We start from the raw sequence: 54620 nt of genomic DNA, 5'->3' as shown, positions 1-54620 counted from the left end.
ACTGTTGGCTTGAGTGGTGGTGATCGAACTACCTAATGCAACCGTTTTATCTTGTGCAACATTGTTGTTATAACCAATCACTACAGCATTTTCACCTGCTGCTTTACTCCCTACACCGACTGCCAGTGCATTTTTACCAGTTGCACCGTCATTGTTGTAGTTATCTGCTTGCACACCATCATCATTGACGCTGACATAATGGGTTTTACTGTCTGCAATGGCTTGATTAGTCGCATAAAGTTGTGAACCATTTATCGCATCTGTACTGGTCGCACTCACTTCACCCGCAGTCAAACCTGTGATTTTACCTGTTGCGCTGTCGGTGATCACTGTACCTACTGTAGTCTTGTTAAAACTCACTTCTTTCGCAGTTGCAACGTTGTAAACACTTTGACCATTTTTACCTTGGGTTTCGGTCACAACAATGTTGTCACCTTAAACTTCAGTTTTTGCTGCCGCTGCCGATTTTCCAACTTCGGTAATCGCTTGATTGGTGGCATAAAGTTGTGAACCATTCACTGCATCAGTACTGTCACTGCTGACTTTTCCTGCAGCCACATTGATGATTTGACGTTCAGCGCCTGCTTTACCGACACTGACCACACCATTGGCAGCTGAGCCAACACCAGCAAAGGCATAGTCTTGACCATTAATGCTGACTTTTGACTCAGAAGTCGCTGCTCGATCTGTCGATTTATTTCCTAATATAACGCTATTATCTTGAGTAGTAGTAACTTGATTACCTAATACAAAGGTATTGTTGTTTGCAACAATATTACTGATACCCACTATAGCAGAAGAGCTACCACTAACATTATTTGCCTGTCCAAGAACATAGGCTACACTACCTTTATTAACTTGATTATATCTACCTAAAATCCCAGATGAATCACTTTGAACAGTGTTATCTGTTCCCAATGCAATACTGCCATTTCCTGAAATCTGATTTCCGATTCCAACCGCTGTAGTATTCATATTTGTCACATTATTACCAGTACCAAGCGCAAGCGTGCTAGCGCCTGAAACTTGGTTACCAAATCCTAAAGTTGCTGCACCACCACTGGTTAATATATTGTTGTTTCCAATGGCAAGGCTTGTACCACTTGAGGTCAATATCTGATTTTCATTCCCTAAAATGCTACTATTTTGTTGCTCAGAACGGTTATTTGTACCAATAACATGTGCATTATTTGCTAAAGCAACACTATTGCTACCTATAACCGTTGAACCACCATTAGAGGCTTTAACTCCACTCCCGATTGCAATACCACCATAGTTTGAAACAGCGTTAGTCCCAAGGGCAACACTATTTTCGTTCTCTGCTTTTGAGGCTACACCAATTGCAATTGAGTTTTTACCAATCGCCCCATCATTATTGTAATTTCCAGTTTGTGTGCCACCATCATTGATACTGATATAGTGGGTTTTACTGTCTGCGATGGCTTTATTAGTAGCATAAAGTTGTGAACCATTCACTGCATCAGTACTGTCACTGCTGACTTTTCCTGCCGCCACATTGATGATCTGACGTTCAGCGCCTGCTTTACCGACACTGACGATACCATTTGCCACAGAGCCAGCTCCTGCAACAGTATAGTCTTCACCATTGATTGTGACTTTATCTACTGTGGTTGCAGCACGATCTGTTGATGCATTCCCGAGAATCACACTATTGGCTTGGGTCGTTGTAACATTGTTACCAAGAACTTGGGTATTGTCTTGAGCAACGATATTTTTATTTCCAATTGCTGTTGAATTTTTGGCGTTATTGAGCTGATTTTCATTCCCTAAAACATTGTTGTTATCACCACCAGTGATAGTATTACTAAATCCAGCCGCTAAAGATTTGGTGCTATCCGTAATTTTATTAAAAGCACCAATTGCTGAGCTATATTCACTGGCACTTGAGATTTCATTGACAACACCGACACCCAAGGCACGACGACCTAAAATCTTATTATTTGCACCTAAAGCCGTGGCACGCTCCCCTCCAGCTGTATTCCAAAGACCAATTGCTGATGACCACTGACCATCTGTTTGGTTTTCTGCACCAACCGTAATAGAACGATAACCGAATGCACGGTTATAACTACCCACCGCAACACCTGAGAAATCTTTTACAGTGTTGTTTGAACCCAAAGCCACGGCTTCATTGCCCGTTACATTGTTATTGCTACCAATGACTGTACTTGCACCAGCAGTATTACTTAAAACATTATTATTACCAATGGCAATACTATTTGCTGCATCAGTAGTCACATTACCAATCGCAATTGCATTTTCACCCGTTGCTTTAGCACCCACGCCCAACGCTAAAGAATTTTTCCCTTGCGCCCCATCATTATTGTAGTTTCCACCTTGTATTCCATCGTCATTGACACTGACATAATGGGTTTGACTATCTGCAATGGCTTTATTGGTCGCAAAGAGTTGTGAACCGTTGACTGCATCGGTACTGGTTGCACTCACTTCACCTGCTGCCACATTGATGATTTGTCGTTCAGCACCTGCTTTACCAACACTGACGATACCATTTGCCACAGAGCCAGCTCCTGCAACAGTATAGTCTTCACCATTGATTGTAACTTTATCTACTGTGGTTGCTGCACGGTCAGTTGATGCATTCCCTAGAATCACACTGTTGTCTTGAGTAGTTGTAATACCGCTACCCAATACATAAGTATCATTTTGAGCTACAGTATTATTATTTCCAAGTATGCCAACACCAGAACCATTAACAATATTGCTGTCACCAACAACATAACTATATCCATTATTGATTTTGTTATGACGCCCTAGTGCCATGCTATAATAAGCTTGAACGTTATTTGTATTACCTATTGTGTAGGATTCATTACCACCAACTATATTACTCCCTCCCAAAGCTCCAGAACCCCATCCATGAACATTATTAGCATCCCCAAAAGCTGAAGAGCCATCCCCACTTCCAACATTATTTGCTCGACCAACTGCAATATTACGACTACCCGTTACTTTATTAACACTACCTAGGGCAAAGACTTCACTTCCACTAACTTCATTGTAACGTCCAAAAGCACCGGCACCCCACCCTTGAACATTATTACCATCCCCAAAAACGGAAGAGCCATTCCCCCCCCCAACATTATTTCCTCGACCAACTACAGTATTAGAATCACCCGTTACTTTATTAACACTACCTGCAGCAAGGGACTCACTACCATTAACTTCATTGTATCGTCCAAAAGCAGCAGAAGCCCATCCATTAATATTATTACCTTCTCCAACAGCCTGTGATCCATTCCCACCCTTAGCAATATTCCCATTACCAAAAGAAATATTACCTTCAGCTTCCATTTGGTTCCCTACACCCATTGCGATACTATTGGTTCCTGATGCACTTGAATTCAAACCAATCGCCAGACTATTGGAACCTGTTGCACTTGAATTCACACCAATCGCCAGACTATTAGTCCCTTTTGCCCCATCATTATTGTAGTTACCACTTTGCGTACCACCGTCATTAATACTGACATAATGGGTTTGACTATCTGCAATGGCTTTGTTGGTCGCAAAGAGTTGTGAACCGTTGATAGCATCGGTACTGGTTGCACTGACTTCCCCAGCAGCTACATTAATGATTTGTCGTTCAGCACCTGCTTTACCAACACTGACGATACCATTTGCCACAGAGCCAGCTCCTGCAACAGTATAGTCTTCACCATTGATTGTAACTTTATCTACTGTGGTTGCTGCTCGGTCAGTCGATGCATTGCCCAATACAACACTGTTGGCTTGAGTTGTTGTAATACCGCTACCCAATACATAAGTATCATTTTGAGCTACCGTATTACTATTTCCGAGTATGCCAACACCAGAACCATTAACAATATTGCTGTCACCAACAACATAACTAAATCCATTGTTGATTTTGTTATAACGCCCTAACACCATGCTATAATCAGCTTGAACGTTATTTGCATTACCTCCCGCATAGGATTCGTTACCTCTAACCGTATTGCTCTGTCCCAAAGTACCTGAAGACCATCCCTGAACATTATTATTATTCCCAACAACTGAAGAGCCTTCTCCACCTCCAATATTATTTCCTCGACCAACTATAATACTATAGCTACTCGTTAGTTTATTAGAGCTACCAAGGGCAAAGGCTTCATTTCCACTAACTTCATTCGTTCTTCCAAAAGCTCCTGAAGACCATCCTTGAACATTATTAGTAGCTCCAACGGCCTGAGATCCCTCACCACTTTTCACGCTGTTCGCATAACCAACAGAAGTATTGTATCTACCTTCTACTTGGTTATCGTTACCTAAAGCCTGATTAGCATCTCCCTTAGACTGGTTATTATTCCCAATAACAGCAGATCCCCAGCCACTGCTGATATTGTTTATACCAATCGCTGTTGAACCATCATGTGTGAGTAATTTATTTCCTAGTCCTAATGCAACTCCGTTATTTATTTCCACAGTATTACTTGTACCAACTGCTACACTATTACTACCAATAGCATTTGAGTCCACACCAATCGCCAAACTATTTAGCCCTTTTGCCCCATCATTATTATAGTTACCACTTTGCGTACCACCATCATTGACACTGACATAATGGGTCGTCGCTGCTGCCTGAGCTGCTTTGAGTTGTGAAAGGTTTACCGCATCTGTGTCTTGACTTGCTGCAGCAACGTTAGTAATACGACGCTCACCTCCAACCTTACCCACAGACAACTCGCCAATTGCTTTAGTTGCTGAGATCGGTGTACTTAGTGGTACCACATAAGCTGTTTCATTAGCTACATCGCGAACAGCTTCACTGAAAGCACCTATAGCGACACTCTGCGCAACTTTGGCTTGTGCTGCTGCTCCTAAAGCAAGTGCATCTACGCCAGTCGCCAAAGTCGCATAGTTAGGATTAGCACCAACTGCAATCGCACCATTGTTAGTTGCCTGCGCCCCTGCACCAATTGCAGTCGCACCACCTTGAGCTGCTCCTCCATTAGCGACAGCATTTAAGCCAATAGCTACGCCTCCACCACCACCAGAAGCATTGATCTGCATTACACTGGCATTTTGACCAATCGCAATACCACCTGGGCTGGTATTTTGCGCCCCTGTACCAATGGCTATTGCATCGTCAGCACTGGCTTTAGAGGTCGATCCTATACTCAGTGTACGATTTGCTGTAATGCTGTTACCTGCATTCGAACCAATTACAATATTGTCATTGCCCGTAACATTACTACCAGAATACTCCCCACCAAGTGCAGTATTTCTGGAACCAATGACGTTGTTACCCATTTCCCCGCCCAACGCAAGGTTATTGTTCCCTTTTACACCTATACCGCTTTCGGTACCAATTGCAATGTGGTCGTAACCTTCACTTAAACTACCTGTACCAAAACCAGGTACTCCCGTAGCAGATTGATTCCCGCTACTTCCAATAGCAATACTACCTTCTGCTTTTACACTACCTGCACTATCACCAATAGAGACACTTTTTACTCCACTTTGTGCTCCATTACCTGTTGCAACAGATTTATCACCTATTGCTTGTGCTTTTACGCCTATAGCAACTGTATTTGAACCAATTGCCCCATCATTATTGTAGTTACCACTTTGCGTACCACCATCATTAATACTGACATAATGAGTTTGACTATCGGCAATGGCTTTATTTGTCGCAAAAAGTTGTGAACCATTGATAGCATCGGTACTGGTTGCACTCACTTCACCTGCTGCCACATTGATGATTTGTCGTTCAGCGCCTGCTTTACCAACACTGACGATACCATTTGCCACAGAGCCAGCTCCTGCAACAGTATAGTCTTCACCATTGATTGTACTTTATCTACTGTGGTTGCTGCACGGTCAGTCGATGCATTACCTAGAATCACGCTATTATCTTGAGTAGTATTAAGATTATTCCCGAAAGCAAAAGTATTACTTGTTGGAATTCTATTATTTCCTCCAAGCGTATACGAATTATTACCTTGAACGGTACTTGAAACTCCAATCGCTGTAGATCCTGCACCAGTAATATTATTATAAGAACCTAAAGCAGTAGAATGAGATCCACTGACATTATTTCCATTACCAATCGCAGAACTACTCTGTCCAATAATATTATTATCTGATCCAAAGGCACTACTAAAATTACCTGAAACAGAATTTTGATTTCCTACAGCTACAGAAATCGCACCAGAAACATTACTACCGAATCCTGCTGCCAAACCTCTCTCACCAGACGCAACTGCACCAAATCCTAAGGTTGTAGCATTATCACCAATTGATTGAGTGCCTGTACCTATTGCTATTGAACTAGGTCCAGTTGCTGTAGCACCTATACCTACGGCTAAAGAATTTTTACCTGTAGCCCCATCATTATTATAGTTTCCACTTTGCGTACCACCATCATTAATACTGACATAATGGGTTTCAACGGCTTTGAGTTGTGCAAGGTTGACTGCATCTGTATCTACTGTACCAGCAGCGACATTGGTAATTTGACGTGTATTGCCTGCACTTCCCACACTGACTGCACCCAATGTCGATTGAGTTGCATTGATGGCTGATAACTGGGCTTGATTTGCACCAGTAGGAATATAACCTGCAACACCAGCGGCTGTATTGGCAACAGAGCTACTGCCTAGCGCAACACCACTCTCGACCTCAGCGACACTCCCTGCACCGATCGCAGTTGAACCTTGTGCAGATGCTTTCGCTCTTGAACCCATTGCAGTAGCATAAGCTTTCCCAATCGTATCTGGATCTGTACCTGCTGATGGTTGACTAAACGAGTCTGTACCAGCAAGCGCACTATAACCATAGGCTGTACTTTCCAGCCCAACCGCTAAAGAGCCATTGCCCATTGCTGTTGCTAACTTATTGGCATAGGTGCCCTGTCCTAAAGCGGTACCATCTGTATAAGCAATCGAATTCCCACCCAATGCCATACTGTTAAATGCCGTTGCTATAGCGTCATGACCCAAAGCCATACTTTGATAACCTGCTTGCGCATTATTGCCTATTGCCACACCTTGATAACCATGAACATCGGCATTATTACCAATCGCAACACCTGAAGCACCTGAGCTACTCGCATCTGGACCAATCGCAACAGAGCCATCAACACCAGCACCATCATTATTGTAGTTTCCGCTCTGTACACCACCATCATTGACACTGACATAATTATCAGCAGCGAATGTCACACCTGACATGGTGGAAGCGACGATCACCGCACTTGCAACAATTGCTTTCCCAGAAGAGCGTTTGCCACGAACCTTTGAAGTTTCAGAAATTGCACACCATGTGCCTAATGATTCGTTCCAAACAACTTTATATGTCTTATTCATTGATAATTACCGTAAGTTTTTAGAATAGTTCTGAGTAATAGTTAACATTATTTATTGGCATTGCAATGCTTTTACTAACGTATGCGAAAAAATCAGCCATACCTGAAAATGATTGATTTTTTGGAATGAATATTTGACTTTTTGGTACACTTTTTAAAGTAAAAAACCAACTTTTGTTTGATCAGCAATGATTTTCTATTTTCCAAAGCTTCTTTGAGAATCATCAACTTTTTAATATTTTGGTTTGATAATTATCGTCATTTATCATCGATTATATTTTAGATGTAACACATTTATTATTTTGTGATTCATTGAGCAAGTTTATAATTTTTGCCACAAAAATAAATTTAAAAAAATCACACTTTCATTAAAATAATGTGATTAAAATCATTATTTTGTTTTTATATTTACTTTCCAAACTGAACTTTGTTTTTAGTTGAAAATTAATTAAATTCATTCATTTTTCAAATCATCCATATCGACAAAGATGAATACCTTGCCGCGCTACATTCTGATAACATAGCGCTATTTTTAAAATCCGATTTTATTGAGAGTTTGAATGTCTACGCTTACCACGTTAAAAGAGCTTCTTGCCCAACGTATTCTCATAATTGATGGTGCGATGGGAACCATGATCCAACGCCATAAACTGGAAGAAGCAGATTATCGAGGTGAGCGTTTTGCAGATTGGGCATCTGATCTCAAGGGCAATAACGATCTTTTGGTGCTGACACAGCCTGACATTATCCAAGGGATTCATGAAGCATACTTGGATGCTGGTGCAGACATTATTGAAACCAATAGCTTTAATGGTACACGTGTATCCATGTCTGACTATCATATGGAAGACTTGGTTCCTGAGATCAACCGTGAAGCAGCCCGAATTGCTAAAGAAGCATGTTTGAAATACTCGACACCTGATAAACCACGGTTTGTGGCAGGTGTATTGGGTCCTACATCTCGTACCTGCTCAATCTCACCGAATGTGAATGATCCTGCATTTCGTAACATTACCTTTGATGAGCTTAAAGACAATTATATCGAAGCTACACATGCGCTTATTGAGGGCGGTGCTGATATTATTTTGATCGAAACTGTATTTGATACCTTGAACTGTAAGGCTGCAATTTTTGCAGTGAAAGAGGTATTTAAACAACTTGGTCATGAACTGCCATTGATGATTTCAGGAACCATCACTGATGCTTCAGGTCGTACGCTTACAGGACAAACAGCAGAAGCTTTTTGGAATTCTGTGCGCCACGGCGACCTATTATCAATTGGCTTTAACTGTGCTTTGGGTGCAGATGCCATGCGTCCGCATGTTAAAACTGTTTCAGATGTTGCAGATGTTTTTGTCTCAGCGCATCCCAATGCAGGTTTACCCAATGCTTTCGGTGGTTATGATGAAACGCCAGAACAAACTGCTGCATTTTTAAAAGAGTTTGCTGAAAGTGGTTTGATTAATATTACTGGCGGCTGTTGTGGTACCACACCAGATCATATTCGTGCGATTTATCATGCCGTAAAAGACATCAAACCTCGCCAAATTCCAGAAACTAAACCTGCTTGTCGTTTAAGTGGTTTAGAGCCATTTAACATTTACGATGACTCCTTATTTGTCAATGTCGGTGAACGAACCAATGTCACAGGTTCTAAAAAATTCTTACGTTTAATTCGTGAAGAAAACTTTGCAGAGGCACTCGACGTTGCTTTACAGCAAGTGGTTGCAGGTGCTCAAATCATTGACATTAATATGGATGAAGGAATGTTGGATTCGGAAAATGCAATGGTGCATTTTTTAAATCTGGTTGCATCCGAGCCTGAAATATCAAAAGTTCCAATCATGATTGACTCATCAAAATGGGAAATCATTGAAGCAGGATTAAAATGTGTTCAAGGTAAGCCTGTTGTAAACTCGATTTCTTTAAAAGAAGGTTATGACGAGTTTGTGCATAAAGCACGCCTATGTCGTCAATATGGTGCTGCGATTATTGTCATGGCATTTGACGAAACAGGTCAGGCGGATACAGCTGCACGTAAGCGTGAAATCTGTAAACGTTCTTATGATGTATTGGTCAATGAAGTCAGCTTTCCTGCTGAAGACATTATTTTTGACCCGAACGTATTTGCTGTAGCAACAGGGATTGAAGAACACAATAACTACGCTGTGGACTTTATTGAAGCCACCGGTTGGATTAAACAAAACTTGCCTTATGCCATGATTTCTGGCGGTGTTTCAAACGTTTCATTCTCGTTCCGTGGCAATGAACCTGTGCGTGAAGCCATTCACTCTGTATTCTTATATCATGCTATTCAACAAGGCATGACCATGGGAATTGTAAATGCCGGTCAAATGGCAATTTATGATGATATTCCAAAAGAATTAAAAGATGCGGTTGAAGATGTGATTCTCAACCAAAATCAGGGAGCAAGTGGTCAAGATGCAACTGAGAAACTGCTCGAAGTTGCAGAACAATACCGTGGTCAAAGTGCTGCTCAAAAACAAGTTGAAAATCTTGAGTGGCGTAATGAAACTGTTGAAAAACGCCTTGAATATGCGCTTGTTAAAGGCATCACCACTTTTATTGATGAAGATACCGAAGAAGCTCGTTTAAAATCGAAACGCCCATTGGACGTCATCGAAGGTCCATTGATGGACGGGATGAACGTTGTTGGAGATTTATTTGGTTCAGGTAAGATGTTCTTACCGCAAGTAGTAAAATCTGCACGTGTCATGAAACAAGCTGTTGCATGGCTAAACCCGTACATTGAAGCTGAAAAAACAGGAAGCCAATCTAAAGGTAAAGTGTTGATGGCAACAGTAAAAGGCGATGTTCATGATATTGGTAAAAATATTGTGGGCGTGGTGCTTGGCTGTAATGGTTATGACATTGTTGACCTTGGTGTTATGGTTCCTTGTGAAAAAATTCTACAAACCGCGATTGATGAAAAAGTTGATATTATCGGCTTATCTGGCTTAATTACCCCTTCTTTAGATGAAATGGTATTTGTCGCTAAAGAAATGCAACGTAAGGGATTTAAGATTCCATTGCTGATTGGTGGTGCAACAACATCGAAAGCACATACTGCGGTAAAAATTGATCCACAATATTCAAATGATGCAGTGATTTATGTTGCCGACGCCTCTCGTGCAGTTGGTGTTGCGACAACATTATTATCCAAAGAAATGAAGCCGGCATTTGTCGCAGAACATCGTGCTGAATATGAAAAAGTACGCGAGCGTATTGCCAACAAACAGCCCAAAGCTGCCAAGCTGTCTTATGCTGAATCAATAGAGAATGGGTTAAAAATTGATTTTGCGGCTCATCCACCAGTAAAACCAAACTTTATCGGTCTACAAACCATCACCAACTACCCGCTTGAAAAATTAGTCGATTACTTTGACTGGACGCCGTTCTTTATTTCATGGAGCTTGGCAGGCAAATTCCCGAAAATTTTACAAGATGAAGTGGTCGGTGAAGCTGCGACTGATTTGTATAATCAAGCTCAAGCGATGCTCAAAGACATTATTGAAAATAAACGCTTTGATGCGCGTGCTGTATTTGGAATTTATCCTGCCAATCGTTCAGCGGCGGACTCAGTTGAAGTCTATGATGAGTCTGGTGCAAATACCACCCATACTTTCCATCATATCCGTCAACAGTCTGACAAAGTGACCGGGAAACCTAATTTATCGTTGGCGGATTTTGTGGCAACCAAAGCACAAGCTGAAGACTACTTGGGTGGTTTCACCGTTTCAATTTTTGGCGCAGAAGAAATGGCACATGAGTACAAAGCCAAAGGGGATGATTACTCTGCCATTCTTGCTCAGTCCTTAGGTGACCGTTTTGCTGAAGCATTTGCTGAACATTTGCATGAACGTATTCGTAAAGAGTTCTGGGGCTATCAAGCTGATGAACAACTCTCAAATGAAGAATTGATTAAAGAAAAGTATGTCGGTATTCGTCCTGCACCAGGCTACCCTGCTTGTCCTGAGCATTCTGAAAAAGCATCTTTGTTTGATTGGTTAGGTACCACAGATAAGATTGGTACCCAATTGACCAGCAGTTTTGCAATGTGGCCACCATCAAGCGTGAGTGGTTTCTATTATGCGAATCCTCAATCTGAATACTTTAATGTGGGTAAGATTGCATTAGATCAGCTTGAGGATTATGCAAAGCGTAAGAACTGGACTTTGGATGAAGCGAAACGTTGGTTAGCGCCGAATTTGGATGATTCAGTTGCTTAAGTAGTATATTTATGTAATACTCAAATTAGATTCTCTTTAGCCTTTTTTATAAAACTAACTATCCTTATGGATAAGTTTTGTAAAAGTTTAGCGATTCGCTAAATTAATGTTATTGTGAGAAATTTAGGTTTGCGTTAGATGAATTTCTGCGCGCCTAAAGGAGCTTAGAAATTCATCTAACGCTATCCTGTGTAAAGAGATCCGAAAGGTGAGTTTTAACTCACCTTTCTTTATTAGAAATAATTTATGTCTTTTGAATACTTTATACTTGAACATATCGATAATTGGGATGCTGGTAGATTTAAGATCAGTATTGATAAACCTATTATTTTTGTTTGCGGCGGTCAACTTGAATATATAGATGAGTATAAAAGTAAACCTGATGTTTTTCCTAAAAAATTTCAAAGCTTACGTAAGTTTTTCTGTGATAATATTATTCACATAAACCAGCCTAAAAAGGATCTAATTAGTTATAACCTCCATCTAGCCGAAGATTTTTACAACTACATTCAGGTTGGTAAATATACCAATTTATTAGATTTTGAACATGACATTGCACAGATATCATCTCATGTTTTAATTTTCCTTGAAAGTGAAGGTGCTTTAGTCGAACTAGGTATGTTTATTAGTAATAAACATCTTAAAAATAAGCTTATAGTTGTAGTTCCGAAAGAGCATCGTCAAAGTGAGTCTTTTATTAATTATGGACCTTTAGAGTACCTACTATCCATAAACAATGAATCCGTTTTAACTTTTGACTGGTGTAATAAAGAAAAAAACTACACACAAGATATAGTCCAATCTATAACAGAAGACTTAATTTCAATGCTACCCAAAAACAAGTCTCTCATATTTGATAGAGATAATACATCCCATCATATCTTCCTTATATATGAACTGATTAAAATTTTTTATCCAATTACTATTACAGAATTAATCGAAGCCCAAAAAATTTTATTAAATATAGAAAAATTTTCTAAAAACATATGTGAAAATTATATATATTTACTAAAAAGTTTAAACTATATTGATTCTTACGACTATTCATCAAAAAATTATTTCTACCCCAAAGATCCGACCTTAATTAAAGTATTTTTAAAACGCAAAGATACTAATTCCCCTCCATTTGATTATGCAAAGTTAATTTTAAGTAAAATTTCTCAATTTGAGAATGATCGAAAACGCAAACAGGTTTTTGAGAAAATTAAAACTATTCTGGGTAGTAAAGTCTAATGAAAGAATTAAACTTACTTAACTTATTAAATCTTGAATTTCCTTTAGGACAAGATAATATACTTTCATTTTCACGTACCGCACCTCATAGATATAAAACTTATGAAATATTAAAAAAAGATGGTATTAGTACGAGAAAAATTGCCCAGCCATCAAAAGAGGTCAAACTTTTACAACGCTCAGCAATTAAAATACTTGAATCAAATTTCCCTGTTCATTATTCAGCTTTTGCATATGTAAAAAATCGTAGTATTAAACAAAATGCCATCATACATCAAAATTCCAATTATATTTTCAAAACTGATTTATCTAATTTCTTTAATTCAATAACACCTTTAATTTTTTTAGAAAAAATTAAACAAAACAACATAATACTATCAGATAAGAATAGTCAATTAATCACTCATTTATTTTTTTGGAAAGAAAATAGAAATGATAGTTTAAAATTAAGCATTGGCGCTCCATCCTCACCTTTTATTTCAAACTTTATTATGTTTAATTTCGATGAAAAAATCCTAGAAATATGTAAAAAACATAATTGTGAATATAGTAGGTATGCGGACGATATTACCATTTCTTCACGTAATAATTTCTTCGAACTAAATTTTACAAGCATAATTACTGCATTATTGAATGAAGAATTCAAAGGTAATATTAAATTAAATACTAAGAAAACTAAGTATATAAGTAAAGCTTATCATCGTAATATAACAGGAATCACAATTACCAATGATCACAACATTTCTATTGGTCATAGAAAGAAGCGTTTGCTTTCTGCAAAAATACATCACTTTAAGAATAATAAAATAAAAAATCAGAGTGATATTCTTAAATTAAAAGGTGAACTTGCATTTGCTTTTTACATTATGCCTCATTTAAGAGAAAAATTTGAAAATAAATATGGAAACGATACTATCCTACAAATATTAAAATTTAAAACGGATTAAATTTGTAGAATTACAGTAAAATTCACAATCGGCTTCTTCGAATAAAACTGTAAAACCGAAATTTGCTTATCTTGTAACTTTGACCAAAGTAATAATTCTGCATCGATCATATTTTTTCTGAGATCACGAGACAATAACTTTAATTTTTTGTTGTACGAGTTCATTTTTGTTCTTCTTTGAAAAGTATTTAATTCCTTCATAGCTTGTTCTAACATTTTATTTCAAAGCTTTGTTCAAGAGAAACTCTACTTATTCTATAGCTATTTAAAATTTGTAATATTCCCACTCTTTTAAAATATAATCTACACTCCACTGAGTGGATACCTTAAATGCAATTTCATCATTTTTTCATGTATGATCATTTTATTGTGCCTGTAGAGATAAAAAATGTTTGAGATCATTGATGATTTAAAAGCTAAATTGTATCAACATCGACCTCTTTCTCCTACGATTGTTAAAAATCTACACGAAGACCTCGTTTTACGTTGGACTTATCACTCCAATGCCATTGAGGGTAATACCTTAACTTTGTTAGAAACAAAGGTTGTACTTGAGGGAATTACGATCGGTGGTAAAGCATTAAGGGAGCATTTTGAAGCAATCAATCATCGTAATGCGATTTTGTATGTTGAAGATATTATCAAAAGCCAAGAACCCTTTTCAGAATGGCAAATTCGTAATATTCATCAACTCATTTTGAAAAATATTGATGATGAAAATGCTGGACAATATCGCCAACAAAATGTATTAATCTCAGGGGCTACGGCGCTTCCACCAGACCATACATTGCTCAATGATAAAATGACTCAGTTTATTGACTGGTATAATCGTGATGGTCAAAAATTACATCCTATTGAACGAGCAGCCAAAGTCCATGCAGATTTTGTAGCGATCCATCCTTTTGTTGATGGAAATGGACGTACATCTCAATTATTGATGAACCTTGAATTGCTTAAATCTGGTTATCCACCAAGTGTAATTACTATAGAAAATCGATTAGCTTATTATGAAGCCCTAGATCAATGGATGGCGAATGATCATACTGAACCATTTATTCATTTGGTTGCTAATGCTGTATTGGATGGATTTAAACCTTATCAGATGATCTTAGGAATTTAAACAATAAATCCTATTTTCAATAATACGTAGTATAGATTACTGAAAGGAAATTGTAGATCCAGCATTATCTTGAAATTCGCAATATTATTCTATTTAAATAAGTAATTACGCTACTTTTCTAGCAACATAGTAAAATAAAAATTTAATAGGAAAAACAATAACGTGATTTTTATTCTATGCTTTTAATTACCAAATAGTTAAATTAAAATTAATATAAAATTTAAATCAGAAAAATAAAATGGAAAGGTCATGGCAGGTGGTTCACAGATAATTATCAATAAAGAGCTGAAAATCTGCATTTTTATAATATTAATTGCGATTATTATCATCATCTTCCTAGAAACTAAGGCAAGAATAACCATGCAAAAAGAACCGACTTTAAGTTTTTCGACTCTAGCTCATCAAGACATAGACCCTGAAATTCAAATCAATATAAGACTCATCAATAACACCAAAGAAAAGGGATCAAGTAAAAATAAATTGATTACACTGTTAAAAGATGGTGTTTTTTATCCCTTAAACAACACAAAAGACTTTCCAATGTATGAAATATTTATTAAACGAAATCATCAATTTGCCTATATTGCTGGTGAAAATATCTATTTCAGCGAGGATAATTCATCGATCAGAGCCAATAGTGACCGAAAAGGAATTATTTTTATCAATCCTACTATAGCTGATGACTCAATTACTCTTGAATATCATCAATATTATGGAGAAAAGCAGACTCAATATTCAAAACGTTTGAAACTATCTGATTCATATAAATATAACAGTCGAATGTTCAATCAACAAACGACACTAGATGATTTTGATCAGGTCAATATCTTAAAATAACTCAAGTCAATATCTTAAAAAAACCAAAGGCATTTAAATCAAATGCCCCCCAATTTTCAACAGCGATTACTTTCTAAAATTAGACAACAAAGTATTGGTAATCGACTTATTGTTCTCAACAACTCTCGTCTTTTTAGCCTTGGCGGACTGGTCTTCTACCCGTTCGATTTTAGCGGCTTTCAACTTACCGTTATTTTCAACCACGATAAATTTAACTCGCTCGTTACGCTTTGGTTCTCCCTCAGCAAGCGGAAAATCAGAAATATGGAAGAAAATATCCTGCTCAAGCCCACCAATAAATCCAAAGCCTCTTTCAGCATTGTATTGTTTAATTTTTCCTTGTTGGAATTCAGGCTTCATACATATTCCTCATCGCAGTACACAATCTGTGTATTATACCCTGATCTTGATCAATAGATAAAATACAGGCTATCTATCGATTAAACATAAAGAATATCCATAAAAAAGCCCGCTTTTCAGCAGGCTTTCAATAACACTTAAAATTTAATGGGCATGCCCTGCGCCCACATTACCTTTCGGTTTAGGGCATAACCAAATAATTAACCCTGCAAAGATAAATACCATCGCAAAAATCAAAAACACATGATTGACTGAAAGTGTTAAAGCTTCCTTATCCACCAAGTTAGAAATCGTCCCCAAAGCCATTTCTGGGCTAAAACCACTATTGACCAAATTACGCTGGGTTTCTTCGACATGCATAGTCGATACAATTTCACTCCGCGCCAACTTAGTATGATCATCCCAAATCGTCACAGCCAGAGATGCACCTATCGCCCCTGCCATTGTACGCATAAAGTTCATTAAACCCGCAGCAGAAGCAACTTCATCTGGGCGAACCACGCCCAAAGCAATATTGGACAAAGGAATAAAGAAGAATGGCACCGCAAAACCTTGGATAATCTGAGGCCATGCCAATGCCATAAAATCTGCATCCGTGGTCCAAAATGAACGCATCAAGGTCACGCCACCCAAAATCATCAAACCAAAACTCGACAATGCTCTTGGGTCATATTTGGTTGCCATTTTCGCCACAATCGGTGACATCATCAAACTACCAAAGCCCATCGTTGCAGTGAGATAACCTGCCCAAGAAGCGGTATAGCCCAAGTTGATCTGTAACCATTGTGGAATCAATACAATACTGCCAAAGAATGCTGCAAAGGCGAAAGCCAGCGATATTGTGGCAATGGTAAAACCACGGTATCGGAAAATCTGTATGTTGACGATGGGATGTTTTTCATAATATTCCCAAATGAAAAAGGCAATAAAACCCACCACCAAAATCACAGCCAAAATACAAATAAAGGTATTATTGAACCAGTCCCGTTCATGCCCTAAATCTAGCATGAGCTGCAATGCACCAATCCAGATAATCAGCAAAGTTAAGCCAATGGTATCAATAGGTAATTTTGCAATCGGGGTTTCTGCTGTTTTCATCAAACGCATGACACCCAAAGCACAGATTACACCTACAGGAATATTGATAAAGAAAATCCAGTGCCAAGACCAATTATCACTGATTGTTCCACCCAGAATTGGACCTAAAATTGGACCAACCACTGTGGTCATTGCCCACATACCCATTGCTTGCGAATGCTTTTCAGGCGGAAAAATACGCATGAGCAGCGTTTGGCTCAATGGCATGATTGGACCACCAAATAAGCCTTGCCCAATACGACAGATCACCAGCATTGCCAAACTATTGGATAAACCACACAGAATGGAAAATGTGGTGAAACCGATCAAACTGATGGTAAATACCCGAACAGCACCAAAGCGTCCTGCCAACCAGCCCGTTAAAGGCACACAGATGGCTTCCGCAACAGCATACGAAGTAATGACCCAAGTTCCCTGTGAACTTGAAACCGCTAAACTTCCTGTAATATGTGGTACAGAAACATTGGCAATGGTCATGTCCAACACGACCATAAAATTGGCAAGTGCTAAAAAGAATGCAGCGAGGAGTAAACGTCCGCCTTTCAGCTCATTTTGAAATGTTGCTGTATTCATAAGCGATTACTTCGCTGATGAGGTATCGACCTCAGCATTCATGGACAAACCCACACGTAATGGATGTTCAGCCAATTCTTTAGGATCAAGTTTGATACGTACTGGTAAACGCTGAACCACTTTAATCCAGTTACCTGTCGCATTTTGTGCAGGAATCAAAGCAAATGCAGAACCTGTGCCTCCAGAAAAGCCAATCACTGTGCCATGATATTCAACATCCTTACCATATAGATCAGAGGTTAAAGTCGCCTTTTGACCGACTTTGACATTCTTTAACTGGCTTTCTTTAAAGTTTGCATCGACATATAGATCAGCTATTGGCACGATTTTCATTAAACTTGCACCAGGCGCCACACGTTGCCCAATTTGAATGCTACGACGGGCAATAATTCCGTCTAGCGGTGCTTTAATTTCAGTCCGTTGTAAATCTAAAAGCGCTTGATCAAGTTTTGCTTGAGCTACCAATACATCAGGTGTTGAACTTTGCGAGGTACCACGAATTAATGCTTCATTGGCATCTAAGTTACTTTGCGCTGCTTTTCGTTTTGATTCAGTTTGGGCAAGCGCCGCTTTTGCTACATCAACACTAGCTTTAGCATTATTCAAAGCACTTTGTGCTTTGCTAAATTCTTCCTTCGATATTGCACCTGTTGCACTTAATTGCTGACGGCGAGCAAATTCTTGTTGCGCTTGCTGATATGCGACTTCGGCTTGTGCTACTTGTGCTTTAGCACTATTAATATCATCTGTACTCACCAAAATTTGCGAGGACAATGAACTGCTATTTGCAGAACTTTGCGTGTATTGGCGCTTTGCCTTAGTTAAGGCTGCTTCGGCTTCGGCAACCGCAATTTTAGCATCACGATTATCAATAATTGCCAAAACATCGCCTTTCTTGACTTGCTGTGTATCACTCACTAAAACTTCAGCCACCTGACCACTGACCATTGAAGTAATTTCAGCAGTTTCAGCACCAACATAGGCATTGTCTGTTTCCACAGTATTGCTAAACACTAAAGCCCAAATTGCATATAGAATTGCTGCTGCGACAACAATAATGGCAAAAATCTTCAGCATTTTTTTACGTTTTTGTTTGGCTTCCAAATCCGCTTGCGCTTCATTTTCATCGTTCGGAGAGGCATTCGTCGTTTGCGCTTCAGTCATCGCATATTCCTAGCTTACTTGGACTTGTCAAAACATCAGTGCATTTTAAGGATATAAACTGAACATCAGCTTAATCACTTTTTTGGGGGTTTTGCGTGATGGTTGAATAAGTCAACTTCTTAAAATTGTGGTGCTCAATTTTACAGACAAAAATCATATTATGAGAATAAAAATATTACTCTAAAGTTTATCTTTATAAAATAGATCAATCTTATTGATATTGATATTTTTTTTAAAACAAATAAGCCATCAAAATATGCTTTCCGATGGCTTATATTGACATAAACAATACAAAAGTGTACTGCATAGTACACTTTGTCAGCGTGATCAATAGGCATACGATGCGATTGCAGTTGCGATCGCCTTACCTTCATTGTTGACCATGGTCATCCGCATCGTACACCCCTTACGTCCCATTCTTAAGGTTTCAGCTTTTGCGATAAAATATTCACCACGACCAGGCGCGAGATAATCGACACGCATATCCACAGTTGCAAGTCGAGAAACTTTTTTGAGCGTATCTGGGAGCTGGTCTGGTTCGGCTCGTTTATACAACTCACCCATTGCAACAATCCCACCAATACTGTCTAACAGTGTCGCAGCAACACCGCCATGCAAGATTTGAAATGCAACATTGCCAATCAGATAAGGCTTCATTTCGATATACCCTTCAATTTCATCATTTACCACACGCATTTGCATGTTGTTATGCGAAAAATAAGGTGAACCATTAAACGCTTTGGTCAACTGGTTAAGGACAACATTTAGATCTGCTTTTGCACCTAAATGTAAGTTACCAGTCCACTTCTTTTGTGATTCGCTCTGCGCAGAATCAGTTTTAGGAGAATCACTCATCATCATTTCGAAACCAATAATGAGAAAAAACTTCAGCTTTTTCCCAAAAAAAATATGAAAGGGCTACAATATGTGCCTAGTTTAATACTGAACATCGAGATTGTTATGACTTATACGTTCAATCGTCCTGCTTTCCCAGCCACTCGTATGCGCCGTATCCGTAAAAACGACAAACTTCGAGCGATGGTGAGAGAAACACAACTTACGGCAGACCATCTCATTTACCCAGTATTTGTACTTCCAGGGCAAAACCAGACCCAAGATGTACCCAGTATGCCAAATGTTCAGCGCTTATCGGCAGATTTATTGCTAAAAAAAGCTGAAACATTATTAGAACTTGGCGTATCAAAACTTGCCCTATTTCCAGTTACACCACAAGAAGACAAAAGTTTAACAGCTGAAGCGGCATGGCATGAAGACGGATTAGTTCAAAATACTTTACGTCTTTTGAAAAAAGAACTTCCAGAAATGGTGCTGATTACTGATGGTGCATTAGATCCATATACCACGCATGGTCAGGATGGCATCATTGATGATACAGGTTATGTGCTGAATGATGAAACTGTACAATGTCTCATTAAACAAGCTTTAAGCCATGCTGAGGCAGGTGCTGATGTCATTGCACCAAGCGACATGATGGATGGACGGATTGGAGCTATCCGCCAAGCTTTAGAAAGTAATAATTTTATCTATACCAATATCATGGCGTATTCTGCAAAGTATGCTTCAAGTTTCTATGGTCCATTTCGTGATGCAGTAGGTTCATCATCCAACCTCAAAGGTGGTAATAAGTACAATTACCAAATGGATGTCGGCAATCGTGCAGAAGCATTGCATGAAATTGCGCTCGATATTCAAGAAGGTGCTGATATGGTGATCGTTAAACCTGGTATGCCATATTTGGATGTAGTCCGTGAAGTCAAAGATACGTTCGGTGTGCCAACCTTCGTTTATCAAGTCAGTGGTGAATATGCCATGCTTGCTGCTGCGATTCAAAATGGTTGGTTATCTGAGAGTGTGATTATGGAGTCGTTGATGTGCTTCCGTCGTGCTGGTGCAGATGGTATCTGGACCTATTATGCGGAAGATGCAGCACGTCAATTAAAACAGATGTAGTAAATTTTCACGCTGCTATAAACGATACCTATGGATGTCATCCCCTATTGTCTCCAATAGGGCTAGATTTTAAATGTAAATTTTTTGCGATGGATGGACTCCCTTATAGGTCGCAAAAAATGTTTAACGATGAAGCGCAATGCGCTTTGAATTGGTTTGATCTACTGTAGTTAACACAGTAGGTCAAATCAAAAGTTAATTGAATGACCAAAATCATTTTGTGATGATGCCATCGTTCAGAAATGTAGGTTGAACTCTCGTTCATTCAAATTTATTTACTTTTACAGAATACACCATGCATATTGCCATTATTGGTGCTGGAGTAAGTGGCTTACTCAGTGCACTTGAACTTATTGAACAAGGCTGTAAAGTCACCCTATTCGATCAACAACATGCTGGACAAGCCGCTTCTTGGGCAGGCGGTGGTATTCTATCTCCGATGTACCCTTGGCGCTATCCACAAGAAGTCAACCATTTGGCTCAATATGGCAAACAACTTTACCAAGATTGGAATCGAAAACTATTCCCTAAAACGGGTATAGACTTTGAAATTCATGAAACTGGCATGTTGATCTTCGACGAAGCAGATTTTGAGATTGGACTCAATTATAAAGACCAATACCAAGAACCGATGCAACATTGTGAATATTTATCCAGAGAAAAACTTAAACAAGTTAATCCTCAAATTTCTGAACAATTTCAACATGCGATCTACTTTCCACAGTTAGCCAATCTACGCAACCCTCGACTACTCAAATCACTGATCAGCTATCTAAAACAACATCCTTTGCCTGATATCCGTGAAAACACATGGATTGAGAAATTTAATATTCAAAATCAACAGATTCAATCTGTTCAAACTGCAAATGGACAAGACTTTTCAGCTGATCATTTTGTGATTGCAACAGGTGCTTGGTCTAATTGTTGGAGTGAGCAGTTGCAGTTAACGATTCCTGTTAATCCTGTTCAAGGTCAGATGATGTTGTTTAAAACTCCTGAAAACTGGCTTCCAACCATGTGTATGAACAATGTCATGTATCTCATTCCACGTACAGATGGACATATCGTATGCGGTTCGAGTATGAACCATATTGGCTTTGATCACCGCCCTAGTATCTCTGTACAACAAAGCATTTATAAAGCGTGTATTGAAATGGTGCCTGAATTGGCCAATTTTCCAATTGTGAAGCAATGGGCTGGCTTGCGCCCAAGCTCGCCAACAGGCATTCCTTATATTGGAAAAATGCCAGAGCTCAATAATTTATGGGCGAACTTTGGTCACTATCGTAATGGTTTATGTATGGGACCAGCCTCAGCTCAACTGCTTAGACAATTGATTTTAAAACAGCAGACACTGGTAGATGCTACAGCCTATTCAACCGAACGGTTGAAGCAAAATATCGTATCAAGAGTCGTCACTTAATTTTGCAGAAAATATTTTCTGATTATGAAGAGAAAGATCGTTGATATCTTTCTCTCATCTGAATAGATCATTTACCAATAATTTTCAACAGCAATATTGCCTTCACCACGGCGATTCATGGTTAAACCACGGGCTTTAAGTGCCGCTTTGGTATCATCGACCATCTGTGGATTACCACACAACATGACATGGGTGGTTTCAACATTAAAGTGTAAATCAGCAGCTTTTTCCAACTCACCATTTTCAATCAATATCGGTAAGCGATCATGCAAGGCTGCGTGTGGGTCTCGTGTAATAATAGGAATAAATTTAAACCCTGTATGCCCTTCACCAAATTGCTCTGCGATCTCTTGGATACGATCCACATAGGCCAATTCAGATGCGGTTCTTACGCTATATACCAAATTGATTTTTTGGTATTTTGACCATGTTTCAAAGTCTTGTAACATCGAAATAAATGGCGCCAATCCCGTACCTGTTGCCAGTAACCACAAATCTTGTGGAAGTGGTAATTGATAACGCGCTAAAGTTAAGAATCCGTATGGAATTTGTTCCAAATACAGTTCATCACCCACTTTAAGATGTTGTAAATTTGACGTGAATGCACCATCGGGCACGACAATTGAAAAAAATTCCAGTGTTTCATCAAAAGGCGAGGAAACCACGGAATAAGCCCTTACCACCAAATCATCACCGACTTTTAAACCGATTCGAGCGAATTGCCCTGCGGTGAATTTAAAATGAGCGGGTCGAGTCATGGTGAAACTGAAAAGCGTATTCGTCCAACGATGAACAGACAAGACCTTTTCTATGCTAAATTTTTCAATTGACATAATTTCTTCGTGGCATGAAACATAGTGCTCATGGTAGCATGCCTATATAATGTATGAATATTAAAATGTTAAGGCTCTACTTATGCGAATGACTTTACGCCAACTGGCTGTGTTTGTTGCTGTCGCTCAGGAAGGTACCGTAACCAAAGCAAGTGATGCAGTTCGGTTAACTCAAAGTGCAGCAAGTATGGCTTTGGCAGACTTAGAGGATGGTTTGGGTGCTCCTCTGTTTGACCGTTTAGGGAAACGACTACAATTAAATGATTTAGGACGATTTCTATTGCCACAAGCTTTAGAAATCTTAGGTCGCTGTGAAGCTTTTGAACAAGCCGCCAAAGGTGAATTGCAAAGTATTGACTTACGCATTGGTGCCACACTGACCATTAGTGATTACTTAATGCCTGATTTAATGGCGGATTTCCTACAAATTCAACCCCAAGCTCATTTACAGCTTCAAGTCGGTAATACACGTCAGATGATCGAAGCAGTTAATCAGTTTCAACTTGATTTGGCTTTAATCGAAGGCTCTTGTTTCTTACCTCAATTGCAATGTATACATTGGCGTGATGATGAGCTTGCCGTGTGCTGTTCACCTAGTCACCCTCTTGCCAACTTACATCGTGAACTCAGACAATCTGATTTCCAACATGTAGAATGGATTTTACGTGAGGAAGGCTCTGGAACACGTGAAGTATTTGACAATGCGATTCTTAAAGACCTTCAAGATGCCAATATCCGCTTAACATTGGGTCATAACGAAGCCATCTTAAAAATAGTCGCTGGTGGCTTAGGTATGTCGTGTATCTCTAAATTGGCTATTCAACCCTTACTTGATAAGGGACAATTGGTGATTCTAAATACTCCTTTCTGGCAACTGGCTCGTCCATTGTTTATGTTGGTACACCGTCAGAAATACCAAGGTCCCGGCTTAAGAGCCTTCATGAAGTTTTGTGAAAGTAAATAACGTGAGTTCGATGTAACCACATCTTCAACTTATTGGAAAACAATAAGTCTCGGCGGAGTCTTGCTGAGTTTTCACCCAATTTCAGGATCAGCCTGCGGCTCGCCATACTTTTCTTTCGGGATGAGGAGCGAAGCTCCGCAAGGGCAACCATCTTGCGCAGCGGTATCGCTGCTCACCGCAAAACTCGTCAATCACCAGCAACACATTCAATCAGTCGCAGAAACAATACTTTATAAAAGTAGTCCTGCCTCAAACAACTGCGGATGACGGTTCCGAGTATCATATTTCATCAAGAATTTTTATCGAACTCAAATTAAATAGTTTTAAAGCTCCACTTGGAGCTTTTCTTTTTGCTTTTTGAATGGGTTAATGCCTAAATTGGCGTTCACATGGTTGACCATCATGATCACCGTTCATTTGAGTATTTGGACAATTCCGAATAAAAAACAATGCTTCTTCGTAGGAATTCATCTGACTGCAATGGGTTCTTCCATCACAACGATATGGTGATGTATTTGTGGAAGCCACTGCAGGAGTATTTGCAGTCATGGCTACAGCAGGCGCATTTTGTACACGCAATGCCTCATTTTTTCCATTTAAAGCATTTTCAGATTTTTCACTAAATTTTACAGGTTTTACATAACCTACTTCTTTTCGCTGTTGCGCTACAATTTGTTTCTGTTGTTGTTCAAACAATTCAAATTTTGCCAGTTGATCTTTTTGATAACTTTGATATTGGGTCCAAGCCGCAAAACTAAAATAAACCAATCCAAAAACCATCACCAAAATTACAAAAGAAATAAAACCGAATTTACGACTATCCGTTTGACTTGCCCTTAAAATATTTCTTTGTTTATCGATATCCACCTTTTTACTTTTAAGATCATTGCTCATCGCCACATCTAAACGGATCATTTGATGTGCTTTAAACGTACCTTTATCATTGATCACAACGTATTTGATGGTTTCACCCTTTTTAGGCTGTCCCCCTTCTTTTGGAAAATCGGCAATATAAAACGCCACGGTTTGTGCAGAGTGGTGATCTAATAAAAGCCCATATCCTTTATCATCGTGATACTCAATGATTTGCCCCAAATAAAACATAGCATTTCTCTTATAAATACTTATGAATCACAATATATTTTACTCATTTCAGAGACTTAGCGCGAGTATGCCTCGCGTTTCTGCTGTTTAATTGCATCTTTTTGTTGCTGTTGATATTGTTGTAACTTCATTACACTTTCAATTTTGTACTGCTTATAACGATCCATGGCATACATAACACAATTTACACCGATAAATAAAATAATGCCAATAATGACTATCCAAGGATTCAACCGTATAGCTGGTTCAGAAGCTGTTTTCTTCTTCGGCTGCTTACGTTTAGAATAAAAGAATTGAATTTTAATATTTTGAAAAAATTGCTGTAACACATTCAAATGCATATTTTTTTCAAGAATTCTATGTTCAACTGGATGCGTTAAAACTACAGTTTGCGTCTGAAGATCAACAACAGCTTCACGCTTGCTATCTCCCAAGTTCTGTTGCTTTTCATGGACGATCGCTCTTTCCTCACTTTCGCAGTGCAGGCTTATACTTTTTTGAGCAGCACGATTGTCCGTTTGAATTCGAGCTAAAGATGGTTCAGTTTTCGAGATTTGGACCGTATCGAATAGTGCTATTGCAGAAATTGCTTCAGCTGTATCTTTGCCTATATTAACAAGGTTTGGATCTGTCAATAATGATTTGTCTTCGACTTGATACGATAGTGTTGGCGCATAATCTTGTAGTTGTTTGTCTTGACTGGGCTGTTCTTGAGTCTTATTTTCTGGACTACATATGTCTTGTACAACAACATCCAGTTTTATGTCTTCACTCATTTGCATCGTTTGGGCTTGCAACGCAGGTCTTGTCAATGATTGAACATTGTCTGGTAATTGCTCATCCTCAATCACTCTTCTTTTCTTATGTGCCTTTCGCGCTTTTCTTACATTCTCATAGACATTTTCTTCATATAAATGCTGAATAGGTAAAGATCGGTTTGGGTCAGTGACATAGTTTTTATGATCTAGACGTACGATAAATTTAGCTAAAACTTCTCCATTTTGTTCCAGCACAACACACTTAATCCGCTCTCCAAGTTGTGGGAGAACAGTTTGGTTTGAAAAATCTTCTAATTTAAAAACAACTTGTTGATGATCGTTTTTTAATTCTATTAAGCCCTTAGCAGATTTTTCATCATAAAAAATGACTATCCCCTTACGAAACATTTTTTTCTCATTTATTAGAATAAAAAAAGGAGGCCCCTATCGCCTCCTTTGATCATACTAAATTTTAATCTTTTTGCACACTACCAAAAATTTTATCACCTGCATCACCTAAGCCCGGTACGATATAGCCATTTTCATTTAAGCCTTGATCAATAGAGGCAGTAAAAATCGTTACATCAGGATGTGCAGCTTCAACACGTTTAATCCCTTCTGGTGCAGCAACAAGCACCATCACACGGATATCTTTACAACCACTGGCTTTTAATACATCAATTGCTGCAACCAAAGACGAACCTGTTGCCAGCATTGGATCAATAATCATGGCTAAACGATTCTGAACATCTGGAACTAATTTTTTATAATAGGTACGCGCTTCCAAAGTTTCTTCATCACGCTCAAGCCCTAATACTGAAACTTTAGCACTTGGAATAAGATTTAAAAAACCATCTAGCATCCCAATACCCGCACGTAAAATCGGCACAACCGTAATTTTTTTACCGGCAATACGATCTACACTCACCTTGCCATTCCAGCCATCAATCTCGTGATCACAAACTGGTAAATCTTTAGTCGCTTCATAAGTCAAAAGCATAGTCACTTCTTGAGCAAGCTCACGAAAGTTCTTGGTACTTATATCAGCACGGCGTAATAGACCAAGTTTATGACGGATAAGCGGATGACGGATTTCTTGAATTGACACAGGAGATTACCTAAAAGGATAAAAGTAAATTTCCGCTATTATAATTGTTTTTTATATAAGAGATAAGAAAAGCCCTCAACAAATGAGGGCTTTTTTTTGTTAATAACTTACTTTCATCAGATTATTGCAAAATGATATGCAAAGGCGCAACGATTTGAGCACCATGTGCCAAAGCGATAATCGGATCTGGATAAACACCAAATACCAGTACCAATAAGGCAGCAAGAAGAACCATAATACCGCCTGCTTTTTGCCCCCAATGCTTATCTGCATCAATACGTGGTGTATCTGGTGGTGTCATATACAGAACGATCATGACACGTAAGTAATAGTACAAACCAATACCACTACCAATGATGATCATTGCCGCATAGAACCAGTGTTGTTCAGACACTGTGGTCATCACTAACATGAACTTACCGATGAAACCAGCAGTCAAAGGAATACCTGCTAGAGATAACATCATGACTGTTAAAGTTGCAGTCAGTACAGGACGACGCCAGAACAGACCACGGTAATCCGCCAGTGACTCAGCTTCATCAACATTATTGTATGGACTAGACATCAAGGCAACTACACCGAAAGCACCGATGGTTGTGATGACATAAGTAAATACATATACACCAATAGATGTCAGGCTAAGGAATGAAGCACTCACTAAACCAAGGAGCAGATAACCAAAATGAGCGATTGATGAATACGCTAAAATACGCTTCAAGTTGACTTGACGCACTGCAAGTAAGTTACCTGCAAGGATTGAAAGAACTGCAATAACGACGATAACCGTCTGAATTGATTCAATGCCAATCACGCCTGAAGATAATAAATAACGGACCAACAATCCGATCATTGCAATTTTTGAAACTGTTGCAAGGAACGTCGCAATCGGTGCAGGTGCACCTTGATAAACATCTGGTGTCCATTTATGGAATGGCGCAAGAGAAAGTTTAAATGCCACAGCTGCAATAATCAGCCCCAAACCAATAATGACCATTGGTGTTTCGATCAGTTGGTGATATTGCCCAAGTGCCGATTGGATTGCCATGATCAGTTCTGGATTTTGAGTTTTACTCAATTTCCAGAACAAATCATCAATTTGACCTGCAAAAGACAGAGAACCGACTGCTGAATAGACATAAGCCATTCCCATCAACAACATGGCAGAAGCTGTCGCAGAAAGTACAAGATACTTCACACCTGCTTCGAGCGATTTTCCACGTTGATAGGTATATGCCAATAAGCCATATATAGGAATAGACATCAATTCAAGGCTGATAAAGAACGATGCAAAATGAGAACTTGCAACCATCAACATTGCACCTGAAACTGAAATCAGCATAAGCAGGTACAATTCTTCACGGTTGTCTTTATAAGTTTCAATATATGCATGTGACAATGTGCAGCAAGCCAATGCGGCAATTAAAATCATCACTTGGTAGAACAATGTAAATGGATCAACCATAAACATGTTCATGACCGGTCCTGGGACAAATGCCTTACCAAACAAAGTAAGTAATATATTTGCCAAAGCAAGGTTTAAACCAATCACCGAAACAGTTGCAATCAGATTGTGATTACGTTTAATCGCAATCAGAATCATCACCACAATCGCTGTCAATGCAACAATAAAAACTGGTGCTAAAGGCATGAGATCCGAAAATGACATAGTGAAGTTCATGACTATTGGATCTCCACATTTTGTTGAGATACAACTTGTTGAGCTGTATCGACAATTTCTTGAACTGGAATATAGCTATTTGCTAACCACGCCATACTTGAGTTTGAAATATCAAGGAATGTTTGTGGATGTACACCTAACCAAAGTAAGCCAAGTGCGCAGACCAATAAAATCACAGTTTCACGTGTATTTAAGTCTTTTAACGGGCTTTCATAATGTGGCTTCTGTGCTTCATTTGGTGTACCGAATAATGCTTTATGAATCAGAATTAGACCATAAAGACCAGCAAAGACTAAGCTAATCGCAGCAATAATTGTAAATGTTGGGAACTTGGCAAATGAACCCATAAGGATCAGGAATTCACCGATAAAGTTACCTAGACCTGGGATACCCACAAGTGCTGATACAAAGAACATTAAGAAGAATGGTAGATACTGGAATTGACCACGAATACCACCCATCAAACGTAAATCACGTGTATGTAAGCGCTCATAGACCTGACCACACATAATGAATAATGCAGCAGATGACAAGCCATGTGCCAACATCATGATCATTAAGCCTTGGAATGTCAGGATATTACCTGCATAAAGTGCAAGTAATACGAAGCCCATGTGTGAAATAGAAGTATACGCCAACAAACGTTTCATATCTGTTTGCTGGAAAGCACACCAAGCGCCGTAGAAAATACCAATCAAACCGAAAATAATTGCAATATCAGCAAACTGTGCAGATGCTGCTGGGAAGAAAGGCATTACAAAACGAAGTAAACCGTATGCAGCAGTTTTAATCAAAATACCAGCTAAGTCTACAGAACCTGCGGTTGGCGCTTGCGCATGGGCATCTGGTAACCAGCCATGCAATGGGAAGACTGGAAGTTTTACGGCAAAACCAATAAACAAACAGATCATCAATGCATAAGCATAACCAGCTGAACTAGGATTAGCGTCTAATGCATTTGCAACACTCATCAAGTGCGTATAGCCAAACCCGATTCGACCATCCGTGCTATAACCAATGATCACTAGCCCCAATATACCAACAAGCATGATGAGACCCGCGACTTGGGTATAAATAAAGAACTTGGTTGCTGCGTAAACACGTGATTTACCATCTGCACCTTTATGACCCCAAAGTGCGATCAAGAAGTAGATAGGAACCAGCATCATCTCCCAGAAGAAGAAGAATAAGAACATATCAATTGCAAGGAAAACCCCGATTACCCCACCCAATGACCATAAAAGGTTTAAGTGGAAGAAACCAACATTCTTTTGAATTTCGCCCCATGAACAGCCAACAGCAAGTACACCCAGTAATGCTGTTAAACCGACCATAAGAAGCGAAAGACCATCGACCGCTAAGTGAATGTTAATACCCAGTGTTTTAATCCAAGGGACATAGAACTCAGCTGCCCAAGTCGGCGCTTGACCGCCTAAAGCATAATCAAATCCACCTTGTTTCCACAAAATAACGGTTAAGCCCAAAGTAATGAGCATTCCCACTAATGCGATATAACGAGGCAAATGTTTATCAAGTTTATCGACTAACCAACACGCGAAACCTGCAATAAAAGGTACAAGAATCAGTGCGGGTAAAATCCAATTGTTTGTGATTTCCATCTTATTTCCCCACTACCTGAATCACGATCAAGATCATCAGCAATACCACTACACCGAGTGACATACTTGATGCATATTCACGTAATGAACCTGTTTGACGGGTACTTGTAAATTTATTACCACCTTTTACGATTGCAGGTAAGACAAGCCATAAGCCATCAATTGGATCACGACCTAAGATTTTCGCAATAAGCAAATAAGGTTGAACGAATACAAGGTTATATAAAGAATCGAAACCAAATGCATTACGGCAAATATTCGCAAGCCCAGCACCAAATGAAGTTGCTGCAAAGCCTTTAACCGCTTTATAAGCAAATGCAAATAATACAACACCTACTGCTAAACCAGCCAATGCGATACCTACAGCAAGGTGTTCTGCACCATGCATACCTTCTTCAACTGCTTTTGATACTTCAAATGCAGGAATATGAGCAGCATTTAAAACATTCATGACTGGCGCTTTTAAGAAATAAGCCAAACCAGTTGAAAGAACAGCCAAGATACCTAAAGGCGCCCAATATGTCGCACCTTTGATTTCGTGATAATGTGTTATTTCTTCACCGAAGAATACGACCCAGATTAAACGGAAAGTATAAATCGAAGTCAGGAATGCACCAGCAACACCAACCCAATACAATGAGCCATACAGTGCTACAGATTGACCTTGCGCCCAAACAGCACCCAAGATTGCATCCTTAGAGAAGAAGCCGATCGTAATAAATGGAATTGCAGCAAGTGCACCACCACCTATTGCAAAACAAGCGAATAAGAATTTGTTTTTGTAGAACAAGCCACCCATCTTGAAGATGTTTTGCTCGTGATGGTAAGCCAGAATCACTGCACCTGAGGACAAGAATAATAATGCCTTAAAGAATGCGTGTGAAAGCATATGGAACAGACCAGCTTGGTATGCTTCAGCACCTACAGCCATAAACATATAACCTAACTGACTCATTGTAGAGTAAGCCAAAATACGTTTGATGTCCGTTTGCACCAAGGCAGCAAAACCTGCAACTAGCAATGTCACTGCACCAGTAATCGAAATGAACTGCATTACTTCTGGTGTCATTTCAAACACAGAGAACATACGGCAACACAAGTAAACACCTGCTGTTACCATTGTTGCAGCATGGATCAATGCAGATACTGGTGTAGGACCAGCCATTGCATCTGCCAACCACGTTTGTAATGGGATTTGTGCAGATTTACCCGCAGCACCCAAGAACAACATCAACGATGTCCAAAGTGCAAGGTTGTGATCAAGGGCTAAAACTTGTGAAGCATTAGCAACGATCGTTCCAATATGCAAAGTACCAAATTGTTGGTAAAGCAAGAACAATGCGATCAGTAAAAATACATCACCCACACGAGTCACTGTAAATGCTTTGATTGCAGCAAAACCGTTTGCAGGATTTTGATAGTAATAACCAATCAACAGGTAAGAACACAGACCTACGCCTTCCCAACCTAAGAATAACAACGCTAAGTTGTCACCCAACACCAACACCAACATGCTGGCAACGAATAAGTTGAAATATGAGAAGAAACGAGCAAAGTCTTCTTCACCACGCATATACCAAGTTGCAAAGATATGGATCAAGAAACCCACACCTGTGATCATGCCCATCATCAATAATGATAAGCCATCAAGATGCAAACTTACGCCTGGCGCAAAACCACCCACATTAAACCAAGTCCACAAATGCTGTGCTTGAGCAACTGAACCCTGTTTTACAAAGTCCATGCCTGCAAGCAATGCAAATAATGCTGAAAGACCAACAGAACCCGCACCAATAATGGCTGCTACATTTTCAGGAAGTTTATTACGCCCTGCCGCTAAAAGGACAAAACCAATGAGCGGAAATAAAATTGTTAAATATAAATAGCTCATCCGCGCATCTCACTAGCAGCATCTACATCCAGATGATGGAAGCGATGGTAGAACTGAAGGACGATCGCAAGACCGATACACGCCTCTGCCGCAGCAAGAGTAAGGATCAAAATAAACATAATTTGACCATCAGGTTGTGCCCATGCACTTCCTGCCACAACGAATGCCAATGCGGCTGCATTCATCATGATCTCAAGGCTCATCAACATAAATAATAAATTGCGTCGCACCATTACACCGTAAAAACCCAGTGCAAAAAGAATAGATGCAACGATCAAACCATGTTCTAAAGGAATGTTGCCCATTACTGTTTATCCTCTTCTGCACTTGGTTCACGTTTGCCTAAGTGGAATGCTGCAACCAAGGCTGCAAGCAATAACATCGCGGCAACTTCAACCAATAATAAATAGTGGGTAAAGAGTGCTTGACCAACAACTTTAGGACCAATGACTTGAGTTCCAAGTACAGCACCTTGCTGTACATGATCTGAACCCAATACCCAAACTAAACATAAGCCCATTAAAAAGCTCATGAGTGCTGGATAAGCCCAAGCATCTGAAGTCAACCATTTACATTCTTGGTCAACTGTATGTTGACCAAGGTTGAGCATCATCACAACGAATACGAACAACACCATGATCGCACCGGCATAAACAATCACTTCAAGTGCAGCTGCAAATGGTGCACCAATCGTCAAGAACATACCTGCAACTGCAAGTAATGAAACGATCAAACTTAATAAAGCATGTACAGGATTCGCGTTAGTCACAACGCGAACTGTAGAAACAATGGCCACAAGAGCCATTAAATAAAATGGCCACATCATGGTAATAAGCTCCGTACATCTACAGGCGCGCTTTCACGCTGCGCTTGACCTTTTTCTTTACCATCAATCGTCATACCAGTCACACGGTAGAAATTGTAGTCAGGATATTTTCCTGGACCTGAAATGAGTAAGTTTTCTTTCTCATACACAAGATCTTGACGTACATATTCACCAAGCTCAAAGTCTGGTGTTAACTGAATTGCAGTTGTTGGACATGCTTCTTCACACATACCGCAGAAAATGCAGCGTGAGAAGTTAATACGGAAAAATTCTGGATACCAACGTCCATCTTCTTTTTCAGCTTTCTGTAATGAAATACAGCCAACAGGACATGCAACCGCACATAAGTTACACGCAACACAACGTTCTTCACCGTCTGGGTCACGTGTTAGTACGATACGACCACGGTAACGTGGAGGTACGATTTGCTCGGCTGGAACTTCTGGATATAAAATCGTATCGCGTTTGCGTGTGACATGGCTAAACACCATCCACAACGAACGAACAATTGATCCTACGCCAGCTAGAATTTTATACATTTTGTACTCCCTGCTGTCCTAGGCTTGATTCATCAGAATCACAGCACCAGTCACCAAAAGGTTGACCAATGCAAGTGGTAAACACACTTTCCAACCAAAATTCATCACTTGGTCATAACGTGGACGCATTAAAGAACCACGAGCCAAGACAAACATCATTACAAAGAATGCTGTTTTCGCAATGAACCAGAACGCATCTGGAATGAATGGAATATTTAAATTAAATGGTGCTAACCAACCGCCGAAGAATAAAGTCACGATCAGTGCTGAAATCAGGATGATGTTGACGTATTCAGCAACGAAGAACATCCCCCATTTCATACCACCATACTCAACGTGGTAACCCTCTGCCAACTCTTGCTCAGCTTCTGGTTGGTCAAATGGGTGACGATGTGTTACTGCAACACCAGCAACCACAAAGATCATGAAACCAATGAATTGTGGAACCACAAACCATACATCACGTTGTGCTTCTACGATTTCACGCAAATTGAATGAACCAGCAATCGCAACCACACCCATCAATGAAATCCCTAAGAAGACTTCATAAGAAATGGTTTGTGCTGCTGAACGTAGACCACCAAGCAATGCATATTTGTTGTTTGAAGCCCAACCACCAAATAACACAGCATAAACAGCAATACCTGCCATTGCCATAAAGAACAATAAGCCAATGCTCATATCTGCAACACCTAAATAAGGTGAAACAGGAATGACCATAAATGACAGTACCGCAGTTGCCATCGCAACTGCTGGTGCTAAACGGAACGTCAGTTTATCAACGAACTTCGGTGTCCAGTCTTCTTTGAACATGATTTTAAGCATGTCAGCAACGATCTGGAACATCCCACCCGGACCTACGCGGTTCGGACCATAACGGTCTTGCCACAAGCCAAGCAAACGACGCTCAATAAAAGACATCAATGCCGCAAGCAAAACCACAACCAACAAAATCACAATTGCTTGGATGACCGAATAAGCAATCGGCCAATCTTGTGCCCAAGTCGGTAGGGCGCGTAAAGATTCATTCATGATTACACTCCTACCGTTACAGATACAGGTTCAGCAAGTGAAACGGTTGGTGCTTGTCCAACTGGATAACCGATATAACCTGTTGGTAAATACTCAATCACGTGCACAGGAAGACTGATTGTCGTTTCACCAGCTTGGACGGTCAGTTGTTGACCATCTTGAACATTCAAACGTGCTGCATCCTGTTCACCTACAGCAAAAGCAGCTTCTGGAATACGTGACTCCATCGCAGGTGTTTTTACTGTAAATTCACCAGAAGCAAAAATATGATGCATTGGAACAAGACGGAAACTGTCTGGATTGTTTACAACTGCACTTGGCGCAACATAGCTACGAGCAGGACGTTTCACTAAACGATCAAATAAACGAACACCAGAATCACCACCTTTCAGGTGCCCCCCTACTTCGTCTTGGTATTTATTCCAAGCTTGTGGAGAGTTCCAACCCGGTGCCCATGCAAATGGTACCAATGACGATGCATTTTGTGGTCCAACATAACCTTCCATTGAGAATGTTAATGCGGTATCGACATCGACAGGTTGTTTCGGCTCATGTACGTTCAACGGTGCACGGATTGCAGTACGACCTGAGTAACGACGTGGTTCACGGGCAATTTTCAAGCCATGAACTCGGTAGCCTGCATCAGGTGCAACATCTTGGATCGCTTCTAACGCTGGAACATTTTTCACGACTGATTCAATCACGTCATCCAGCAGAGTCCAAGAAATCGCCTTACCTTTCACACCCGTTTCAATGGCATGTAACCAGCGCCATGATTCTTTAATGGCATATTCTGGTTTGTAGTAACTTGGATCATAGACTTGGTAGAAACGTTGTGCACGCCCCTCTTGGCTGACAACAGTACCATCACCTTCAGCAAAACTTGCAGCAGAAAGAACCACATCCGCAGCGTTTACAGTTTCAGTTTCAGAGTGATCAAGCACAATCACACTTTGCGCTTTGGCTAATGCAGCTTCTACTTGAGTTGCTGGTAAGCGACGGAATAGATCATTTTCAACAATAATGATTGAATCATAATCTTGTGCAAATGCTTGCTCTAAGCTTAAACCACCGAACAGTGCCAAGCCCATTGAGTTCACTTCAGGAACCGTCAATGTTAAACCTGCATTTTCACCTAGATTCTGCGCAACCTGTGCAGCAGCTTCCATGATGGCAGCATCTTGTAAGCTTGTTCCAGAGATGATTAATGGCTTTTTCGCAGCTTTTAATGTATCCGCAACAGTTTGAGCAAATGCTTTCGCATCGTCATCTAAACCAAGAATTGCCTCACCTTTTACAGCAGCAGCAACAGCAAAACCTAAACGTGCAATGTCGTTTGGAGAAGCAACAACTTCACCCACAGCCACATCAGCTAAACGTGTTTGTGTCGCAGCCAAGATATAAATCGGAGAATTTTCATCCTGACCAATACGTTTTACTGGTTCGGCTAACCAATCTTGAGTACGGCGGTCTGCAGCCATTTGTTTGGCTTTGTTTTTCGCAGCTTGGCGAACTGACAATGCCATACGCGGTGCTGTTTGAGTAAGATCTTCACCGAGGATCAATACAGCGTCATAGCTTTCAATCTCACGCATACCTGGGTTATAAACACCCTCAGCCTGCATAATCGATGCAGCCAACTCAACCAAGTTTTGCTCTTTTTGAGACATCCCTGTTGAGTAGTTTTGCTGACCCACCAACTCACGCAATGCGTAGTTTGATTCTAATGATGCACGTGGCGAACCAATACCCAAGACTTTTTTGCCCTGAACATTTGCGATCACTGTATCAAGTGCTGTATCTACAGAAACGATTTCAACATCTGCACCATTACGGAACTGTGGCTGACGTGGACGATCTTCACGGTTCACATAACCTGTACCGAAACGACCTTTATCGCACAAGAAGTATTGGTTAACTTCACCGTTGAAACGGTTTTCTACACGACGTAATTCACCATAACGTTCACCCGGTGAAATGTTACAACCTGAAGAACAGCCTTGGCATACGCTTGGCGCATACTGCATGTCCCATTTACGGTTATAGCGTGCCGAATGTGTTTTATCGGTAAACACACCTGTTGGACAAACTTCAGTCAAGTTACCAGAGAATTCAGACTCTAAAGTTCCTGATTCTGGACGACCAAAGTAAACACGTGATGCATTGGCATAAACACCAAAATCTGTACCACCTGCATAATCGTTATAGTAACGAACACAACGATAACATGCGATACAACGGTTCATTTCATGTGCAATGAAAGAACCTAACTCTTGGTTATGGTGTGTACGTTTAGTAAAGCGATAGCGACGACGGTCGTGTTGTGTCATCACAGTCATATCTTGAAGATGACAATGACCACCTTCTTCACAGACTGGACAGTCGTGTGGATGGTTGGTCATTAAGAATTCCACGATAGACTCACGGAAATCTTTTGCTTCTTTGTCTTCAATCGAAATATAGGTATTGTCAGATGCAGGGGTCATACATGACATTACTAAGCGACCACGAGTATCTTCTGGATTCGCATATTGAGTAACAGCACATTGACGGCAAGAACCGACAGAACCTAAAGCTGGATGCCAACAAAAATATGGGATGTCGATGCCAAGGCTCAAACATGCTTGTAGCAGGTTTTCCGAGCCATTGACTTCGTACGATTTTCCATCGACATGAATTGTAGCCATAGTCGAATTCCTTAAACTTGTTCTACGTGGCTGGCTTGGGCTACAGGACGATCTGTCACTTTAGCTTCAAACTCGCTACGGAAATATTTGAGTGCACCCATCAATGGTTCCATCGCACCTGGTGCGTGAGCACAGAATGTTTTACCAATCCATAACTTACGAGTCAGTTCTTGAAGATGTTGAATGTCTTCCATCTTCCCTTCGCCCTTCTCAATAGCGACAAGTGCTTTCACTGCCCAAGGTAAACCATCACGGCATGGTGTACAGAAACCACATGATTCACGTGCAAAGAATTCTTCTAAGTTACGGGTCGCAGAAACCATACATTGGGTTTCATCAACCACCATTAACAAACATGTCCCTAGACGAGAACCTGCTTTCATAATGCTTTCTGAATCCATTGGAAGATCAATGTGCTCAGCAGCCAAGAAATCCGTTGATGCGCCACCCGGCAACCATGCTTTAAGCTTAAGACCATCACGCATACCGCCAGCATAGTCTTCAATCACTTCACGTGCAGTTGTACCGAATGGTAATTCCCATAACCCAGGGAAAGTAACTTTTCCTGATGCACCATAGATTTTAGTGCCTGGATCTTTAGATTTACCCGCAGACAAACCGATATACCACTCAGGACCACGCAACATAATTGCAGGCAAGTTGTTATAGGTTTCAACGTTATTCACAATCGTAGGACGACCCCATGCGCCTGCAACTTGCGGGAATGGAGGTTTAGTACGTGGATTGGCACGGCGACCTTCGAGTGAGTTAATCAATGCAGTTTCTTCACCGCAGATATAACGACCCGCACCTGTATGTACATGGAGATCAAAGTTCCAACCTGTACCTAAGATGTTGTCACCCAAATAACCTTTAGCACGAACTTGCTCTAAAGCTTCATTTAAGTATTGAGCAGCTTCAATGTACTCACCACGAATGAAGATATAGCCTTGAGTAGCTTCAAGGGTATAACCTGCAATCAACATTCCTTCGATCAATTGATGTGGAAGTTTTTCCATCAACAAACGGTCTTTGAATGTACCCGGTTCCATTTCATCGGCATTACAGATCAGGTAACGAGGACCACCATCATTCGGTGCCATCAATGACCATTTAATCCCTGCTGGGAAACCTGCACCACCACGACCTTTTACAGTCGCTGCTTTGATGACTTCAAGAACATCTTTAGGTGGCATAGACAGCGCTTTTTTAAAGCCTGCATAGCCTTCTAAAGCTTCATAGTCATCAGCACTACGAACAAATTCCTGTTTACTCAAACGCCATGTTAATGGGTGAGTTTCAGGGTTTCCGTCGCCATATATTGGTCTTGGTTCGGTATTCATACATACTTCTCCAATAACTGTTTCACAGAAGTCACTTCAACCAAACCGTGAGTATCTTCATCAATCATTAAGGTTGGACCTTTGTCACAGTTCCCTAAACAACAGATCGGCAATAAAGTAAAACGACCATCAGCTGTCGTTTGACCAAATTGGATACCCAGTTCGCGTTGGAAAGCTTCTGCTAAAGTTTCCGCACCCATCAAGAAACATGCAATCGAATCACATAATAAAATTACGTGGCGACCCACAGGTTGACGGTAAATACGGTTATAGAATGTTGCAACACCTTCCAAATCCGCAGTTGTAATTGTCAATAATTGAGCAATTGCATGTAACTGCGCATCATCTACCCAACCGTTACGGCGTTGTACACACTTTAAGGCATCCAAAGACGCTGCGCGTGGGTATGGGTAATGCCCCATGTGATGTTCAATTTCATGGATTTCTTCGCTGGTCAGAATCCCTTCAACATTCACACGTGGCTTTTTATCAGTCAAAATCATCATAATGCGTTTACCCCTTAGCGATCCACATCAGCCATAACGACGTCAATTGTCGCTAAATAAATGATCAAGTCAGATACAAGACTGCCGTTAATCACGGAAGGAATTTGCTGCAAGTGGGTGAAAGTTGGTGTACGAATACGGGTACGATAGCTCATCGTTGACTTATCAGAAGTCAAGTAATAGTTAGACGCACCTTTTACCACTTCTGCCATTACAGACGCTTCACCTGCTGGCATTACAGGACCCCATGACACGCTCAAGAAGTGCGTAATCAAAGTTTCAATATCTTGTAAAGTCTTATCTTTTGGTGGTGGAACTGCCAATGGATGATCCGCTTTATAAGGACCCGAAGGCATATTATCCAAACACTGTTTGATGATTTTCAATGACTCTTCAATTTCACGATAGTGAACCATCACACGTGCATAAGCATCGCCTTCGTATTCTAATGGCACTTCAAAATCGTAATTTTCATAGCCGCTATAAGGACGATATTTACGCACATCAAAGTCAATACCTGTTGCACGTAAACCAGTACCTGTTACGCCCCATGCCAATGCCGATTTTGCATCGTATTGCGCAACATTACGGGTACGACCAACAAAGACAGAGTTTTTAAGTGCCGCAGTATGATATTCCTTCAAACGTTTTGGCATCCATTCGAGAATTTCGCGAATCAATTTTTGCCAGTTGTTTGGAAGATCATGTGCTGTACCACCAATACGGAACCAAGCTGGATGCATACGGAAACCTGTGATCGCTTCAATTGCGTCATAGATTTTTTGACGGTCCGCGAACATATAGAATACAGGTGTCATACCACCCGCATCCTGAATCGCAGTACCGATATACAACAAGTGGTTATTGATACGGAATAATTCAGACATCATGACACGGATACATTGCGCACGGTCAGGAACAGTGATCCCTGCCATTTGCTCCACACCCATCACATAAGGCATGTTTTGCGCACAACCACCCAGGTAATCTACACGGTCAGTATAAGGAATGAATGAATGCCAAGTTTGACGTTCAGCCATCTTTTCCACACCACGGTGGTGATAACCGATATCAGGCACACAGTCTTTTACTTCTTCACCGTCTAACTGCAAAATAACACGGAATGCACCATGAGCAGATGGATGGTTTGGACCCAAGTTCAAGAACATGAAGTCTTCATCTGCGTTACCGCGTTTTAGACCCCAATCTTCTGGAACAAAACGAAGATGTTCTTGCTCGAAATCTTGTTTGGCTTTGTCTTGCATATACGGCGTATATTCCGTCGCACGTGCAGAATATTCTTTACGTAACGGATGACCTTCCCAATACGTTGGCAACAAAATACGACGGAGCATCGGATGCCCTTCGAAATTGATCCCAAACATATCGTATGCTTCACGCTCGTACCAGTTAGCATTCGGCCAAATGTTGGTTGCTGTTGGAATGTTAATATCATTCTCATTCAACGCCACTTTAATACGAATATCACTATTGCGTTCCAATGAAAGCAAGTGATAGAACACAGTGAAGTCTGATGCAGGTAAACCATCACGGTGAGTACGCAAACGCTCATCTACCGCAGATAAGTCAAACAGCATCACATAAGGACGTGGCACTGTACGCAGGTACATTAAAACTTCTTGTACACGTGCGCGCTCAACCCAGACCGTTGGAAAATCTTCAAACGTCGGTTGCACGTAAAAGTTCTCACCAAATTTGGCTTTGAGATCTTCTACAATCGCAAATGCTGGGCGGGAATCAACTGGAGTTGATTCTGGCATAGCAATTTCAGTTTCAGCCATTGGCTTGGCTTCCTATTTAATACAAATTCTGTGAAATTTTCTGATGATCATACCCTTCAGGTATGTCAAACATTCATCAGAAAAAATTACTCAATCTCATCCATAGAGCGTAAGTTTTTCACTGCAATACGTTCAGCGTTCTTACGGTCGCGTTCTGGCATCATCTTTGGCTTATATACTGGCTGAAGATCATCACCAATTACCGCAGACAGCGGACGACGTTCTAATTGAATTTGGTCTTGCAATAACATTAATGCTTGGATTAATGCTTCTGGACGTGGCGGACAACCTGGAACGTACACGTCAACAGGAATAATTTTATCTACGCCTTGCACAACAGAATAAATGTCGTACATACCACCAGAGTTTGCACAAGCGCCCATTGAAATCACCCATTTAGGCTCAAGCATTTGTTCGTACAAACGTTGAATAACAGGTGCCATTTTGACAAAGCAAGTTCCTGCTACAATCATTAAGTCAGCCTGACGCGGTGAAGCACGAATAACCTCAGCACCAAAACGTGATAAATCATGCACACCTGTTAAGGTTGTTGCATATTCTACATAACAGCACGAAGTACCAAAGTTAAAAGGCCATAATGAGTTTTTACGGCCCCAGTTCACAGCTGTATGCAACACGTCCTCTAAACGAGTCATGAATACATTTTTATTCACTTCTTCTTCAAGTGGATCTGTCACAATCTGACGATCTTGAAGCGGATATTGTTCAGCTTCTGGATTCGCACGGGTTAAGGTATATTTCATTCCCGAGTTACTCCTTGTTCAGAGACATGGTCGATGTCTTATCTTTCACACGACCAGAAGATTGAGCTGGAATCGTTCCTGTAGGATCTGTCACCAACTCTTCAATTGAATTGAAGCGAGTAATTTCTGCAAGGTCCATATTCGGTGAACCAATTTTAGGTTTAATCCCTGCTATTTTACGTTTATCCGAAGGCGACCAGTTTAAGGCACCTGTTGATAATTCATAAATTAAACCAACGAGTAAAACTAAAATAAATACAGCCGCAGCTGAAAACCCGAACCAACCTACTTCACGTACAGATGTCGCCCACGCGTATAAATAGAGGGCTTCCAAATCAAATACAACAAAGAAGATTGCGACGAGGTAGAACTTTGCAGACAAGCGGATACGTGCTCCACCAGCACTAACCACACCTGATTCAAATTGCTCTTGCTTCGCACGTCCCCATGATTTACCCCCAAGGAGCAAAGGAACGGTGAGCATAAAGACACATAAAAATGTCACGCCGATCACGAAGGCAATGATTGCCCAATCGTATGGAGTAATGGCACTCATGCGGGGATAACTCCTGGCAGGCCTATTATTTAACAAAGAATGTATGTATTGGCCTTGCAAATACACCAAACACAAAATAAATCTGGTCAATTGTACCCGATTGATGTCATCTGTTGCTAGTTAATAGCTCTAAGTCTTTCGGATGATTTTTTAGACAAAACACATAATTTTTCATGATTCGACGCAATACCACGTTCAATTATCGCTTTATCAAATTCCATTCCTATTTTTTATTAATTTTTCCGAAGTATATTTTAAAGAGATGAATTAAAAATGACAAATCAGTAGCTTAATTCTCATTAAAATTTTTCAGACATCACTTTTGTGCAACTATTTGTGTTTATTCAACAACAAATCTGCTTTCTTTTAGCGAAATTAGACACAAAATATTTTGTTACATTCTATGTAAAAAAGTCATATTCAAGCAGCCCGTATTTTTCATAAAAATTATCTCAATATGATAAATAATGTCATTTAATTAAATCAACATTCTCATCTTGATAAATCCATTATCAAAAAAAGCACCCTTAACTTAAAATAGATTTTTTATTTAGCTTCTCTAAAATCCAATACGCCTACTTTTGACCTACCTTACAATATCAATATTTCATTTTATCAGAACTGATCCAACCTCATTTTTTAAACAAATATGAAGTTACAGCCTTTAATCATGTTTTATCCTATGTATAAACTCTCGTATATCAAGATCTGTATTTACTATACACCCTCCCCCTCCACCGCTTATTTTATTTTGCGTTTCCCATTTCATTAACGCTATACATTTCATTGATGCTTTACATCATCTTGTTGTACTGCTTTAAACATTGACTCAATGACAAAGCGCTATAGATCTGCCAATGCTTGCTCCCCCACAAAAAACAATTGATCTTTCGATTTACATTGAATCAATCCTAGTGACTTGTCGCAAACATAGACGAATTATCTACACAGCCTATACACATTTAACAATTTTTCCTGTGTATGCTAAATATCATTCACTTTAAATCAATAATTTAGGGGCTAAAACATGGAATTTAGTAGCAAACCAAACTATTTTTTATTTGCACAATTACTAATTCGTCATATTGAAAACTATGTCAAAAAGCATCCTGATGCACAAAATGCGATTTTTGATCTTCGTGATGTTTACGAAATTTTCCGTCAAGATCTTGCTGCAACCACAACAAATCTGGAAGGTATCTTAAACATTGCAGATGAATATCGAATTGACACCATTCAAGGTGATCAAAAAATTATCAGTGGCTATAAAATTGATGCAGAACAAAATAGCTTATTGATTGACTTTAATGCAGACGCTTTACAAGCATTAAGAGAAAGTAAACCAATTATTGCACCTGATGCGACGCTTCAAGAATAAGTTCCAAAGCTTAAAAATAAGCCTGTTGAGTGCTTAAATAAAAAACACCGAAATATTTCGGTGTTTTTTTATGCTTAGCTTTTTAACCACAACACTAAGCTTTCACTTTACTTGCTTACACTTTCTTTTTCTTAAACCGCTCAACAGGCCAAGACATGGTGAATCTTGCCCCACCAAGTTCTGGGCTTTGATCAACCTCAATCGTGCCACCAAACCAATAAGCAATACGACTCACAATCGACAATCCCAGACCATAACCACCAGAAGCGCGGGTACGGCTGTCGTCCAAACGGGCAAATGCTTCAAATACACGTTTACGGTCTTCTTCGGGAATTCCTGGACCATCATCTTCGACACACACATATGCCATCTTGGTTTGATGATTGACACCACCACTTAGGCTCACTTGATGATCACAATAACGTACCGCATTACCAACAAGGTTTTGCACCACACGATGTAAATAACGACGTTCCGCATCAACCACCACTTCAGACGAAAGTGGATTGAGATGAATTATTTTCTGAGTTTTTAAAGCCTCAGTTTCTGTCGCAACCTGTTGTAAAACATCAATCAATGCAATTTTTTCAAAGTCTAAAGAAGGCGTACCCTGCTCCAACTTGGCATAGGTCATAATCTCATCAATCAAAGTATTCAATGCCTCGATATCTTTGTCGATCATTTCAACCTGTTGCAAACGATAGTCATGATCTTCTTCATCAGCCAACATTTCCATACCAAAACGGATACGTGCCACAGGCGTCCGCAACTCATGCGACACTGCACGCATCAATTCTCGTTGAGCTTCAATCAAACGCTGAATATGATCGGACATGCTGTTATAACTACTGGCAAGACTCGCCATCTCATCATAACCCTCAACCGGTACACGTTGTGACATATCACCTGTTTTCATCACATCCAAAGCTTGATTGACCTGTTTCAGCTTACGTTGCATTGGCACGATCAAACCGTATACACCCAAGCAAAGCAAGAACATACTCAACAAGGTAATTCCCGCAGCAAGTTTGACTGGCATCCAATTAAACATTGGAACAGGTCCGAGTACGAGTACATCGGTTGGTGAGTTTGGCAACGGAGAAACGATGGAAATAGTTGTGCCACGGACTGTTGCGCTATCCCGCCACAAAATAACACTTTGATCTGACCTTAAACGACCAATTTGCTCAGAATCAAGATTGAGCTGAGATATTTTTTCTACACCAACATGGTAAGAAAAGTGCTGTTGAATTTTTTTAAGATATTCTTGTTCTTGACCCGGATAATAAACCAGATAATCCAAAATAAAGACAGGCAATGCCTTCATTTGGCGTTCGCCAATTTGATCTACTTTGATATAAAGATAGTGTTTAGGATCATTGCGGATGCCCAACACCAAATAAGCAATCCCCTGTTCAGCATCATAACGCACAACTGCTTTTTGACTTTCAATACGTTTTTCTTCCGTACGTGATAAATCAACTTTTTGTGCATCCAGATAATAAATAGGCAATTCCAATAAATCAGAAGCGTCCGAAATCCAATCAAGACGTTGTTGCTCGGTTTGTTGACGTGCTACACCCTCGCTTATCACAAATGAAATACCATCTGTTAAAGATTCGCGATATTCCTGCGCACGTTGGTAGTTAATTATTTGAACAAGCAAGTATCCAAACAATGCCACCAACACCACAAGAATAACCAGTCCAGCATAAATACGCAGGAATATACTGTGTTTAGACACGCAAACTCACCTTCGTTATGCTTGCCGTTGCATAGGCAAGCATTTTAGATGATTGACCCATCGTTTATAGACCAGTCTCTTTAACAAATAGATAACCTTTACTACGTACAGTTTTAATACGTTTTGGATTCTCTGGATCATCACCGATTTTTGGACGAATACGAGAAATACGAACGTCGATTGAACGGTCTTGACCATCGTACTCGATACCACGTAAACGCTCGAAGATGTCTTCACGGGAGAGAATACGCCCTGCATTGGACGCCAACAACCAAAGCAAATCATATTCAGCGCTGGTGAAGTCAACCAATTCACCATTTAAGGTCACTGAACGACCGCCATTGTCAATCACCAGATCATCAAACTCAATACGTTGAGCCACTTCATCTTCAGGCGCTTTGTCTGTACGACGTAACAATGCACGGATACGTGCGAGCAGTACACGCGGTTGAACAGGTTTAGCAACATAGTCATCTGCACCCATTTCCAAACCAAGTACTTGATCCATATCTTCAGTACGTGCAGTCAACATCAAAATCGGCTGATGATAATGTGGACGAACTTCACGACAAACGGTTAAACCGTCTGCACCTGGCAACATGACATCTAAGACCACAAGATCTGGTTGCTCAGCAATAATTCGGCGAATTGCACGATTGCCATCTGGTTCTACCCCAACCTCAAGACCATTACGAATTAAATATTCTTGAGTTAAGCGAGCAAGACGCTCGTCATCTTCAACAATCAAAATCTTTGGTAACTTTTCTTCTTGGCTCATCTATTTGCCCCTATATTTGGTTTGGTCCCTGCTACAAATCTCGCAGATTCAAGACACTATGTTCTGCAATATACACACGTTTACAATGTAAACAAGACCTCATTCACCAAACTGATACATGAGCGTATCAATTTGTTATATTTTTATTAACTATTGAATTGTAGACAGTTTTCTAAGAACACTTGTCAGTATTTAGCAATATTCCTAACACAATCAATACGCAGACTATTTTTTATACAAAATATTTCATTGTTCATATTCTGTTTAAACAGTTCGTCGTTTTTTAAGTTATCCACATAGTTATCTATAAGCACTCTTGGCAGTGTTTGTTATGCTATGTCCTTGCCAAATAAGGCATATAACAAAAATGGTTCTTTAAGGGAAAAAGACACAAATAAAAATTTACTGATTAGAGATAAAACATTCTTAAAATGTCAATATTGATCTGACCTTAAAATTACCGTATCTTGTGTTCTAAATTAAATTAAACCACTAAGTATTGTGTTTAGTCCTCAAACATCGTGACGAACAAAATTGCAACTCGTCCGGTTCAAATGGTCCATAAACATAACAATGATGATGACAATGGAGCTACGCTGACAATGAACGCCATTACAACCCCTGGTCAACTACAAGTGATTAAACGCACTGGTGATGTTGCCGCTTTTGATGCAGATAAAATCGCTGTAGCAATTGGTAAAGCTTTTTTGGCTGTTGAAGGCCAGCAAAGCGCAGACTCAAGCCGAATTCATGACCGTATTACACAATTAACAGAAATGGTTATGAACACTTTTAATCGTCGTTTACCGTCTGGCGGAACAATTCACATTGAAGAAATTCAAGACCAAGTTGAATTGGCACTTATGCGTACAGGCGAACAAAAAGTTGCACGTGCTTATGTGATCTATCGTGAACAACGTTCTGAAGCACGTAAACAAACAGGTGCTCATCATCACCCAACTTTACAAATCACAGATGCGAATGGTCAGCTTCAGCCTCTAGATTTGGGCAAACTTCAAGCCACGATTGAAAAAGCGAGTGAAGGCTTAGAAGGTATTGATGTTCAAGCCATTGTCGATGAAACAGTAAAAAACTTATATAACGGCGTAAAACAGTCAGACATCTCAACGACGATGATGATGGCGACCCGTACCCGTATCGAACAAGAACCAAACTACACCTATGTAACTGCACGTTTACTTCGTGATGATTTAGTTGCAACAGGTTTAAAATTCTTAGGTTTAGCGACAGATACCGAAGAAGGTGATGCGCTTGAAACTTACCTGAAAAAAGGGATCGAGTTAGAACTTCTTTCACCAGAACTTTTAAACTTCGACCTTGCTAAATTGGCAGCAGCGATCAAACCAGAACGTTCAAACCAATTTACCTATTTAGGTCTACAAACTTTGTTTGACCGCTACTTCATTCATTCAAATGATGTACGTTTTGAACTTCCACAATTGTTCTTTATGCGTGTCTCTATGGGGCTTGCATTAAATGAAGAACAGCGTGAAGACCGTGCAATCGAATTCTATGACTTATTGTCTAGCTTCGATTATATGGCGTCTACACCGACACTGTTTAACTCAGGTACTTTACGTCCACAATTATCAAGCTGTTACTTAACCACCATTCAAGATGATCTTTACGACATCTATGGTGCAATGCGTGACAATGCCCTCCTGTCTAAATGGGCGGGTGGTTTAGGAAATGACTGGACACCTGTTCGTGCTTTGAACTCATACATCAAAGGCACAAACGGTAAATCTCAAGGTGTGGTTCCTTTCCTTAAAGTTGCTAACGATACCGCTGTTGCCGTTAACCAAGGTGGTAAACGTAAAGGTGCAGTCTGCGCATACCTTGAAACTTGGCACTTGGATATTGAAGAATTCCTAGAGCTACGTAAAAACACAGGTGATGACCGTCGTCGTACGCACGACATGAACACAGCGAACTGGGTTCCAGATTTGTTTATGCAACGTGTGATTGAAGATGCTGAGTGGACATTGTTCACGCCATCTGAAACGCCTGATCTACATGACTTAACTGGCGCTGCATTTGCTGAACGCTATGCTTACTATGAAGGCATCGCTAAAGAAAGCAACATGCTTCATAAGAAAATCCGTGCAAAAGACTTATGGCGCAAAATGTTATCAATGTTGTTTGAAACAGGTCACCCGTGGATCACATTCAAAGACGTATGTAACTTACGTTCACCACAACAACATGTTGGCGTAGTTCACTCATCTAACTTATGTACAGAAATCACTTTAAATACCAATAAAGATGAAATCGCAGTATGTAACTTAGGTTCAATCAACCTTGTTCAACACGTTCAAGGCGGTAAACTTGACCGTGAAAAATTGGCGCGTACTGTAAAAACAGCAGTTCGTATGCTCGATAACGTGATTGACATCAACTACTACGCAGTTGAACAAGCACGTAATTCAAACTTAAAACACCGTCCAGTGGGTATGGGTATCATGGGCTTCCAAGATGCTTTATATGAATTGGGTATGGGTTATGGTTCAGATGAAGCAGTCGACTTTGCTGATGAGTCTATGGAAGTGATCAGCTACTACGCAATCCAAACTTCTAGCGACCTTGCGATTGAACGTGGTGTTTATTCAACATTCAAAGGTTCATTGTGGGATCAAGGTATCTTACCAATCGACTCTTTAGAGATCGTTGCAAAATCTCGTCCAGAGCGCATGTTCGAAGTTGACCGCACTCAACGTTTAGACTGGGACACTTTACGTGCCAAAGTTCAAAAAGACGGTATGCGTAACTCAAATGTGATGGCGATTGCCCCTACAGCAACGATTTCTAACATTTGTGGCGTTTCTCAGTCAATCGAACCTACTTTCCAAAACCTGTATGTAAAATCAAACCTTTCAGGTGAATTTACAGTGATCAACCCGTACTTAGTACGTGCGTTAAAAGATCGTGGTCTTTGGGACTCAGTGATGGTCAATGACCTTAAACATTTCGAAGGTTCTGTACAAAAAATTGCCCGTATTCCTGATGAATTAAAAGCAATTTTTGCAACAGCGTTTGAAGTGGATACACGTTGGATCGTTGATGCTGCATCACGTCGTCAAAAATGGATTGATCAAGCACAATCATTGAACCTCTATATCTCGGGTGCAAATGGTAAAAAACTTGACATCACGTATAAGATGGCTTGGTTACGTGGTCTTAAAACAACCTATTACCTCCGTGCATTGGGTGCAACATCTGCTGAAAAATCAACCATTAACACAGGTGCTTTAAACGCAGTTAAACCAACAACTGTGGCTGCTCCAGTGGCAGCGGTTGCACCAGAAGCTAAACCTGAAGCACCTGCTGAAGAAGAAGGTTTCTCTCAAGCAGCACCAGTGCCACAAGCTTGCTCAATTGACAATCCTGATTGTGAAGCTTGTCAGTAAGTCATCCTTCCCCGACCCTCTTTTTTTAAAAGGAGGGCGATTCCTCAAAATAAAAGGTGGGATGAAAATTCCTCCCTTTTAACAGGGAATTTAAGGGGATTGAATCATTCTAAAATCACAAAAGGCTGAGCCATGTTCCATTTAAGTCATAACTATGAGTTAGGCATAATTGTGCTGATCTTAGCCTTTTTGGTTTTTTATATCCCTGCGGTCTATGCATTTATTGCGATCCGCAAACAGCAAAAGCGTAATCAAAATAAGTAGTGTGGGTATCTGTTCTTTCGAACAAGAACGAAACAACTATCGGCAAAACTTAATTTTGCTTGCACAGAATAAGCGTATAGTAGTGACATCTTTTTTGTGAGATGTCGAACATAGATATTAACAACGAAGAGAGAACAACGATGTCTATCCTAAGTTGGGACGATTTTGAAGATGATGAACCGAAACAAGCTGCACAAGCTCACCAGCCTGCGCCCGTCGAACCGAAAAAAACGACTGATTCGCAGGTGGTATCTGATGCAAAGCAATCATCGCAGAATTTGGCAGCTGCACAATCCGCTGGAACCTATACAGCAAGATCAACAAATCCAACCGATTCATTGGCAAGAGCATCTCACGCCTTAGAAAAGCTGGATGTTGCACCGGGCTTGGAAGAGCTTGAAATGGGTGCACAACGTGTACAAGTTGATGATAAAGCCATGATCAACTGTCGCGCAGACTTAAACCAACTTGTTCCATTCAAATATGAGTGGGCTTGGCAAAAATACCTAGACGGATGTGCAAACCACTGGATGCCACAAGAAGTCAACATGAATCATGACATCGCATTGTGGAAGTCTGAAAATGGTTTGACTGAAGATGAGCGTACCATTGTAATGCGTTCTTTAGGTTTCTTCTCAACTGCAGATTCTTTGGTTGCAAACAACTTGGTTTTGGCGATCTACCGTCATATTACCAACCCTGAATGCCGTCAATATATTTTGCGTCAAGCATTTGAAGAAGCGATTCATACCCATGCTTACCAGTACTGTATCGAATCTTTGGGTATGGATGAAGGCGAAGTCTTTAACATGTACCGTGAAGTTCCATCTGTTGCTCGTAAAGCAGCCTGGGGCTTAAAGTATACACAGTCTTTGAGTGATCCTACTTTCCATACGGGTACACCTGAAAACGATCAGATCTTACTGCGTAACTTGATCGCATTCTATTGTGTACTTGAAGGAATCTTCTTTTACTGTGGTTTCAGCCAAATCTTGTCTATGGGTCGTCGTAACAAGATGAATGGTGTTGCTGAGCAATTCCAATACATCTTGCGTGATGAGTCTATGCACTTGAACTTTGGTATCGACATGATTAACCAAATCAAGATCGAAAACCCACACTTATGGACTGCTGAGTTCCAAGAAGAAATCATTCAAATGATTCTTGAAGGCACCATGCTTGAAATCGAATATGCGCGTGACACGATGCCACGTGGTGTATTGGGTATGAATGCAGCAATGATGGAAGAATATTTGAAATTCATCTGTAACCGTCGTTTAGCACAGCTTGGTCTTCCTGAGCAGTTTGCTGGTGTAAATAACCCGTTCCAGTGGATGTCTGAGATGATGGACTTGCGTAAAGAGAAGAACTTCTTTGAAACGCGTGTAACTGATTATCAAACTGGTGGTGCGTTGAGCTGGTAAGGTAGACCGTCGTCGTCACGCGACACATAAAATGTCATTGAGCGACACATAAGTTGTCATTCATAAAAAAACCGCCATTAATGGCGGTTTTTTACCTTAAAGTAAAATAATTTCTTCTTGTTCAAACCATTCTTTCTGAATTAGCTTTTCTTTTAATAAATTAGGATTTTTTGTATAGCAAACAACAGCTAAACTTTTTTCAGAACGACTACAAATCACATAGAATAATCTTCTAGTACGAGACAGAGCACTATCGAGTCCTAAAGATTCATTCTTTATATCTGTTACACTTAAGTCTTTAATACCTAAAAACTTTTCATAATCAAACAAAAAACCACCTGCTTCATCATCATCTAGAATCGCCATTACTCTCTCAAACTGTAAGCCTTTAACACCTTGATGAGTATCAAAAGCTGAACTTCCATCAATATAGGATGCGTATTTAAATAATTGATCTATTGGGGCATCCAAGGCCTGGCTATATGCAAGAAGTTCTGAGGATATCTCATCCTCATCGAGACCATGAATATCCAAAATTAATGCTTGCAATAATAATGGTGGAATATTCAAGAGGTTATGTTCATAAATATAAGTAAGAATAATTTTTATAGAATTATTACCATCCATCAATAAATTAAACAGTTTATTTTTTTTATCTCTTATGCTTTTTAAATAATCCAATTGGTTTTCTATAATGGAAAAGTTTCGGAAAATATCTGAACTAGTTCTTAAAACTTTTATGATACCAAAATCATTTTTAGACATTATAGAATTAATGAACTCACAAAATATACCCACTAAGAATCTTAAGGATTGGGTATCAGCAGTACTTAATTTATTACGCAATGCAGAATCATCATATAGTGACTTATAAAATACATGAAATCCAGAACGAGTTGCAGCCATATGATGTTCTAAAATTAAAGTCTTTATCTCAGATCTTATATTCCATTTATCGTCATTAGTTATTTCTCTCATGGTTTTGCATATTTCATCTTCAACTAACAATTTATTCAAATTTGGCTTATTTGTATCAACAATTAAGCAGCGGACAAACCCATCATGATTAACTTTAGATTCTTGTTGAAATTTATCTGCATCGAACCTTACTTTGTTAATTAATGTCACCACTCTTTTAGGACATCGCCAATTTTCAACCTTTTGTGGTCGCCTCCAGTCTTCAGGTGCAAAGGTATCTAAATCTTTTTTATTATTAGTAAAAATACGTTGCATATTGTCGCCAAATAAGCCCATCACAAATTGATTATGAAATTCAACCTGTGTTTGGACTAAAGCATCAATTACTTTTTCATAGGTATCTTGAGCTTCATCTAGAAAGAGAATTGGATATTTATTCACTAAAATTCTTTTAAAAGACTTCTTCTCTATTAATAATCTTGAAAAGATATCTATAACTTCTGAGTGCTCTAATGAACTTTCCTCAACATTTGAAGAATTCGGATTATAAGAAAAGCGTTTAGTTGAATCTAGTGTCGATAATCTTTTTAAAGACTTTGCAATTCTCTCCTGCCTACCTAAACTAGTCTTATTCTGTAAATTTTTAGATTTACTTAATGCTTCTTCCTCATCACTAATAGTATCTTGTAAGTTCTCTCTTATAATTTGTTTAATTTCTTTTGTAAAAGGCGAAATTAAACTCCAAGCAAAACTATGTATCGTACTAACAAAAAAATTACTATCAAAGTTTATCCGTTCTTTAATTTCATCACAGGCAGCATTTGTATATGTTATCACTGCAAGTTTTTTATTTTCTCGACTCAAAGACAAAAGAATATTTTCTTTTATCTTCTTGAGTGTTTGATGCAACGTATGTGTTTTGCCTGCACCAGCACCTGCATATAAAACAAAACTTTGAGGGGGTGATGAAGATATATAATCAAAAATTAAATCTTCTAAAACAACAGTATCAACAGTCTGCATTAACTTCCCCTTTTACCAACTCTTCAATACCTGTTATTTTATTTTCTAGCCAACTTAGCCCTTCATCAATATATTGAGGTGTTTTTAATTCTTTGATCCTAGACACTATCGTGGACAGTACTTCCCTCTAAATTCTTAAAATATTTCTGCTCAAAAGCTTCAGGGCTTAACCAACCATTTGCAGAATGCCTTCTGATTCGATTGTAGTAAACTTCAATATATTCAAACAAGACCGAATTTGCCTCTTTTCTTGTAGAAAATACACTGTCATGTACCACATGCCCTTTCAATGTATGGAAAAAACTTTCTGTTACTGCGTTATCCCAACAATTTCCCCTACGTGACATACTTTGTATTGCCTTATTTGTCAGTAATACAGCTCTGAAATCGCGACTGCAATATTGACTGCCTTGATCCGAATGAATCATCAAGCCTGTTGGATAACCCTGACGTGCAAGTGCATAGTTAAACGCATCACATACCAATTGACGATCTATTCGTGTACTTGTCTGCCAACCGACGATACGTCGGCTAAATAGATCTAGCATCACGCATAAATATAACCAGCCTTCCTTCGTTCGAATATACGTAATATCAGTCGTCCAGACCTTATTTGGCTCAGTTACAGTGAACTGTTGATCTAACAAATTTGGTGCTGTTGGCAAACGATGATTTGAATCAGTCGTATGCCTATATTTACGGGCAATTTTACTGTGTAATCCTAGTTTTTTAAGCATTCGACCTATTGTGCGCTCACTCATGCTGTAACCTAGGTCATGCATATCATGAACGAGGGATGGTGCACCTAAACGAGCGTGGTGCTGCCAATACACCGCTTGTAAATCATCATACTGCTTTGCTATACGTACCTGACGTTTTCTCCATGCATAGAACCCCGAAGTACTGACACCTAATTGTTTGCACAGTACAGTGACTTTAACCTTTTCCATTGCAAAGTCTTTGATTACCGTGTACTTCTCTTGCCTTGATCGGTGAGGAAATACACATGCACTTTTTTTAGTATGTCATTTGCCTCTTTGAGTTGTTTGACTTCTTTTTCTAGATCTAATATTCGCTGTTGCTCAGGTGTTAACTGACGTTTGCTTGATCCTTCTGGATTAGCAGTACGAATCCATTTATCAAGTGTCGAGTAACCAACACCAAGCTTTACCGCAATTGATGCTAATGATTCATGTGAGTTCGCAAGTGCATAATCAATTGCTTGCTGTTTAAATTCTGGACTAAAGCGTTTAGCCATGTGTACATCTCCAAAGTTAACGTTACATTATCTTCAGAGGGACAGTGTGTCCATTACTTTGGCTAGGATCAT

Annotated in this window: 39 protein-coding genes and 2 pseudogenes; 12 read left to right on the top strand and 29 right to left on the bottom strand. The window is 39.8% G+C overall.

Going from position 1 to position 54620, the window contains the following annotated elements; genetic code table 11:
- The 3 genes and pseudogenes from ACINWC743_RS24855 to ACINWC743_RS11535 all read right to left on the bottom strand — a co-directional run.
- Positions 1 to 360: pseudogene (locus ACINWC743_RS24855) on the bottom strand (hypothetical protein); the annotation flags it as partial.
- A gap of 75 nt (positions 361 to 435) precedes the next feature.
- A pseudogene (locus tag ACINWC743_RS24850) lies at positions 436 to 5703 on the bottom strand (beta strand repeat-containing protein); the annotation flags it as partial.
- A 14-nt stretch (positions 5704 to 5717) separates the two neighbouring features.
- Complete coding sequence (locus ACINWC743_RS11535) at positions 5718 to 7349, bottom strand: ESPR-type extended signal peptide-containing protein (protein ID WP_035301040.1); 1632 nt, start codon at positions 7347 to 7349, stop codon at positions 5718 to 5720.
- Positions 7350 to 7908: 559 nt separating this feature from the next.
- Here ACINWC743_RS11535 and metH point away from each other — a divergent pair.
- From metH to ACINWC743_RS11520, 3 genes are all read left to right on the top strand, one after another.
- Positions 7909 to 11598: a methionine synthase gene (gene metH / locus ACINWC743_RS11530; RefSeq protein ID WP_009585549.1), complete on the top strand. Its 3690-nt coding sequence runs from the start codon at positions 7909 to 7911 to the stop codon at positions 11596 to 11598.
- A 246-nt stretch (positions 11599 to 11844) separates the two neighbouring features.
- Positions 11845 to 12831: a retron St85 family effector protein gene (locus tag ACINWC743_RS11525; RefSeq protein WP_009585543.1), complete on the top strand. Its 987-nt coding sequence runs from the start codon at positions 11845 to 11847 to the stop codon at positions 12829 to 12831.
- Positions 12831 to 13778: a retron St85 family RNA-directed DNA polymerase gene (locus tag ACINWC743_RS11520; RefSeq protein WP_009585554.1), complete on the top strand. Its 948-nt coding sequence runs from the start codon at positions 12831 to 12833 to the stop codon at positions 13776 to 13778. The genes ACINWC743_RS11525 and ACINWC743_RS11520 overlap by 1 nt, the downstream gene beginning before the upstream one ends.
- Here ACINWC743_RS11520 and ACINWC743_RS11515 read toward each other — a convergent pair.
- Complete coding sequence (locus ACINWC743_RS11515) at positions 13775 to 13942, bottom strand: DUF559 domain-containing protein (RefSeq protein ID WP_080971997.1); 168 nt, start codon at positions 13940 to 13942, stop codon at positions 13775 to 13777. The genes ACINWC743_RS11520 and ACINWC743_RS11515 overlap by 4 nt on opposite strands.
- 223 nt (positions 13943 to 14165) lie before the next feature.
- Between ACINWC743_RS11515 and ACINWC743_RS11510 the strand changes: the two genes are divergently transcribed.
- Together ACINWC743_RS11510 and ACINWC743_RS11505 are read left to right on the top strand one after the other, a co-directional pair.
- A complete protein-coding gene (locus tag ACINWC743_RS11510; protein WP_009585531.1) occupies positions 14166 to 14897 on the top strand; it encodes a Fic family protein in 732 nt (243 codons plus the stop codon).
- Positions 14898 to 15146: 249 nt separating this feature from the next.
- On the top strand, positions 15147 to 15734 hold the full coding sequence (locus tag ACINWC743_RS11505) for a hypothetical protein (protein WP_004827980.1): 588 nt from the start codon (positions 15147 to 15149) through the stop codon (positions 15732 to 15734).
- A gap of 66 nt (positions 15735 to 15800) precedes the next feature.
- Here the strand turns inward: ACINWC743_RS11505 and ACINWC743_RS11500 are convergent, their stop codons facing one another.
- The 4 genes from ACINWC743_RS11500 to ACINWC743_RS11485 all read right to left on the bottom strand — a co-directional run bounded on the left by ACINWC743_RS11500 (position 15801) and on the right by ACINWC743_RS11485 (position 19790).
- Complete coding sequence (locus ACINWC743_RS11500; protein ID WP_009585545.1) at positions 15801 to 16094, bottom strand: cold-shock protein; 294 nt, start codon at positions 16092 to 16094, stop codon at positions 15801 to 15803.
- 144 nt (positions 16095 to 16238) lie between these two features.
- Positions 16239 to 17765 carry a DHA2 family efflux MFS transporter permease subunit gene (locus tag ACINWC743_RS11495; RefSeq protein ID WP_009585535.1) on the bottom strand — a complete coding sequence of 509 codons (1527 nt, stop codon included), beginning with the start codon at positions 17763 to 17765 and terminating at the stop codon, positions 16239 to 16241.
- A 6-nt stretch (positions 17766 to 17771) separates the two neighbouring features.
- Entirely contained in the window at positions 17772 to 18929 is a 1158-nt protein-coding gene (locus ACINWC743_RS11490) for an HlyD family efflux transporter periplasmic adaptor subunit (protein ID WP_009585541.1), read from the bottom strand.
- A 327-nt stretch (positions 18930 to 19256) separates the two neighbouring features.
- Positions 19257 to 19790 carry a thioesterase family protein gene (locus ACINWC743_RS11485; RefSeq protein WP_004827972.1) on the bottom strand — a complete coding sequence of 178 codons (534 nt, stop codon included), beginning with the start codon at positions 19788 to 19790 and terminating at the stop codon, positions 19257 to 19259.
- A 99-nt stretch (positions 19791 to 19889) separates the two neighbouring features.
- Between ACINWC743_RS11485 and hemB the strand changes: the two genes are divergently transcribed.
- Positions 19890 to 20900: a porphobilinogen synthase gene (gene hemB, locus ACINWC743_RS11480; protein WP_009585533.1), complete on the top strand. Its 1011-nt coding sequence runs from the start codon at positions 19890 to 19892 to the stop codon at positions 20898 to 20900.
- Between the two features lie 295 nt (positions 20901 to 21195).
- Entirely contained in the window at positions 21196 to 22323 is a 1128-nt protein-coding gene (thiO, locus tag ACINWC743_RS11475; RefSeq protein WP_009585534.1) for a glycine oxidase ThiO, read from the top strand.
- 71 nt (positions 22324 to 22394) lie between these two features.
- Here thiO and ACINWC743_RS11470 read toward each other — a convergent pair whose 3' ends face one another.
- The gene (locus ACINWC743_RS11470) at positions 22395 to 23156 is read right to left on the bottom strand and encodes a ferredoxin--NADP reductase (protein ID WP_009585532.1); all 762 of its coding nucleotides are present in this window, start codon (positions 23154 to 23156) and stop codon (positions 22395 to 22397) included.
- 82 nt (positions 23157 to 23238) lie between these two features.
- On the opposite strand from ACINWC743_RS11470, the gene gigC reads away from it, so the two are divergent.
- Positions 23239 to 24120, top strand: coding sequence for a LysR family transcriptional regulator GigC (gigC, locus tag ACINWC743_RS11465; protein ID WP_004827965.1), 882 nt, complete (start codon positions 23239 to 23241; stop codon positions 24118 to 24120).
- Positions 24121 to 24486: 366 nt separating this feature from the next.
- Here gigC and ACINWC743_RS11460 read toward each other — a convergent pair whose 3' ends face one another.
- From ACINWC743_RS11460 to ACINWC743_RS11385, 16 genes are all read right to left on the bottom strand, one after another.
- Positions 24487 to 25224: an excalibur calcium-binding domain-containing protein gene (locus tag ACINWC743_RS11460; RefSeq protein WP_009585550.1), complete on the bottom strand. Its 738-nt coding sequence runs from the start codon at positions 25222 to 25224 to the stop codon at positions 24487 to 24489.
- 56 nt (positions 25225 to 25280) lie between these two features.
- A complete protein-coding gene (locus ACINWC743_RS11455) occupies positions 25281 to 26390 on the bottom strand; it encodes a hypothetical protein (protein WP_009585539.1) in 1110 nt (369 codons plus the stop codon).
- A gap of 64 nt (positions 26391 to 26454) precedes the next feature.
- The gene (upp, locus tag ACINWC743_RS11450; RefSeq protein WP_004827961.1) at positions 26455 to 27090 is read right to left on the bottom strand and encodes a uracil phosphoribosyltransferase; all 636 of its coding nucleotides are present in this window, start codon (positions 27088 to 27090) and stop codon (positions 26455 to 26457) included.
- A gap of 121 nt (positions 27091 to 27211) precedes the next feature.
- Positions 27212 to 28738, bottom strand: a complete 1527-nt coding sequence (gene nuoN / locus ACINWC743_RS11445) for an NADH-quinone oxidoreductase subunit NuoN (protein ID WP_009585542.1) — start codon at positions 28736 to 28738, stop codon at positions 27212 to 27214.
- A 32-nt stretch (positions 28739 to 28770) separates the two neighbouring features.
- The gene (gene nuoM / locus ACINWC743_RS11440; protein WP_171064893.1) at positions 28771 to 30381 is read right to left on the bottom strand and encodes an NADH-quinone oxidoreductase subunit M; all 1611 of its coding nucleotides are present in this window, start codon (positions 30379 to 30381) and stop codon (positions 28771 to 28773) included.
- Positions 30382 to 30388: 7 nt separating this feature from the next.
- Entirely contained in the window at positions 30389 to 32278 is a 1890-nt protein-coding gene (gene nuoL, locus ACINWC743_RS11435) for an NADH-quinone oxidoreductase subunit L (protein WP_009585536.1), read from the bottom strand.
- Positions 32275 to 32583 (bottom strand): NADH-quinone oxidoreductase subunit NuoK, encoded by a 309-nt coding sequence (gene nuoK, locus ACINWC743_RS11430; RefSeq protein ID WP_004827952.1) that lies wholly within the window; start codon positions 32581 to 32583, stop codon positions 32275 to 32277. Before nuoK ends, nuoL begins: the two co-directional genes overlap by 4 nt.
- Positions 32583 to 33101: an NADH-quinone oxidoreductase subunit J gene (gene nuoJ / locus ACINWC743_RS11425; protein WP_171064892.1), complete on the bottom strand. Its 519-nt coding sequence runs from the start codon at positions 33099 to 33101 to the stop codon at positions 32583 to 32585. The genes nuoK and nuoJ overlap by 1 nt, the downstream gene beginning before the upstream one ends.
- Entirely contained in the window at positions 33101 to 33643 is a 543-nt protein-coding gene (gene nuoI, locus ACINWC743_RS11420; RefSeq protein WP_005030883.1) for an NADH-quinone oxidoreductase subunit NuoI, read from the bottom strand. Before nuoI ends, nuoJ begins: the two co-directional genes overlap by 1 nt.
- 18 nt (positions 33644 to 33661) lie before the next feature.
- Positions 33662 to 34675: an NADH-quinone oxidoreductase subunit NuoH gene (gene nuoH, locus ACINWC743_RS11415; RefSeq protein WP_004827946.1), complete on the bottom strand. Its 1014-nt coding sequence runs from the start codon at positions 34673 to 34675 to the stop codon at positions 33662 to 33664.
- Between the two features lie 2 nt (positions 34676 to 34677).
- Positions 34678 to 37362 (bottom strand): NADH-quinone oxidoreductase subunit NuoG, encoded by a 2685-nt coding sequence (gene nuoG / locus ACINWC743_RS11410; protein ID WP_009585548.1) that lies wholly within the window; start codon positions 37360 to 37362, stop codon positions 34678 to 34680.
- A gap of 11 nt (positions 37363 to 37373) precedes the next feature.
- Complete coding sequence (gene nuoF, locus ACINWC743_RS11405) at positions 37374 to 38705, bottom strand: NADH-quinone oxidoreductase subunit NuoF (RefSeq protein WP_004827942.1); 1332 nt, start codon at positions 38703 to 38705, stop codon at positions 37374 to 37376.
- A complete protein-coding gene (nuoE, locus tag ACINWC743_RS11400; protein ID WP_004722839.1) occupies positions 38702 to 39211 on the bottom strand; it encodes an NADH-quinone oxidoreductase subunit NuoE in 510 nt (169 codons plus the stop codon). Before nuoE ends, nuoF begins: the two co-directional genes overlap by 4 nt.
- 14 nt (positions 39212 to 39225) lie before the next feature.
- Positions 39226 to 41013 (bottom strand): NADH-quinone oxidoreductase subunit C/D, encoded by a 1788-nt coding sequence (nuoC, locus tag ACINWC743_RS11395; protein WP_004827938.1) that lies wholly within the window; start codon positions 41011 to 41013, stop codon positions 39226 to 39228.
- Between the two features lie 86 nt (positions 41014 to 41099).
- Complete coding sequence (locus ACINWC743_RS11390) at positions 41100 to 41777, bottom strand: NuoB/complex I 20 kDa subunit family protein (RefSeq protein ID WP_004827935.1); 678 nt, start codon at positions 41775 to 41777, stop codon at positions 41100 to 41102.
- A 7-nt stretch (positions 41778 to 41784) separates the two neighbouring features.
- Positions 41785 to 42333 (bottom strand): NADH-quinone oxidoreductase subunit A, encoded by a 549-nt coding sequence (locus ACINWC743_RS11385; protein WP_004827934.1) that lies wholly within the window; start codon positions 42331 to 42333, stop codon positions 41785 to 41787.
- A 1027-nt stretch (positions 42334 to 43360) separates the two neighbouring features.
- On the opposite strand from ACINWC743_RS11385, the gene ACINWC743_RS11380 reads away from it, so the two are divergent.
- A complete protein-coding gene (locus tag ACINWC743_RS11380; protein ID WP_004827932.1) occupies positions 43361 to 43711 on the top strand; it encodes a hypothetical protein in 351 nt (116 codons plus the stop codon).
- A gap of 115 nt (positions 43712 to 43826) precedes the next feature.
- Here the strand turns inward: ACINWC743_RS11380 and bfmS are convergent, their stop codons facing one another.
- Both bfmS and bfmR read right to left on the bottom strand, forming a co-directional pair.
- A complete protein-coding gene (gene bfmS / locus ACINWC743_RS11375) occupies positions 43827 to 45455 on the bottom strand; it encodes a sensor histidine kinase BfmS (protein WP_009585546.1) in 1629 nt (542 codons plus the stop codon).
- A gap of 64 nt (positions 45456 to 45519) precedes the next feature.
- On the bottom strand, positions 45520 to 46233 hold the full coding sequence (gene bfmR / locus ACINWC743_RS11370) for a response regulator transcription factor BfmR (RefSeq protein ID WP_004722855.1): 714 nt from the start codon (positions 46231 to 46233) through the stop codon (positions 45520 to 45522).
- Positions 46234 to 46787: 554 nt separating this feature from the next.
- On the opposite strand from bfmR, the gene ACINWC743_RS11365 reads away from it, so the two are divergent.
- From ACINWC743_RS11365 to ACINWC743_RS11360, 3 genes are all read left to right on the top strand, one after another.
- The gene (locus ACINWC743_RS11365) at positions 46788 to 49661 is read left to right on the top strand and encodes a ribonucleoside-diphosphate reductase subunit alpha (protein ID WP_080740829.1); all 2874 of its coding nucleotides are present in this window, start codon (positions 46788 to 46790) and stop codon (positions 49659 to 49661) included.
- 132 nt (positions 49662 to 49793) lie between these two features.
- The gene (locus ACINWC743_RS23880; protein ID WP_004827925.1) at positions 49794 to 49925 is read left to right on the top strand and encodes a preprotein translocase subunit YajC; all 132 of its coding nucleotides are present in this window, start codon (positions 49794 to 49796) and stop codon (positions 49923 to 49925) included.
- 140 nt (positions 49926 to 50065) lie between these two features.
- Positions 50066 to 51349 carry a ribonucleotide-diphosphate reductase subunit beta gene (locus tag ACINWC743_RS11360; protein WP_004827922.1) on the top strand — a complete coding sequence of 428 codons (1284 nt, stop codon included), beginning with the start codon at positions 50066 to 50068 and terminating at the stop codon, positions 51347 to 51349.
- Between the two features lie 96 nt (positions 51350 to 51445).
- Here ACINWC743_RS11360 and ACINWC743_RS11355 read toward each other — a convergent pair whose 3' ends face one another.
- A complete protein-coding gene (locus ACINWC743_RS11355) occupies positions 51446 to 53290 on the bottom strand; it encodes a UvrD-helicase domain-containing protein (RefSeq protein ID WP_009585551.1) in 1845 nt (614 codons plus the stop codon).
- A gap of 98 nt (positions 53291 to 53388) precedes the next feature.
- Positions 53389 to 54548, bottom strand: a protein-coding gene (locus ACINWC743_RS11350; protein WP_085947547.1) for an IS3-like element ISAbe12 family transposase whose coding sequence is annotated in 2 segments (ribosomal slippage) — positions 53389 to 54311 and positions 54311 to 54548 — 1161 coding nt in all. Because the reading frame shifts where the segments join, the coding sequence is not laid out codon by codon here.
- Positions 54549 to 54620 lie beyond the last annotated feature (72 nt).

Origin of the sequence: Acinetobacter sp. WC-743 (genome assembly GCF_000335555.1) — a bacterium.
GTDB classification, from domain to species: domain Bacteria; phylum Pseudomonadota; class Gammaproteobacteria; order Pseudomonadales; family Moraxellaceae; genus Acinetobacter; species Acinetobacter bereziniae.
The sequence above is the reverse complement of the archived record's forward strand: the minus strand, read 5'-3'. Positions and strand labels throughout refer to the sequence as shown.

Excerpts from the sequence above, each read along its gene's own strand:
- ACINWC743_RS11535 (WP_035301040.1), bottom strand. The coding sequence starts at position 7,349 with ATGAATAAGACATATAAAGTTGTTTGGAACGAATCATTAGGCACATGG.
- metH (WP_009585549.1), top strand. The coding sequence starts at position 7,909 with ATGTCTACGCTTACCACGTTAAAAGAGCTTCTTGCCCAACGTATTCTC.
- ACINWC743_RS11525 (WP_009585543.1), top strand. The coding sequence starts at position 11,845 with ATGTCTTTTGAATACTTTATACTTGAACATATCGATAATTGGGATGCT.
- ACINWC743_RS11520 (WP_009585554.1), top strand. The coding sequence starts at position 12,831 with ATGAAAGAATTAAACTTACTTAACTTATTAAATCTTGAATTTCCTTTA.
- ACINWC743_RS11515 (WP_080971997.1), bottom strand. The coding sequence starts at position 13,942 with ATGAACTCGTACAACAAAAAATTAAAGTTATTGTCTCGTGATCTCAGA.
- ACINWC743_RS11510 (WP_009585531.1), top strand. The coding sequence starts at position 14,166 with ATGTTTGAGATCATTGATGATTTAAAAGCTAAATTGTATCAACATCGA.
- ACINWC743_RS11505 (WP_004827980.1), top strand. The coding sequence starts at position 15,147 with ATGGCAGGTGGTTCACAGATAATTATCAATAAAGAGCTGAAAATCTGC.
- ACINWC743_RS11500 (WP_009585545.1), bottom strand. The coding sequence starts at position 16,094 with ATGAAGCCTGAATTCCAACAAGGAAAAATTAAACAATACAATGCTGAA.
- ACINWC743_RS11495 (WP_009585535.1), bottom strand. The coding sequence starts at position 17,765 with ATGAATACAGCAACATTTCAAAATGAGCTGAAAGGCGGACGTTTACTC.
- ACINWC743_RS11490 (WP_009585541.1), bottom strand. The coding sequence starts at position 18,929 with ATGACTGAAGCGCAAACGACGAATGCCTCTCCGAACGATGAAAATGAA.
- ACINWC743_RS11485 (WP_004827972.1), bottom strand. The coding sequence starts at position 19,790 with ATGATGATGAGTGATTCTCCTAAAACTGATTCTGCGCAGAGCGAATCA.
- hemB (WP_009585533.1), top strand. The coding sequence starts at position 19,890 with ATGACTTATACGTTCAATCGTCCTGCTTTCCCAGCCACTCGTATGCGC.
- thiO (WP_009585534.1), top strand. The coding sequence starts at position 21,196 with ATGCATATTGCCATTATTGGTGCTGGAGTAAGTGGCTTACTCAGTGCA.
- ACINWC743_RS11470 (WP_009585532.1), bottom strand. The coding sequence starts at position 23,156 with ATGTCAATTGAAAAATTTAGCATAGAAAAGGTCTTGTCTGTTCATCGT.
- gigC (WP_004827965.1), top strand. The coding sequence starts at position 23,239 with ATGCGAATGACTTTACGCCAACTGGCTGTGTTTGTTGCTGTCGCTCAG.
- ACINWC743_RS11460 (WP_009585550.1), bottom strand. The coding sequence starts at position 25,224 with ATGTTTTATTTGGGGCAAATCATTGAGTATCACGATGATAAAGGATAT.
- ACINWC743_RS11455 (WP_009585539.1), bottom strand. The coding sequence starts at position 26,390 with ATGTTTCGTAAGGGGATAGTCATTTTTTATGATGAAAAATCTGCTAAG.
- nuoN (WP_009585542.1), bottom strand. The coding sequence starts at position 28,738 with ATGCCTTTAGCACCAGTTTTTATTGTTGCATTGACAGCGATTGTGGTG.
- nuoL (WP_009585536.1), bottom strand. The coding sequence starts at position 32,278 with ATGAGCTATTTATATTTAACAATTTTATTTCCGCTCATTGGTTTTGTC.
- nuoK (WP_004827952.1), bottom strand. The coding sequence starts at position 32,583 with ATGGGCAACATTCCTTTAGAACATGGTTTGATCGTTGCATCTATTCTT.
- nuoJ (WP_171064892.1), bottom strand. The coding sequence starts at position 33,101 with ATGTGGCCATTTTATTTAATGGCTCTTGTGGCCATTGTTTCTACAGTT.
- nuoI (WP_005030883.1), bottom strand. The coding sequence starts at position 33,643 with ATGTATAAAATTCTAGCTGGCGTAGGATCAATTGTTCGTTCGTTGTGG.
- nuoH (WP_004827946.1), bottom strand. The coding sequence starts at position 34,675 with ATGAATGAATCTTTACGCGCCCTACCGACTTGGGCACAAGATTGGCCG.
- nuoG (WP_009585548.1), bottom strand. The coding sequence starts at position 37,362 with ATGGCTACAATTCATGTCGATGGAAAATCGTACGAAGTCAATGGCTCG.
- nuoF (WP_004827942.1), bottom strand. The coding sequence starts at position 38,705 with ATGAATACCGAACCAAGACCAATATATGGCGACGGAAACCCTGAAACT.
- nuoE (WP_004722839.1), bottom strand. The coding sequence starts at position 39,211 with ATGATGATTTTGACTGATAAAAAGCCACGTGTGAATGTTGAAGGGATT.
- nuoC (WP_004827938.1), bottom strand. The coding sequence starts at position 41,013 with ATGGCTGAAACTGAAATTGCTATGCCAGAATCAACTCCAGTTGATTCC.
- ACINWC743_RS11390 (WP_004827935.1), bottom strand. The coding sequence starts at position 41,777 with ATGAAATATACCTTAACCCGTGCGAATCCAGAAGCTGAACAATATCCG.
- ACINWC743_RS11385 (WP_004827934.1), bottom strand. The coding sequence starts at position 42,333 with ATGAGTGCCATTACTCCATACGATTGGGCAATCATTGCCTTCGTGATC.
- ACINWC743_RS11380 (WP_004827932.1), top strand. The coding sequence starts at position 43,361 with ATGGAATTTAGTAGCAAACCAAACTATTTTTTATTTGCACAATTACTA.
- bfmR (WP_004722855.1), bottom strand. The coding sequence starts at position 46,233 with ATGAGCCAAGAAGAAAAGTTACCAAAGATTTTGATTGTTGAAGATGAC.
- ACINWC743_RS11365 (WP_080740829.1), top strand. The coding sequence starts at position 46,788 with ATGGTCCATAAACATAACAATGATGATGACAATGGAGCTACGCTGACA.
- ACINWC743_RS23880 (WP_004827925.1), top strand. The coding sequence starts at position 49,794 with ATGTTCCATTTAAGTCATAACTATGAGTTAGGCATAATTGTGCTGATC.
- ACINWC743_RS11360 (WP_004827922.1), top strand. The coding sequence starts at position 50,066 with ATGTCTATCCTAAGTTGGGACGATTTTGAAGATGATGAACCGAAACAA.
- ACINWC743_RS11355 (WP_009585551.1), bottom strand. The coding sequence starts at position 53,290 with ATGCAGACTGTTGATACTGTTGTTTTAGAAGATTTAATTTTTGATTAT.